We start from the raw sequence: 57671 nt of genomic DNA on the forward strand, positions 1-57671 counted from the left end.
GGAATGATCTTCTGTTTTATGCAGGATTTGTTTCTCGCGGAAATGGTACAAGCGGGAGTCCCCCACATGCGCCGCGTAGAGATATTCATGCTGCACAATGACGGCCACGATAGTGGTGCGCGGCCCTTCCAGAAGCTCTTTGGCAATACGCACACTCTCAATGCGCTCATGGATGCGCATAATTTGCGCATGCAAAAAGTCACTTGGGTTGCGCAGTTTTTCATTCGACGATTGCTGGAATGCCTCAGTCAACATCTTCACCGCCATGTGTGCCGCGATTTCACCGTGTCTATGTCCGCCCATGCCATCAGCCAATACCAGCAGAATGGCATCTTTGGTATAGGCGTAAGCTAATCGATCTTGGTTATACGGGCGTGGGCCTTGGCGGCTACCCTGAAAAACGGAGAATTTCATCGTATTATTTTTGTATTAAATTCTTAAAGTGACTTATTCAGGATGGTAACAAGTTTATTCAATAAATTTGGTTTTTGCTCTTCCAGCGAAGCAAAATCATCTAGCAACGCTTTTTGCAGCGCATAGACGCTTTGTGGTCTTGCGAGCGGGTCTAGCTCCATGCAGGAGTCGATAATTGCCAGCAGGTTTTGCGAATAAATACCCTTGCCCACTTTTTTTGCAGGTACATACGCATCTTTTTTGACGCGCACATCGGCTGAGATTGGTGCGCCACGCACCAGACAGGCATACATGCTCGCGCCTACACTATAAATATCGCTCCACGGGCCAAGATTCTTGCGTTCAAAATATTGCTCTGGTGAAGCAAAGCCTGGTGTATAGCTCGGCGGCAGGGTGGATACTATGTCGGTCAGCGTTTGCCGCGCCGAGCCAAAATCAAGCAATACAGGTGTGCCATCCAGGCGGATATAGATGTTGGAAGGTTTGATATCAAGGTGCAGCAATTTCTGTGTGTGCACCTCACGCAAGCCATTTAATAGCTCGCTGAACACCCTGCGCACAAAACTTTCACTTAGCGGAGTGCTGCGGTTCAGTATGTATTCCTGCAACGATTTACCGCGCTCATACTGCATGACCATATATACGGTATCGTTGGCGCGGAAGAAGTTGATCACGCGCACGATATTTTTGTGGTCAATATTGGCCAACGCTCGGCCTTCTTCAAAAAAACATTTCATGCCGTGCCGGAAATTGTTTGAAGACTCTTCTGAATTTACGCGCACATTGGTGCCTTCGGCGCGCAATGCCAATGAAATAGGCAGATATTCTTTGATGGCTACCGCGACCTTGTCTTCATCGTGTGCGATATAGACGAAACTAAAGCCACCATAGCTCAAAACTTTACGAATTTCGTAGCCTTGAAGCTTGTGTCCTATCGGGAGTGCCTGATTATGTGCCGCTGCTGCTTGCATGTGGAGTCACTAAATTAATGCAATTGTTTTTACGAAATAACGCGTTTTTCACGTATTGACCATGACATTTTTAATCGTCAGGCCAGCTATTTTGGCATGGATTACGCTGGATTTGATACCATAAGCCTGAATTAGCAAGCAATAAACGTGCGATACCGCTTGAATCACCTACGCACCAAGAACGGAACAAACATCATGATTTATAGCATGACAGGGTTTTCAGCGCTGGAATCCGACACCCCGCATGGCATGCTCCTCATCGAATTAAGGTCAGTGAACCATCGCTATCTGGAGTTGCAATTAAAGCTGGACGACAGCCTACGTAGTTTTGAAGGCTTAGCCCGAGAGCTTATTACTGCAAAATTAGGCCGCGGCAAAGTTGAATGCCGTATGAGCCTGATTGCATCACGCAACAGCAATAAAAAACAGGAAATTAACGCCGAGGTTTTGCAGCAACTCGCTGACCTCACTAAAGCTGTGCACGGCCATTTCCCCGAAAGCCAGCCATTAAGTGTGGCCGATATATTGCGCTGGCCAGGCGTATTGGCGATGGATGGTGCTTCGGCTGACAGTGCCGATAGTGAAGCGTTGGCAGATGCCATTCGTAGCAATCTAAATAAGGTATTAGATGACTTGGTCGTCGCGCGCAGCCGAGAAGGCGAAAAGCTTAAAACACTGATACTGGAACGATTGGCAGAAGCCGAAATATTGGTCAAACAGGTAAAACCGCTACTACCAATGCAGACCAAGGCTTATCAGGACAGACTGACCAGTAAATTACAAGAAGCCGTTAAAACTGTGGATGAAGACCGTATTCGCCAAGAGCTAGTGATTTTTGCCCAGCGCGTGGATGTAGATGAGGAACTCACCCGACTCACTGCGCACCTTGATGAAGTAAAGCGTATTCTTAACGACGATAATGCCGCTGGAAAACGACTGGATTTTCTTATGCAGGAGCTGAACCGCGAAGCCAACACCTTGGGTTCCAAGTCAGTCTCCACCGAGGTTTCACAAGTATCAATGGCACTCAAGGTGTTGATAGAGCAAATGCGTGAACAGATACAAAATATTGAGTAATTAAAGGCGTAAAATTCCAACATGCTAGGCAATCTTTTTATTATCACCGCTGCTTCCGGCGCAGGTAAAACCAGCCTGGTTCGAGAGCTGCTGGCCGCAGATCAGCAAATCAAGCTCTCAGTTTCATACACCACGCGCAAACCCAGGCCGGGCGAAGTGGATGGCGAGCATTACCATTTTGTGGATGAAGCGGTATTTCTTCGCATGCTGGGTGAGGCCGAATTTCTAGAAAGTGCACATGTCCACAGTGCACGCTACGGTACTTCGCAAAAGCGCGTTGAAGCTGTATTGCAGCAGGGCGATGACTTGATTCTTGAAATCGACTGGCAAGGCGCAGAACAAGTACGCAGGATTTACCCGCAAGCCATCAGTATTTTCATCCTGCCGCCCTCAATAGAAGCGCTTGAGAAGCGCTTACATGGCCGCGGACAAGATAGTAATGAGGTGATTGCAAAGCGCCTTGCTGCCGCGCGCGATGAGATGAGCCATGTGGTGGAGTTTGACTATGTTACAATTAACGACATATTTGAACTGGCGCTTGAAGACTTACGCGCCATCATCCGTACGCAGCGGCTCAAGCGTGATAAGCAGTTGCGGCGGCATGAAACACTGATCAATACACTTTTATAAAATATTGTGTCTGTTTTTCAAGCTTGGCCTCTCAAGCCTGAATTAGCACATATCTCTGGAGAAACTCATGGCTCGTATTACTGTTGATGATTGCTTAGAAAAAATCCCAAATCGTTTCCAACTTACTTTGGTTGCTGCTTATCGTTCACGCCAGTTAGCGAATGGTTCAGAGCCGCTGGTGAATACCCACGGCCATAAAGACAAGCCTACCGTCATGGCTTTGCGTGAAATCGCAGCGGGCAAAGTTGGGCTTGAAGTCCTGAATCGTGGGCACGCCTAGTTGTTTGCCTAAGTCATTAAAGACATGTTCGGCCTTGGTGCGCCGAACATGTGCTTTTCTTGTTTCACCAGTTATAAACCCTTCAGTATTCCCTTCAAGCTTTAATCTCAAAGCTTGCAACTATCCGATTCAATACACAGTCCCTATTAGTTCATTAGCCACGTTCGCGGCTACTTTTAAATAGAGTCATCGTGATGGCAAAATCTGCGGTAAAACGCCAGCAAGAACCTTCAAAACCAACTGTCGCGCCTTTGTTGCCTGCCGATAGCGAAGAGTCGCAACTAACGATACTGCTCAGGCAATACCTCAAATTTGAAGATATTGCGCAAGTATGGGAAGCCTATCGCTTCAGCGCCAAAGCGCATGAAGGTCAAACCCGTAAAAGTGGTGAGCCTTACATTACCCACCCAGTTTCTGTGGCTTGTGTATTGGCAGGCTTGCATCTTGATGTGCCAACCCTAATAGCAGCGCTGTTGCACGATGTGGTTGAAGATACTGGCGTCACCAAGCAACAAGTCGCAGACCAGTTTGGCAAGCAAGTCGCCGAGCTGGTAGACGGCCTATCCAAGCTCGATAAAATCGAATTCCAAAGTGCTACCCAGGCGCAGGCGGAGAATTTCCGCAAGATGCTGTTGGCGATGTCGCAAGATGTGCGCGTGATACTTGTCAAGCTGGCAGATCGTTTGCACAACATGCAGACGCTAGAGGTGATGGCGCCCGAGAAACGCCGCAGAATCGCGCGCGAAACGCTGGACATTTACGCGCCAATTGCCAACCGTCTTGGCCTTAACTCTATTTACCAGGAGCTTGAAGATTTAAGCTTTAAATATCTCTACCCTATGCGCTTCAGGGTGATTTCCAAGGCGATTCTGGCCGCACGCGGTAATCGCAAGGAAGTGGTCGGCAAGATACTCGATGCGCTAAAACTGCGCTTAAAAGAGATGAATGTTGAGGCTGATATCACCGGCCGTGAAAAACATTTGTATAGCATCTACAAAAAGATGACGGGCAAAACCGTGACGTTTTCACAGATTTACGACATCTACGGCTTTCGCGTGATTGTGAAAGATTTGCCTACCTGCTATTTAGCGCTAGGCATATTGCACGGGCTTTACAAGCCGATTCCTGGTAAATTCAAAGACTATATTGCGATTCCCAAAGCCAATGGCTACCAGTCGCTGCATACTACTTTATTCGGTCCATTCGGTACGCCGATCGAGGTGCAGATCAGAAGTGGTGAAATGCATAATATTGCCGATGCAGGTGTTGCAGCCCATTGGTTGTATAAGACTACAGATGCCCATTTGACGGCCTTGCAGCAGCAAACGCATCAATGGCTGCAACGTTTGCTGGACATTCAGAGCGAGAGTGCCGATTCACTCGAATTCCTTGAGCATTTCAAGGTGGATCTGTTCCCTGACGAAGTCTATGTATTTACGCCTAAAGGCAAGATCATGGCGCTGCCAAAAGGTGCAACGGCAGTGGATTTCGCCTATGCCGTGCACACGGACATCGGTAACCGTTGCGTGGCTGTCAAGATCAATCAGGAACTCGCGCCGCTCAGAACCGAGCTGCATAACGGCGATCATCTGGAAATCATCACGGCGGCACATGCGCACCCTAATCCTGCGTGGCTCAATTACGTAGTGTCTGGCAAAGCGCGTGCGCACATTCGTCACTTCCTGAAATCCATGCAATCTACCGAGTCTGCGCATCTTGGTGAACGTATGCTAAATCAGGCACTGCGTGCCTTGCATGCCGACCCAGCAGCGATTCATGATGCGCAATGGCAAAAACTGTTGCGTGATTATGGCGCTAAAAATAAAGAGGAAATCCTTACAGATATCGGGTTGGGCAAGCGCCTGAATGTAATGGTCGCACACCAACTTCTGGCGGTGACCGATGAGCAAGTTGAAGGGCCGATCAGGCAATCAAACAAACCATTAGGTTCTATCACTATTCGTGGATCTGAGGGTATGGCAGTACAGTTTGCGCAATGTTGCCGCCCGATTCCTGGTGACCCGATTCTTGGTTTTATCAATAAAGATAAAGGCCTCATCATTCACACACATGATTGCCAAGCCATCCGTAAATTCCGCGTGGATCCTGAAAAATGGTTGGATGTGGAGTGGGATCCGGACACCAAAAAGCTATTCAAGGTGAATCTCAAACTGGCTGCGGCCAACCAACGCGGTATGTTGGCCAAGATTGCCGCAGGTATTGCCGATGCGGGCTCGAATATTGATAATGTCAGCATGGAGTCGGATGACACTTCATACACCACCATGAATTTCACGGTGCAGGTTGAAAATCGTGCGCATTTGGCTGACTTGATGCGCAGGCTACGCAAGATACCCGATGTAGTGCGCATCAACCGCGTGAAGGGCGCTGGGCAAGAACAAAAAATACAATAATCTGGCAGCAAATGACTGCCAGCTAATTTGAGAGGAGAAGTACATGGGTGAATATTTCAATGCAGGGCAGCGTCAGTTACAGGATGAATTTGATACGCGGCGTTTAGCCGATAGGCTACAGGGCGGCATTATCCAGCCCATTATCAACGAGCTGGATGCTGAATTTATTGAAGCACAGAACATGTTTTTTCTAGCGACTGTAGATGACCAGGGCCACGCTAATTGTTCATATAAAGGTGGCAGCAAGGGCTTGGTAAAAGTGGTAGATGAGACCACGCTGGCTTTCCCGATCTATGATGGCAATGGCATGTTCATGTCCGCAGGCAATGTGCTGGTGAACGGCGAAGTTGGCTTGCTATTTATTGATTTCGAGCGTCAAGCCAGGGTGCGTGTAAACGGTGTTGCAAGCATTACGCTAGAAGACCCGTTGCTCTCAAACTGGCCAGAAACAAAGTTGGTTGTACGGGTAAAAGTGCGCGAGACGTTCCCGAACTGTCCCCGTTACATCCATAAAATGGAATTCGTGGAAGAGTCAGGTTTTGTGCCTAAAGCGCAGTGCGAAACTCCAGCCGCTCCTTGGAAAAAACTGGAAATCGTCGCGGATGTTTTACCTGCTTATGATGAGCACTTGGCAAGTAATGAGCAGGATGTATTAGCGGCAATCAACCGCAAATAGTGTTTCACTGAATAACTTAACGTAGGAAAGTAGATGGCAAAAGAAATCATCCGCACCGAAGGTGCACCACAAGCAATCGGTACTTATTCACAAGCAGTGAAAGTTGGCGATACCGTCTATCTATCAGGCCAGATCGGCCTTGACCCAGCAACCATGCAGATGGTGGATGGCATTGAAGCGCAGGTCCATCGTGTATTTACTAACCTCAAAGCAGTCGCAGAAGCGGCTGGTGGTTCGTTGAATGATGTGGTGAAACTCAATGTGTTTCTTACGGATTTATCGCACTTTGCGCTGGTGAACACCATCATGGCTGAGTATTTCTCAACGCCTTATCCAGCCCGTGCAGCGGTTGGTGTGGCTTCGTTACCACGCAATGCGCTGGTTGAAGCCGATGGCGTGCTGGTTGTATAAATCGAAACTGAATAGCGCTAACTAAGCCCTCATCTTGGCTATCAACTTGCCTGGGCTTGCAGACATCAAAGCCATCAGCAAGCCACTGCTGGCTAATCTGCAAAAGCTTGGTATTGTCGATGTGCAAGGCCTCTTGCTGCATCTGCCTCTACGCTATGTAGATGAAACCCACATCACGGCTATTCGTGATTTACGCAGCGGGGAGCAGGCACAGGTAGAAGGCGAGATTGTGCATGCGGAAGTCCAGTACAAGCCGCGCAAGGCGCTGATTGCGCAATTGCAAGATGCGGGTGGCCAGCTACTGGTACTGCGCTTTTTGCATTTTTACCCCAGCCAAATTGCCGCCCTCAAGGTAGGTACCAAGCTTCGCGCGCTGGGCGAAGTACGGCAAGGCTTTTTTGGGTATGAGATGGTGCATCCGCAATGCAAATCCGTGCGTGATGAAACTCCAGTTAAGGAAACCCTGACGCCGGTTTACCCGACGACTGCAGGCTTATCACAAGCTTCTCTGCGCAAATGGATAAGCTGGGCACTCAACAATGGCGATTTAAGCGAAACGCTGCCAGCCTTTGCATATGAGCCACAAGCCTTGCCCAGTTTTGCACAGAGCCTGAAAAACCTGCATCACCCAGCACCTGAAGCAGATTTATATCAACTGGAAGATCACGTAAGCCCTTATTGGCAGCGACTGGCTTTTGATGAGTTGCTTGCGCAACAGCTTTCCATGCGTCGCCACTATGCACGCCGCCGCAGTATCGGCGCGCCAGCGCTCAAACCTTCTAAAGCATTGATTACTGCCTTGCTGAGAAGTTTGCCCTTTGCGCTCACTAGCGCCCAGCAAAAAGTGGCGGTCGAAATCGGTAATGACCTTACTCAGAATCACCCCATGCAGCGCTTGCTACAAGGCGATGTTGGTAGCGGCAAAACCATTGTCGCTGCCATGGGCGCTTTACAGGCGATAGAAAATGGCTGGCAAGCTGCCATCATGGCGCCGACCGAGATATTGGCGGAGCAACACTATAAAAAGATGCAAGACTGGCTTGCGCCGTTGAACATAAAAGTAACCTGGCTTTCGGGTAGCCAAAATAAAACAGACCGAGCTATTTCGCTGGAGGCTATTGCAGATGGCACGGCGCAACTGGTGGTGGGCACGCATGCCCTGTTTCAGGAGCAAGTTGTGTTCGCCAAACTAGGTCTGGCCATTATCGATGAGCAACATCGTTTTGGCGTGCATCAGCGTTTATCGTTGCGACAAAAAGGCCAGACCAGTAAAACCAAAGCACCGCACCAGTTGATGATGAGCGCTACGCCGATTCCGCGCACCTTATCCATGAGTTACTACGCCGATTTGGATGTCTCCGTGATTGATGAATTACCGCCAGGACGTACGCCAGTGGCTACTAAGCTCGTCGCCGACGCTAGGCGTGATGAAGTGCTCACCCGCGTGCGTGAAGCTTGCGAGCAGGGCAGCCAGGCCTACTGGGTGTGCCCATTGATAGAAGAGTCCGAAGCCTTGCAGCTAAAAACGGCGAATGATACATACGCTTGGTTGCAAGAGTCTTTCCCTGAATTGCGCGTCGGTCTGGTACATGGCCGTATGAAAACAGCTGAGAAACAGGCCGTGATGGCCGCTTTTACTGCGGGTGAAATCCAGTTGCTAGTAGCGACCACGGTTATAGAGGTCGGCGTTGATGTGCCCAATGCCAGCCTTATGGTCATCGAACATGCTGAGCGCATGGGCTTGAGCCAGCTTCACCAGCTACGCGGACGTGTAGGCCGCGGTGCCGCCAAGAGCGCTTGCATATTGCTCTATCAGAACAAACTTTCTGATACCGCCCGCGCCCGCTTAAAAATCATCTATGAATCCAGTGACGGCTTTGAAATCGCCAAGGCTGATTTGGCCTTGCGTGGCCCAGGTGAATTTCTCGGCTTGCGCCAAAGTGGCGTACCTATGCTGAAAATCGCTGATCTGGAGCGAGACACCGAATTGCTAGAAACCGCTCAGGGCTTAGCGGAGCAGTTACTAAAAGAGTATCCAACCTATGTCGATAAGCACTTGGAGAGATGGTTGAGTCGGGCGGAGGAGTTGGTGAAGGTCTAGGCTGGTTTTCAGGTTTATATGCCATAATTTCGCTATGAAAATCCAGCTTCAATTGCAGAAAGCAAGCCATCAAGGGCGTCGTAGTCAATGGCTCAAGAACCCCATCAATAGTGGTGTTTATCGTAATTGGTTAATCGATAAAGGCTCGCTGACACTGCGTTTGCAGTTGCGTGCTAAAGACTTTAAGGTAAAACCGCTCAAGGTAGAAAATGCAAAGCCACAAATAGATGAGGCTTCATTGCTCGGGGTTGCTCAACACCAATTGGCATTATTGAGAGAAGTGCAGTTGATAGATGGCGCAACGCCTTTGGTATTTGCGCATAGTATTTTGCCGCATAGAAGTTTGTCAGGCGCGTGGCTGGGTTTGCGGCGATTGGGTAATAAACCCTTGGGCGCCACTTTATTTTCAAACCCAAAAGTGAAACGTACGCCATTGATGTTCAAAAAACTGGCATGCCATCAACCTTTGTACCAACGTGCGACTGCGCATTTGGAAATAAAGCCAATTACATTATGGGCGCGCCGTTCTGTATTTATACTTGGTAATGCCCAAATTTTAGTCACCGAAGTTTTTTTGCCAGGAATATTAGCGTTATGACAATTGAACCCATTGATTGGCCAAAACTCAGCGCCAAGCTGGATGCTTATGAGCGGCTGATGAGGTTGGATAAGCCAATCGGTATTTTGCTGCTGCTCTGGCCTACCTTATGGGCCTTGTGGCTGGCTGGGGAAGGTCGCCCGCACTGGTTGATAGTTGCCATGTTTGTGATGGGTACTATCCTGATGCGCTCAGCGGGCTGCGTGCTCAATGACATTGCTGACCGTAAATTTGATGCGCACGTTGAGCGCACCCAGCAACGGCCTTTAGCCACTAATGAAGTCAGCGTGAAAGAAGCGTTGATACTGGCGTTGATACTGGTATTAAGTGCTTTTGCTATTGTGCTGCATCTAAATAAGCCCAGTATTTTGCTCTCGTTTGCTGCACTGTTTCTAGCGGCGAGCTATCCATATACCAAGCGTTTTTTTGCGATACCACAAGCCTATTTAGGGATTGCTTTCGGCATCGGTATTCCGATGGCATATGCTGCTTTGACGAATATAATCCCCTTGGTTGCATGGCTACTGCTTGTCGCCAATATCTTCTGGGCGATTGCTTATGATACCGAGTATGCGATTGTGGATAGAGAAGATGATTTGAAAATCGGTATTCGTTCCTCTGCGATATTATTTGGTCGTTTTGACGTATTGGCGATTATGGCTTGCTACCTGATCATGCTATCTATCTTGGTGTTTGTGGGCGTGCATCTAGGCTTGCAGTGGCCATATTTTATCGGCTTGGCGGCGGCGGCGGGTATTGCCGTTCATCACTATTTTCTGATTAAAAAACGCGAGCGAGCACAGTGTTTTAGAGCATTTCTGCATAATAACTGGCTAGGTTTGGCGATTTTCCTGGGAATATTTGTGGCCAGCAAGCTAGGTTAATTCAGATAAAAGCTTGAAAGAAAGCCACATATCGTTTGACAAACGAGTCGGCCCTGACATAAAATCGCCCTCTTAATTTTTTTGACGAATTATTGGCTGTCCAATGAAAACCTTTTCAGCAAAAGCTCACGAAGTAAAACGTGACTGGTTCGTAGTAGATGCTACGGATCTCGTGCTAGGCCGCTTGGCGAGCGAAATCGCTCACCGCCTGCGTGGCAAGCATAAAACCATCTATACACCACACGTTGATACTGGCGACTACATCATTGTAGTGAACGCAGACAAAATCAAGGTAACTGGTACTAAAGAATTGAACAAACTGTATCATCGTCACTCTGGTTATCCAGGCGGCATTTCAACCACCAACTTTGGCAAGATGCAAGAGCGCTTTCCAGGTCGTGCGTTGGAAAAAGCAGTGAAAGGCATGTTGCCAAAAGGCCCTCTGGGCTATGCAATGTTCCGCAAATTAAAAGTGTATGCTGGTGCTAAGCATGACCATGTGGCTCAGCAGCCTCAACCGTTGACTATTCAAAGTCAAGCGTAAGGGATTAGAAGATGATTGGTAAATACAACTACGGTACTGGACGTCGCAAAAGCTCTGTTGCGCGTGTATTCCTGAAATCAGGTAAAGGCAACATCGTGATTAACGACAAGCCAGCTGATGAATATTTCTCACGTGTGACTTCACGCATGATTCTGCGTCAGCCACTTGAGTTGACTGAAAATATTGCAAGCTTTGATATTCAAATCAATGTGCATGGCGGTGGTGAATCTGGCCAAGCTGGTGCAGTTCGTCACGGTATTACCCGTGCATTGATTGATTATGATGCAACGTTGAAGAGTGCCTTATCTAAGGCGGGTTTCGTGACACGTGATGCACGCGAAGTTGAACGTAAGAAAGTTGGCTTGCGTAAAGCGCGTCGTCGTAAACAGTTCTCTAAACGATAAGAACGCGTTATTCCAAAAAAGCCGCTTAATGCGGCTTTTTTGCTTTTGGGCACTGCATCGCAGTCTTATTTTGAATCAAGCCTAAGCTTTGATACCATTGAAAGATTGTTGCGGTTTAGCCACCAGCTTGCTTTATACGGATAGGTGAGCATCCAGATTGGTGGTACAAGGAAGATTATGTCATTAGATAAAATTAAAGTAGGGATCGTTGGCGGTACTGGATACACGGGCGTTGAGCTGCTCAGGCTTCTCGCCATACACCCAGCCATCGAACTGAGCGCCATCACTTCGCGTGGTGAAGCAGGCTTGCCTGTAGCCGATATGTTTCCGAGCTTACGTGGCTATGTGGATTTACCTTTCAGTGACCCAGCACAAGCTGATTTAAGCGGCTGTGACGTAGTATTTTTTGCTACGCCTAATGGTATTGCCATGCAGCAGACAGCAGACTTGCTTGATAAAGGCGTGCGGGTTATTGACCTTGCGGCGGATTTCCGGATACAGGACGTAGCTACTTGGGAAAAATGGTACGGCATGAAACACGCCTGCCCAGACTTGATTGCAAAGGCAGTGTATGGCTTGCCCGAAGTGAACCGTGAAAAAATCCGCACGGCGCAGTTAATCGCCAATCCTGGCTGCTATCCAACTGCCGTGCAGCTCGGCTTTTTACCGTTGCTTGAAGCAGGCGTGATCGATGAAACACTTCTGATTGCTGACGCAAAGTCTGGTGTCAGTGGTGCAGGGCGTAAAGCTGAAGTCAGTGCCCTGTTTGCAGAGGCAGGCGATAACTTTAAAGCATACGGAGTCGCTGGGCACAGGCATTTACCAGAAATCAGTCAAGGCTTGGCTGGTATGGCTAACAAGCCAGTAGGACTGACATTTGTGCCACATTTGACGCCATTGATTAGAGGGATACACGCAACCTTATACGCTAAATTGACCAAAGATATAGACCTGCAGCACCTGTTCGAAAGCCGTTATATCAAAGAGCGGTTTGTCGATGTACTGCCAAAAGGATCACATCCTGAAACCCGTTCGGTACGTGGCTCTAACCAGTGCCGTATCGCTGTGCATAGACCTCAAGGTGGCGATACGGTCGTGGTATTGTCAGTGATTGATAACCTGGTGAAGGGCGCTGCGGGACAAGCTGTGCAAAATATGAATATCATGTTTGGCTTGGCAGAAAACACTGGCCTTGAAGTTGTGCCTTTACTGCCATAACTTATGCTAAGTAGCCGATGAGAAGAGTTACCCGCGGTATCAAACGTCATTTTGGGGCAACAGCCAAAAATGTTGCCGTGAAATCTCATCGGCCTTGGTATTGGCAGATACTGCTGGTATTGCTACTACTAGGTACGGGGTTTTTTGCGGGTAGCTGGCGTTATTCCATGAACGAGGTTACTAACCTGGCTGGTAACTTGAAGCAGTTGCAGGAAGAGAATAAGCAACTGCAAGCTAAACTAGTTTATGGTGAGCGGCAGCTTCAGGTTGAGCGGGCAGCACAATCCAATCTGACTAAAGAAATTGCGTTGCTGCAAGAAGAAGATATGCGGCACAAGGAGGATATCGCTTTTTACCAGCATATACTGGTGGAGAAACCTACAGCCAGCGAAGTTAAGCTTTATAGTTTTAAAATCAATAGATTGCCGCAGAAAAACCAGTATGAATATCATCTCTTGCTTGTCCAGAATGGCAAGCATGATGATTTTGTTAAAGGCACGATGAAGTTTGCCATCGGCGGCATGCAAGCAGATAAGATGGTCTTGTTACCCGTCACCGCGAATGCTGGTTTGGTAGATGCCAACGTTAATTTCAAGTTTTTTCAGCGGATTGACGGCTCTTTCAGCCTGCCAGACAATGTGAATCAGGGTTACATCGAAGCCAGCTTTTTTGAGCCAGGTGCGCGTGATCCAAAACTGAGCCAGAAACAGGAATTACCAATTTAATCAAGTATCTCTCAGCGTGTTAAACTGAATTAAATGTTAAGGATGACGAATGTTTTCTAAGAGTCAAAACAAAGCCCAGAACCGTATTGATACGCTGATTGGCGCAGAAACCAAGATTGAAGGCGACATTCATTTCACTGGCGGTTTACGCATTGATGGGAGTGTTCGCGGCAATGTCACTGAGTCTCCCACATCGCCAAGCACTCTTGTTTTAAGTGAAAGCGCCCGCATTATAGGTGCAGTGTCGGTTTCTCACATTGTCATCAATGGCAAGGTAGAAGGCCCTGTGAGGGCTAATGAATATATCGAATTACAGACTAAATCCAGGGTCATTGGAGATGTATATTACAAGTCTCTTGAAATGCACACTGGTGCTGTGATTGAAGGCAAATTGATTTATCTGGGTGAGACCACACAAGGCAAAATTGAAGATAAAACAACATTATTGCCTGTGGATAAAGATTGACCCCATGGCACGTGCGCAGGATAATGATTTTTAAGACAGAATTTCAAGGAGTAAAAGATGAACGCAATTACAGAAATGCCAAGCCCATTAGTGTTTACCGACAATGCGGCCAAGAAAGTTAAAGAGCTGATTGATGAAGAAGGCTCACCAGACTTAAAGCTACGAGTGTTTGTCAGTGGTGGCGGATGCTCAGGTTTCCAGTACGGGTTCACATTTGAAGAAACCGTGAATGAAGATGACACTCAGGTTGAACGTGATGGGGTTGCATTATTGATTGACCCAATGAGCTTGCAATACCTGATGGGGGCCGAAATTGATTATCAGGATAGTTTGCAAGGTTCGCAGTTTGTGATTCGCAATCCAAATGCAACTAGTACCTGCGGATGTGGTTCTTCGTTCTCAGCCTAAGTTTTAGCTTAAATTATCAATAAAAAAGGAGCCATTGGCTCCTTTTTTATTTTATCTAGCTTGAATCAGCGTTTTTCAATTGGAACAATATCGCGTCTGACAGCGCCAGTATAAAGCTGTCTTGGGCGGCCAATTTTTGCTTCAGGGTCAGAGATCATTTCGTTCCATTGTGCAGTCCAACCCACGGTTCTTGCCAGTGCGAAAATTGCAGTGAACATATTGGTTGGAATACCAATCGCACGTAGAACAATGCCTGAGTAGAAATCGACATTTGGGTAGAGGCGTTTGCTGATGAAGTATTCATCTTCGAGTGCGATTCTTTCGAGTTCCATCGCCACTTTAAACAGTGGGTCATCACCCAAACCTAGCTCTTCAAGCACTTCATAACAAGTTTGACGCATCATGGTGGCGCGCGGGTCTATATTCTTGTACACGCGATGGCCAAAGCCCATGAGGCGGAAAGTGTCGGATTTATCTTTTGCACGCTTAATGAATTTATCGATATTTGAAGCATCGCCAATTTCTTCCAGCATCTTAAGCACAGCTTCATTGGCGCCACCATGTGCTGGCCCCCACAACGAGGCTACACCTGCTGCGATACAAGCAAACGGATTGGCACCACTAGAGCCAGCCAGCCTGACGGTAGAAGTAGAGGCATTCTGTTCGTGGTCTGCGTGCAAAATCAGAATGCGGTCTAATGCTTTCGCAATCACTGGGTTAGGTACGTACTCTTCGCACGGTGTTGAAAACATCATGTGCAAGAAGTTTTCAGCATAGTTGAAGCGATTTTGCGGGTAAGTAAATGGTTGGCCTTCGTTGTATTTAAAGCTCCAGGCCGCAACGGTAGGCACTTTTGCAATCAGGCGATAGATCGACATCTCGCGATTTTTCGCATCTTTAATATCCATGGCATCGTGATAGAACGCTGACATTGAGCCAATCACGCCCACCATTACGGCCATTGGGTGCGCATCACGCCTGAAGCCACGGAATATATTGGTTAGCTGGTCATGCAGCATGGTGTGATGCGTAATGGTATTCGTGAAGGTCGCTTTTTCTTCCAGCGTGGGCAGATTGCCATGTATTAAAAGGTAAGACACTTCCATGAAATCACAATGCTGGGCTAATTGCTCAATCGGATAGCCACGGTAGTAAAGCAAGCCTTCATCGCCATCAATAAACGTAATGTTTGAATTACAGGATGCGGTGGATAGAAATCCTGGGTCGTAAGTGAAAATACCGTGTTTACCCAGACTGCGGATATCAATGACGTCAGGCCCGAGATTGCCTGAAAGTATAGGTAATTCAATAGGCTCAGCGCCGTTATCAAAGGTGAGCGTAACTTTGGTTGGTTTTGTCATGATGGTTTCGCGTTATTTTTAATCAATGGTGTGATGCTACCAGAATTAAGAAGCATAAATCGCACCCAATATACGAGTACCTTTTGCCCCTGTAACTGCTGGCAAGTTAGCCGTTTGCCGAGATATGCATTGTTTTGCCAGCCAGCCAAACGCCGCTGCTTCAACCCATTGCACCCTGATACCAAGCGTATCACTTAACTGGATCTTCACAGGAGATTGCAATTGTTGCAAGCGAGCTACTAACGCTGAATTGAGCGCGCCACCACCACAGAGATAGATTTCATCAACCTCACCACAAAAATCTGTGAGTGCCATGCTGATACTTTGTGCACTAAGCTCCAGCAAGGTGCGTTGAACGTCTGCTGGAGCGTAATCAGGCGTGAGATAATCTGCCAGCCAAGCTGAGCTGAACAAATCACGCCCAGTGCTCTTGGGTGGTGTCTGCTTAAAATATGGATGTGCTAGTAGGCGTGCTAATAATGCTGCTATGACTTGTCCGCTAGCTGCCCAATTTCCATCATGATCATAACGTTTACCCAAATGTTCTTCTGCCCATGCATCCATCAACATATTGCCAGGCCCAGAATCAAAACCAATTACATGCCCACTGGCGCTAATGCTGGTGAGATTGGCGATGCCACCTATATTGATTACCACGCGATTTTTATCAGCAGAACCAAATGTGGCTTGATGAAAAGCGGGTACTAAAGGGGCGCCTTGGCCGCCCGCAGCAATGTCTCTGCTACGAAAATCAGCAACAACATCAATGCCAGTCAACTCCGCCAACAATGCAGGATTAACGATTTGTAAGGTGAATCCCAGTTCGGGTCTATGCCTGATGGTTTGGCCATGGCAGCCGATGGCTTTGATTTGTGATGCTGAGAGGGCGGCGTTGCTCAAAAGCTGTTTGACGCAGTCTGCATAAAGAATACTTAATCGGTTGGCGATTAATGCGGTGCGCTCTAGCTCATTGTGGCTTGCAGCATGCAGTGCTAATAATTCGCTGCGGATACTATCAGGATAAGCTAGGTTTGCTGTATGTAAAACTTGGCATTGATGATCTTTGAAATCAATGACTACTGCATCAACACCATCTAAGCTAGTACCAGACATCAAGCCTATGAAGAGGTCTTGCTTCAAGGCTGTAAGGTTATTCTAGTGCAGCCATGTTACTTGCACTTAACAGGCGAAGCTGCGCAGCAAGATTTGCACTATGCGTACTAAAGTCGGCTTTATATTTTTGGTCGATTGGAATAGCGCTAGGTAAGGCTACTTTCAACGGGTCGCGGTTTTCGCCATTGACCATAAATTCATAATGCAAGTGCGGCCCAGTCGCTAGGCCTGTCATACCAACATAGCCAATCACATCACTTTGCGATACTTTCATGCCTTTATGCAAGCCTTGAGCAAAGCGTGATAGATGGCCATATTTAGTGCTAATGCCATTTTGGTGTTGCAGAATAATCACATTGCCATAACCATTTTGTACACCAACGAAAGCAACGGTGCCGTCAGCTGGTGCTTTTACGCCTGTGCCAATTGGGGCCGCAAAGTCAGTGCCTTTGTGTGCACGTATGGTGTTTAAAATCGGGTGTAGACGACCCAGGCTGAAGCCTGAGCTAATACGGCTGAATTCTAAAGGTGAACGTAAGAATGACTTATGCAGGTTCTTGCCATCAGGGGTGTAATAGCTGACCTGTCCTTCTGGATTGCGGTACATCACCGCATTATAGGTTTTACCTTGGTTGGTAAATTCTGCTGCTAATACTTGGCCAGTCCTGACTAACTCACCGTTGTTATAAACGGCTTCATACACGACGACAAAGCGGTCACCACGGCGTAAGTCGGTATGAAAGTCTATGTAAGAAGAGAAAATATCTGCCATTTGAATAGCGATTTGATCAGGAATGCCTGCTGCATCGGTAGCGCCGAATAAAGAGCTTTTGATTTCTGCAGACTTCAGCACGCTGTGCGTGACAAAAGATGCATCCAGCATTTTTGCCTGGTAACCAGAATCGCTACGCTCTACCTTAAAGATTGATTTATTATCAGTCTGGTATTGAAGTTGAAGTAGCTCACCGCTATCAGTGGTTTGGGCCTGAATCGAACGCCCTGGACGCAGTTGGGATGCAAGTGCGCTGGCATCTGGGTCGCGGCGCAAGAAATCTATCGCTTCCTGGTTGCGAATATTTAAGCGCGTCATCAAGCTGGCTAGGGTGTCATCACGGCGTACCTGATCAGCTTGCCAGAATGTTTCGTCGTTTTGCGCTGTGCTTAATGCTTCATCCAGCTGTGGAAGTGCTACTTGTTCAATGACTGTGCTGATGGGAATATCTTGGGTAATTGTCTGAGGTGCAATACCAAAAGCGGTGTAAATACCAAATAATGGAATACTAGAAAGTACAAGCAGCCAACGTAAACGTAGCTTTCGTAATTGAGTTGCTGGATTTTGCGCTAGAATGCGCTGCTTAAAGCTGCGCGGTTTAGTATTTGGGAGACCGCCTGGGTTGTTGCCATTTGGGTTGTAACTAGGTTCGCTTGGTTGCACCGGGCGCTACCTCAAGACATAAATTGAAAATGCATGCTAACAGAAAACCTTTGTAGGGTGAAGTCCTACGAACTGGCTGGAGTAATTGACTGAATGAAACCTTTGGAAGAGACATTAGCGATCATCAAACGCGGCAGTGATGAGCTTTTGATAGAGCAAGAATTAATAGAGAAGCTTAAAACGGGTAAGCCGCTACGCGTGAAAGCTGGCTTTGACCCCACTGCGCCAGATTTGCATCTGGGTCATACAGTATTACTGAATAAGTTACGCCAGTTACAAGAGCTCGGCCATCAGGTACTTTTCTTGATTGGCGATTTTACTGGGATGATTGGCGACCCCACAGGTAAGAGTGCTACACGTCCACCGTTAACTGCAGAGCAAGTGCAAGAAAATGCCAAGTCTTATGCCGAGCAGGTTTTCAAGATTTTAAAACCTGAATTGACAGAAGTCGTGTTCAACTCCAAATGGCTGACCGAACTTGGTGCAGCCGGCATGCTCAAGCTGGCTGCTAGCCATACCGTTGCGCGTATGCTGGAGCGAGATGATTTCAGCAAACGCTATAAAAGTAACCAGTCTATCGCTATCCATGAGTTCTTATATCCTTTACTACAGGGTTACGATTCTGTGGCGCTTAACGCAGACTTGGAGCTTGGCGGCACTGACCAGAAATTCAACTTGCTCATGGGTCGTGAGCTACAAAAGCATTTTGGTCAGTCGCAGCAATGCGTACTCACAATGCCTTTGCTCGAAGGCTTGGACGGCGTTAATAAAATGTCCAAATCGCTCGGCAACTATATAGGTGTATCTGAACCTGCCAACGATATCTTCAGCAAAATCATGTCAATTTCTGATGAGTTGATGTGGCGTTATATAGAGTTGCTGTCGTTTGAATCTATAGAAACCATAGGTCAATGGAAGATCGAAGTCGCTGCTGGTGCTAATCCACGTAATATTAAAGTAGGCTTTGCGCAGGAAATCGTGACTCGTTTTCACTCAAAACAGGCTGCTGATGAAGCGCTTGCCGATTTTCAGCTGCGGGCCAAGGGTGGAATTCCTGATGAGGTGCCAGAAATCACGATTAGTTTGACGCAAGAAACCATCAATATTGCGCAGCTGTTAAAACAATCTAATCTTGTGGCTAGCACTTCAGAAGCTTTGCGCATGATAGATCAGGGCGGGGTGAAGCTGGACGGTGAAAAGGTTACGGATAAGGCATTGCAGCTTACGCGCCCTACTGCCATCGTGGCTCAGGTAGGCAAGCGCAAATTTGCACGTATCACCATAAATTAAACAAATTGTAATCCCTTTGTAAAAATCCAAAAATAGCGCTTGACCCATTTTTAATGTTCTGTAGAATGCGCCCCTCGCTTCAGTAACGAAGCGGGGTGCAGAAGCAGCAGGGAAATAAATAGTTGGATGTTTCCCTTGACCAAATGAATCAGGTCTGTATAATGCGCCCCTCTCGTTGCTTATGTTGAAAGACAAACAGCGAAGCGCTCTTTAAAAAATTGAACAATCGATAGGTGTGAGTGCTTGTAGTTGAGGCAGTCATTTAACGGCTTGATGTTATTTGTGCGGTGCTTGTTAAAGGGCGCTGTGCAGGTTTAACAGGAGAGTTTGCGTTACTTGGCACTCAAGATACAAGTCTTAACACCTTGAATGAACTTTGTAAGAAGCTTGGGCTAGCAATAGCCAAAGCGACGAACTGAAGATTCATTTGAGTGAATTAAGCAAAAGCGACATACAGACCTTCGCAAGAGGGTCAAAATTAAGTAATAGTTAGGTTTAAACTGAAGAGTTTGATCCTGGCTCAGATTGAACGCTGGCGGAATGCTTTACACATGCAAGTCGAACGGCAGCACGGGAGCTTGCTCCTGGTGGCGAGTGGCGAACGGGTGAGTAATATATCGGAACGTACCTTTTAATGGGGGATAACTAGCCGAAAGGTTAGCTAATACCGCATACGCCCTGAGGGGGAAAGCAGGGGATCTTCGGACCTTGCGTTAATAGAGCGGCCGATATCTGATTAGCTAGTTGGTGGGGTAAAAGCCTACCAAGGCGACGATCAGTAGCTGGTCTGAGAGGACGACCAGCCACACTGGAACTGAGACACGGTCCAGACTCCTACGGGAGGCAGCAGTGGGGAATTTTGGACAATGGGCGAAAGCCTGATCCAGCCATTCCGCGTGAGTGAAGAAGGCCTTCGGGTTGTAAAGCTCTTTCGCAAGGAAAGAAAACTTATCTCCTAATACGGGGTGAGGATGACGGTACCTTGATAAGAAGCACCGGCTAACTACGTGCCAGCAGCCGCGGTAATACGTAGGGTGCGAGCGTTAATCGGAATTACTGGGCGTAAAGCGTGCGCAGGCTGTTTTGTAAGTCAGATGTGAAATCCCTGGGCTCAACCTAGGAACTGCGTTTGAAACTACAAGGCTAGAGTGTAGCAGAGGGGGGTAGAATTCCACGTGTAGCAGTGAAATGCGTAGAGATGTGGAGGAATACCAATGGCGAAGGCAGCCCCCTGGGTTAACACTGACGCTCATGCACGAAAGCGTGGGGAGCAAACAGGATTAGATACCCTGGTAGTCCACGCCCTAAACGATGTCTACTAGTTGTTGGGAGAGTAAAATCTCTTAGTAACGCAGCTAACGCGTGAAGTAGACCGCCTGGGGAGTACGGTCGCAAGATTAAAACTCAAAGGAATTGACGGGGGCCCGCACAAGCGGTGGATTATGTGGATTAATTCGATGCAACGCGAAAAACCTTACCTGGCCTTGACATGTACCGAATTTGGGAGAGATTCCTTAGTGCTCGAAAGAGAACGGTAACACAGGTGCTGCATGGCTGTCGTCAGCTCGTGTCGTGAGATGTTGGGTTAAGTCCCGCAACGAGCGCAACCCTTGCCATTAATTGCCATCATTTAGTTGGGCACTTTAATGGGACTGCCGGTGACAAACCGGAGGAAGGTGGGGATGACGTCAAGTCCTCATGGCCCTTATGGCCAGGGCTTCACACGTAATACAATGGTCGGTACAGAGGGTTGCCAACCCGCGAGGGGGAGCCAATCTCAGAAAGCCGATCGTAGTCCGGATTGTAGTCTGCAACTCGACTACATGAAGTCGGAATCGCTAGTAATCGCGGATCAGCATGTCGCGGTGAATACGTTCCCGGGCCTTGTACACACCGCCCGTCACACCATGGGAGTGGGTTTCACCAGAAGTAGTTAGTCTAACCGCAAGGAGGACGATTACCACGGTGGGATTCATGACTGGGGTGAAGTCGTAACAAGGTAGCCGTATCGGAAGGTGCGGCTGGATCACCTCCTTTCTAGAGAAAAATCCTTGGCTGCAAGCATTCACACTTATCGGTTGTTTAAATAGCGCAACACTAAAAGATTGGTCCTCAAAGACAAGACTTCGAGGGTCTGTAGCTCAGCTGGTTAGAGCACCGTCTTGATAAGGCGGGGGTCGTTGGTTCGAGCCCAACCAGACCCACCAGATTCCTCATGAAGATAGCCTCAAATGGGGGATTAGCTCAGCTGGGAGAGCACCTGCTTTGCAAGCAGGGGGTCGTCGGTTCGATCCCGTCATCCTCCACCATTCAATTAGTGTAAGTAGTTAGTGATCAATGCTTGTGATGAGCATTGATCACTAACGTCTTAGGGCGTTAGTCTGATCTTTAACAAAATGGAAGAAGTAAAGTGAGCACATGAATACTTGTGATGAGATTCGTGTGTTCAAAATGGGTAGTAATTGATTGCAAAATCGAAATGTTTTAACGCGTTAAGTTCTGGCCTAGTTCTCTAACTAGGCTGGTAATAAGACGGTTATTTCAAGTTCAACAATATCTGCTTGGTATTGTTGGAAGTAATGCTTTAGAAAACCTATAGCTGGCAGATTTACTCCCTGCCGCGAAACTGAGTAAGGCGAGTTAGCAACTTCACCGTTGTTTAGCGGACCCGTAAAAGGGCTCAGGTTTTAACGTTATAGGATCAAGCGAATAAGTGCATATGGTGGATGCCTTGGCGATTACAGGCGATGAAGGACGTGGTAGCCTGCGTAAAGTCTCGGGGAGCTGGCAAACAAGCTTTGATCCGGGAATGTCCGAATGGGGGAACCCACCCGCAAGGGTACTTTTATCTGAATACATAGGATAAATAGAGCGAACTCAGCGAACTGAAACATCTAAGTAGCTGAAGGAAAAGAAATCAACCGAGATTCCGGAAGTAGTGGCGAGCGAACCCGGAAAAGCCTGTTATTTTTAGCAGACGCGTTAGTAGAATGGAATGGAAAGTCCAGCCATAGAGGGTGATAGCCCCTTATACGAAAACCCGTTTGTGGAACTAGGATAACGACAAGTAGGGCGGGACACGAGAAATCCTGTCTGAACATGGGGGGACCATCCTCCAAGGCTAAATACTCGTAATCGACCGATAGTGAACCAGTACCGTGAGGGAAAGGCGAAAAGAACCCCGGGAGGGGAGTGAAATAGATCCTGAAACCGTATGCATACAAACAGTGGGAGCGGACTTGTTCCGTGACTGCGTACCTTTTGTATAATGGGTCAGCGACTTACATTCAGTAGCAAGCTTAACCGATAGGGGAGGCGCAGCGAAAGCGAGTCCGAATAGGGCGATAGTTGCTGGGTGTAGACCCGAAACCAAGTGATCTATCCATGGCCAGGATGAAGGTGCCGTAACAGGTACTGGAGGTCCGAACCCACTAATGTTGAAAAATTAGGGGATGAGCTGTGGATAGGGGTGAAAGGCTAAACAAACTTGGAAATAGCTGGTTCTCTCCGAAAACTATTTAGGTAGTGCCTCGTATATAACTCTTGGGGGTAGAGCACTGTTATGACTAGGGGGTTCATAAGAACTTACCAACTCATTGCAAACTCCGAATACCGAGAAGTTCAATTACGGGAGACAGACCATGGGTGCTAACGTCCGTGGTCAAGAGGGAAACAACCCAGACCGACAGCTAAGGTCCCAAATGACGTGCTAAGTGGAAAACGAAGTGGGAAGGCACAGACAGCCAGGAGGTTGGCTTAGAAGCAGCCATCCTTTAAAGAAAGCGTAATAGCTCACTGGTCGAGTCGTCCTGCGCGGAAGATGTAACGGGGCTAAGCACGTAACCGAAGCTTCGGATGCTGCATTCTTCGGAATGTATGCATGGTAGGAGAGCGTTCTGTAGGCCTGCGAAGGTGTTCTGTGAGGAATGCTGGAGGTATCAGAAGTGCGAATGCTGACATGAGTAGCGATAAAGGGTGTGAAAAGCACCCTCGCCGAAAGCCCAAGGTTTCCTGCGCAACGTTCATCGGCGCAGGGTGAGTCGGCCCCTAAGGTGAGGCAGAAATGCGTAGCTGATGGGAAACAGGTTAATATTCCTGTACTTTTATGTAATGCGATGTGGGGACGGAGAAGGTTAGGTCAGCCATCTGTTGGAATAGGTGGTTCAAGCGTGTAGGGAGATCCTTTAGGCAAATCCGGAGGGTCAATTCTGAGGCGTGATAACGAGTGCACTTGTGCACGAAGTGATTGATACCAAGCTTCCAAGAAAAGCCACTAAGCTTCAGTTACATAAAAACCGTACCGCAAACCGACACAGGTGGGCAGGATGAGAATTCTAAGGCGCTTGAGAGAACCCGGGAGAAGGAACTCGGCAAATTAGCACCGTAACTTCGGGAGAAGGTGCGCCCCGGTAGAGTGTAGAGACTTGCTCTCGAAGCTCGATGGGGTTGCAGTGAAAAGGTGGCTGCGACTGTTTAATAAAAACACAGCACTGTGCAAACACGAAAGTGGACGTATACGGTGTGACGCCTGCCCGGTGCCGGAAGGTTAAATGATGGGGTGCAAGCTCTTGATTGAAGCCCCGGTAAACGGCGGCCGTAACTATAACGGTCCTAAGGTAGCGAAATTCCTTGTCGGGTAAGTTCCGACCCGCACGAATGGCGTAACGATGGCCACACTGTCTCCTCTCGGGACTCAGCGAAGTTGAAATGTTTGTGAAGATGCAATCTACCCGCGGCTAGACGGAAAGACCCCATGAACCTTTACTGTAGCTTTACATTGGACTTTGACAAGATTTGTGTAGGATAGGTGGGAGACTTTGAAGCGGTGTCGCTAGATATCGTGGAGTCAACCTTGAAATACCACCCTGATGTTGTTGAGGTTCTAACCTAGGTCCATTATCTGGATCGGGGACCGTGTATGGTGGGCAGTTTGACTGGGGCGGTCTCCTCCCAAAGAGTAACGGAGGAGTGCGAAGGTAACCTAGGTACGGTCGGAAATCGTACTGATAGTGCAATGGCATAAGGTTGCTTGACTGCGAGACGGACAGGTCGAGCAGGTGCGAAAGCAGGTCATAGTGATCCGGTGGTTCTGTATGGAAGGGCCATCGCTCAACGGATAAAAGGTACTCTGGGGATAACAGGCTGATTCCTCCCAAGAGTTCATATCGACGGGGGAGTTTGGCACCTCGATGTCGGCTCATCACATCCTGGGGCTGTAGCCGGTCCCAAGGGTATGGCTGTTCGCCATTTAAAGTGGTACGTGAGCTGGGTTTAAAACGTCGTGAGACAGTTTGGTCCCTATCTGCCGTGGGCGTTGGAAGTTTGAGGGGGGCTGCTCCTAGTACGAGAGGACCGGAGTGGACGGATCTCTGGTGGACCGGTTGTCATGCCAATGGCATAGCCGGGTAGCTAAATCCGGAAGAGATAAACGCTGAAAGCATCTAAGCGTGAAACTCGCCTCAAGATGAGACTTCCCCGAGCTTTAAGCTCGCTAAAGAGTCGTTCGAGACCAGGACGTTGATAGGTCAGGTGTGGAAGCGCAGTAATGCGTTAAGCTAACTGATACTAATTGCTCGTGAGGCTTGATCCTATAACCTTAAGACTTGAGTTCATGTAAATGAATCGCAAAGTTAAGGTTGTTGTTCTAAAGCAACGCAATCAATTGCAATACAAAAACTTTACTTCTTCTGTTTGTTACAGACAGTTGTATCCGCGTTTTAATGCGCAACCAGTGATGGTGATACAGCTTCACGCTAGATTGAACAAATTGTTCAGTCAAAGCGACAGCTTAATTGGGCTTGAGGCCTAAGCGGGATAACTCTCGTGAACACTCAGGCACTTACCGGTTATGTCTGGCGTCCATAGCGAATTGGAACCACCCCTTCCCATCTCGAACAGGGCCGTGAAACGATTCTGCGCCAATGATAGTATGCTCTTCGCATGCGAAAGTAGGTCAACGCCAGGCTTCTTATACAGGGCTCTTTGAGTCCGCAGCAAAGCCCACTCTTAGTGGGCTTTTTTGTTGGTGTTGTACGATGCAATACCAATTGATTGAATTGGTTGATATAATGTTGAGCTTAGCGAAAATTAGAAAATTAAAACAGGCTAAGTAAAAAGAATGATGGGCGTTAAGCCCATTTTTTATTTGTGTTGATGGTGAAGGCAGGTTTATGGAAGATTTGTACACTTTATTGGAGCGATCACTCACTCAGCTCGGTTACGAGCTGGTTGATCTTGAAGTATCCAATCGTGGCAAATTGTTGCGTTTGTTCATAGATAAGCCAGAAGGCGTCAATATTGATGATTGCGTGTTGGTCAGTAACCAGCTCAGCAATTCATTGGCCGTTGATCATGATATTGATTATGACAGGCTTGAGGTTTCCTCGCCTGGCATGGATCGAGTGCTGAAAAAAGAAGCGGATTATGTCCGTTTTACAGGTGAGCGTGCGCAAGTGAAGCTGCGTATCCTTGTTGAAAACAGAAAGAATTTTGTAGGTGTTTTACGTGGCTTGGAAGATGGAATGCTTTTGATTGAATGCGAAGGAATTGTGCATAAATTGGCATTAAGCAACATCGATAAAGCGCGTTTAAGCCCTGAGTTTTAATAGTAAATCACTGAATCTAAAGAATTTTAAGCGGAGACTAAAATGAGTCGCGAAATATTACTACTGGTAGATGCACTGGCACATGAGAAAAACGTGGGTAAAGAAGTTATTTTTACTGCGCTTGAGCTTGCTTTAGCTTCAGCCAGCAAAAAACGTTTTACTGATGATGCTGATGTGCGTGTTGAAATCAACCGTGAGAATGGCTCGTATGAATCATTCCGTCGCTGGCAAGTGCTGGCTGATGATTTGATAGAGAATCCAGCAGCGCAAATTACCGTTGCTGATGCTCGTGCTAAAGATTTAGCAGAAGGCGATTTTGTCGAAGAACCGTTAGAGTCTATCGAATTTGGTCGGATTGGTGCGCAAGCCGCTAAACAGGTCATTCTGCAAAAAGTGCGTGAAGCTGAGCGTGAACAGATTCTTGATGATTTCCTGGCACGTAAAGAACATTTGGTGACAGGCGTGATCAAGCGCATGGAAAAAGGCAACGCGATCATTGAAGTGGGTCGTATTGAGTCTTTGTTGCCGCGCGACCAGATGATCCCTAAGGAAAACCTGCGTGTTGGTGATCGAGTGCGAGCCTATCTATCACGCGTTGAGCGTGGTGGACGCGGCCCACAATTGATATTGTCACGCATTGCACCAGAATTCTTGTCCAAGCTTTTTGAGCTGGAAGTGCCTGAAATTGAAGAGGGTTTACTAGAAATTAGAGCCGCGGCTCGTGACCCTGGCTTACGTTCAAAGATTGCTGTGAAGTCAAATGATCAGCGTCTGGACCCAATTGGTACTTGCGTTGGAATGCGTGGTTCTCGTGTGCAAGCTGTGACTGGTGAGTTGGCTGGCGAACGCGTGGATATTATCTTGTGGTCTATGGAGCCAGCACAATTTGTCATCAATGCCATGGCGCCTGCTGAAGTGTCAAGCATCGTTGTCGATGAGGATGCACACAGCATGGACGTGGTAGTTGATGAAGAGCAACTCGCACAAGCGATTGGTCGTAATGGCCAGAACGTACGCCTAGCTTCAGAGCTAACAGGCTGGACATTGAACATTCTGACCGTAGAAGAAGCTGCGAAAAAGAACGAAGAAGAATACACAAGTACACGTTCACTGTTCATCAGCAAGCTGGATGTGGATGAAGAAGTCGCTGATATTCTGGTACAAGAAGGTTTCAGTACTCTGGAAGAAATCGCTTATGTGCCAATGTCGGAGATGAGCGAGATTGATGCGTTTGATGAAGACACTATCAATGAATTACGTAAACGTGCGCGTGCGGCCTTGTTGACCGAAGCCATTGCTAAAGAAGAAAAGCTGGAAGAAGCCTCAGAAGATTTGTTGACCATGGAAGGCATGGATGATGCAACTGCACATCTATTGGCTTCTAAGGGCGTTTCAACCATGGATGACCTTGCTGATCTTGCCGTTGATGATTTGGTCGAACTTACCAATATGGATGCTGAGCGTGCCAAACAGTTAATTATGACCGCCCGTGCGCCCTGGTTTGCTTAAAGATTAGGTTTGCTTAAGCGTTTAGTAAAGCAGCACTAGAGAAATGCAAAAGAAATACGACTGAAAAGTCAGGCTAATAATAGCCGCAAAAGTTGAGACTGGAGTAATAGATGGGACAAACAAGCGTAGCACAATTTGCCAGTGAATTAGGCCTGCCGGCCGAGCTTCTGCTTGAGCAATTAAAAGGTGCTGGCGTCAATAAAAGTGCTGATGCTGATAGCCTGACTGAGCAAGATAAAACTTTGTTGCTGGAATATTTACGTAAAGAGCATGGCGCACAAGAGCCAAAGAACAAGATCACATTGACCCGTAAACAAGTCACGGAAATCAAAAAGTCAGATAGCACAGGCAAGAACAGAACCATCCAGGTTGAAGTGCGTAAAAAGCGTGTATTAATGCGTCGTGATCCTTCTGAAGAAGCTGCAGAACAACAAGTTATTGAAGAGCAAGTGATTGCTACTGTTATTGAAGAAGTAATTGAGCCTGTTGCTGAAGTATTAGTCGTTGAAGAGGCCGTTGTAGAAGTTGAGTTGCCGCCAGTCGCAGAGGTTGTAGAGCCAGTCCAGCCTGAGATTGTGGTTGAAGCTGCACCACCTGTAGTTGCTGAAAAAGGCACGCTTAAAAAGAGTGTGTTATCAGCAGACCAAATTGCCAAGCGCGAAGATGAAGCAAGACGCCAATCAGCACTTGTTGCATTACAAACTGAAGAAATCCGTAAAAAGCAGGAATTACAGCAAAGGCGTGTGGAAGAAGAGGCTAAAAAAGTGGCTGCCGCCGCTGAAGCTGCCGCTCCAACCAAGCTATCTGAAGGTACGCTGCATAAGCCAGCTGCCAAAGAAGGCGCAAAAACCGAAGACAAAACCAAAAAAGCGGCCAAAAATAATAAGGCATGGTCTGATGCCGAGAATAAAAAACGTGGTATCAAAACACGCGGTGATGTAGGTGCTACACAAGGTTGGCGCTCACACAAATCCAAATCAAAATCACATAAAGATGGTGATGATCAGCAGCATGCATTCAATGCGCCAACTGAACCGATTATTTATGAGGTTCTAGTACCAGAGACGATTTCAGTCGCTGATCTTGCCCACAAGATGGCAGTCAAAGCAGGTGAAGTGATTAAAACGCTCATGAAAATGGGCATGATGGTGACCATCAACCAAGTGCTGGACCAAGAAACTGCGATTATTGTGGTGGAAGAAATGGGCCATAACGCCAAGGCAGCTGCGGCAAATGATCCAGATACATTCCTGGAAGAAACAGAGCATGCCGAGGCTATTTTTGAATCACGTCCACCAGTTGTAACAGTGATGGGTCACGTTGACCATGGTAAAACTTCATTGCTGGATTACATTCGTCGTAGTCGTGTGGCTTCTGGTGAAGCGGGCGGCATTACCCAGCATATCGGCGCATACCACGTAGAAACACCGCGCGGCATGGTGACTTTCCTTGATACTCCGGGCCATGAAGCATTTACTGCCATGCGTGCTCGCGGTGCAAAAGCAACTGACGTGGTGATTCTGGTTGTTGCTGCAGATGACGGTGTCATGCCGCAAACGATTGAAGCTATTCATCACGCCAAAGCGGCGGGTGTACCGTTGGTAGTTGCTGTGAACAAGATTGATAAACCTGAAGCGAATTTAGAGCGTGTAAAACAAGAGTTGGTCACGCATGAAGTTGTCCCTGAAGATTGGGGTGGTCAAACCATGTTTGTGGGTGTATCTGCCAAGACTGGTGAAGGTATTGATAGCTTGTTAGAAGCCGTATTGCTACAAGCCGAAGTCTTGGAACTGCAAGCACCAAAAAATACACCAGCTAAAGGCTTGGTTATTGAAGGCCGCCTTGATAAAGGTCGTGGTTCAGTTTCAACCATACTCGTACAATCTGGCACTCTGCGCCGTGGCGACATGATTTTGGCCGGTAGTTCGTTTGGCCGTGTGCGTGCGATGCTGGATGAGGCAGGTAATGACATTAAAGAAGCTGGTCCATCAATCCCGGTAGAAATTCTGGGCTTATCCGATGTACCTAATGCTGGCGAAGAAATCATTGTGCTCAATGATGAACGCAAAGCGCGCGAAATCGCGTTATTCCGTCAAGGTAAATTCCGTGATGTGAAGCTAGCCAAGCAGCAAGCAGCCAAGCTTGAAAACATGTTCGAACAAATGGGTGAAGGCGAAGTAAAAACCTTGCAGATGATTATTAAATCAGACGTACAGGGCTCTTACGAAGCGTTGGCAACCTCATTGCAGAAGCTTTCTACCGATGAAGTCAAAGTCAACATTATTCATACGGGCGTAGGTGCGATTACTGAGTCTGATGTGAACTTGGGCGCGGCTTCAAAAGCTGTCGTAATCGGTTTTAACGTGCGTGCAGATGCAGGCGCTCGTAAGCTGATTGAATCTTCAGGCGTGGATGTTCGCTACTACAATATTATTTACGAAGCAGTTGACGAAGTCAGAGCGGCACTGAGTGGCATGTTGGCACCAGAGCAAAAGGAGAGCGCTATTGGCACGGTTGAAATTCGTGAGGTCTATCGTATTTCTAAAGTCGGCGCAGTCGCGGGTTGTTATGTACAAGATGGCGTCATTAGACGTAACTCCAAAATACGTGTGTTGCGTGCAAACGTTGTCATCCACACTGGCGAGCTGGATTCTCTGAAACGCTTTAAAGACGACGTTAAAGAAGTTAAATCGAACTTTGAGTGCGGTTTATCGTTGAAGAACTTTAATGAAATTGAAGTTGGCGATACGCTTGAAGTCTTTGAAATCGTTGAAATCGCAAGAACGTTGTAATCAACAATGGCTAAAGAGTTCGCACGTAGTGACCGAGTAGCAGAGCAGATCCAGCGGGAGCTGGCTGATCTGCTGCAGTTCGAGGTAAAAGATCCTCGTGTTGGTAGGGTCACGGTCACTGAAGTAGAAGTGACGGGCGATCTGGCACATGCCAAGATTTACTATAGCGCTAAAGTTGGTTCGCCTGAGATACAGCAAGGGCTGGAAAAAAGCGCAGGTTTTTTGCGCAGCCAATTGTCAAAACGCATGTTGTTAAGAACAGTGCCACAACTGCATTTTGTTTATGACGCATCCATTGATCGCGGCATAAAAATCTCTCAGTTGATTGATGAAGCATTGGCTTCAGATCAATCAACTGAACAAAAACCTTAACTGATGGGAACAAAGCCTCTTTTTAGGCTTTAATTCCTTATTCTGCTCACTCTAGACTTCTACACATCTTGCAATTTAAAAGAATCAAACGTGATATCAGTGGCGTGCTGCTACTGGATAAGCCGCTAGGCATATCCAGTAATCAGGCATTGCAGCAGGTTAAACGACTCTATCAAGCCGCTAAAGCTGGCCATACAGGCAGCTTAGACCCATTGGCGACTGGGCTTTTGCCAATCTGCTTTGGCGAGGCTACAAAATTTTCCCATTTTTTGCTGGATGCCGATAAAAGTTATCGTGCATTGGTAGCTCTTGGTAGCACGACGACGACTGCTGATGCAGAGGGCGAGGTATTAGCTACTAAGGAGGTGAATGTAAACCAAGCTCTGGTAGAAGCTGTTCTGAAGGCCTTTACTGGTCCAATAAACCAAGTACCGCCCATGTATTCTGCATTGAAGCATGAGGGCAAGAATCTGTATGAATATGCCAGAGCTGGCATAGAGATCGAACGTGAAGCGCGTAACGTGACCATTTATAGCTTGGTGCTTAATAGTCTTAACGAGCACACCATAGATATGACGGTTGTATGTAGCAAGGGTACTTATATTCGCACCCTGGCTGAAGACATCGGTCAAATGCTTGGCTGCGGCGCTCACCTGAACGGCTTGCGCAGACTGACAAGTGCGCATTTTTTGCTAAATCAAGCGCTGACAATAGAACAGTTGGAGGCGATGACCGCTGAGCAAAGAGATGCCTGTTTGCTAGCACCCGACGTAGCTATCGACAATCTGCCGCGTGTGGATATTGATGAAGACAGCGCTTTTTATTTAATGCGCGGTCAAGAAGTATGGAAATCGGGTCTGAACATACAAAGTCAGTTTCGTATTTATAACCATCTGGGGATTTTTCTGGGCTTGGGCGAGCAAACTGCTGATGGCAAAATTGCACCCAAGCGATTAGTTTCAAGTAAATAATGATTAAATTGATGAATTGCTTGTTAAATAACCCGTTTTAAGGTTAAAATGCGCGGTTCAAGATTAGGAGAAAAAGATGTCTATTTCGACTGCTGAAAAAGCCAAAATTGTTGGCGATTATCAACAAGCACCAAGCGATACTGGCTCGCCAGAAGTACAAGTTGCATTGCTCACCAGCCGCATCAGCGGTTTGACCGAACATTTCAAAGTCAATGCTAAAGACAACCACTCACGTCGTGGTTTGCTGGCATTGGTTAGCCAACGTCGTAAATTGCTTGATTACCTCAAGCGTAAAAATGCTGACCGCTATCGTTCATTGATTGAGCGTTTGGGTCTGCGTAAGTAAATTAATATTCACAGACTAGTTGTTGTTCTGGTGAATTGATTTAAGCCGAAAACATCGCTCAACATAAGTTGACGCGATGTTTTCGGCTTTTTGTTGGATGGTATTTTCTGAAAAAATACTTGCGGAGGAAGCACGGAATAAGTCGTTGAGCGGGATGAAGTGCAAGGCGCACGGAACGCAGAAACCTAGACAGTACATAGAGTACGGCGAGGTTGCGAGTACCGCGCAACGCAGCAATTCGCCCGCGCAGACACTTAATTCCGTGTTTCCTAAAGAGAACACTCTAGAACAGTAAGAGTGAATTGTGATGACAGATGAGAAGAGGATAGAAAATGTTTAATAAAGTGAAAAAAACCATTCAGTACGGTGCGCATGAGCTCACCCTGGAAACTGGCGAAATTGCTCGCCAGGCAGCAGGTGCAGTATTGGTGAGCTATGGCGATACCGTTGTTCTGGTCGCTGTTACTGCAAGACATGATGTCAAAGCAGGCCAAGACTTTTTCCCACTAACAGTTGATTATCAAGAGAAGACTTACGCCGCAGGTAAGATTCCTGGCGGCTTTTTCAAGCGCGAAGGCCGTCCTTCAGAAAAAGAGATTCTGACTTCACGTTTGATCGATCGCCCATTGCGTCCATTATTCCCAGAGGCTTTCTATAACGAAGTGCAGATTGTTGCGACAGTATTGTCATCAGATAGCGAAATTGATTCTGACATTCCAGCGATTATTGGCGCTTCAGCTGCATTGGCAATATCAGGTATTCCATTCTACGGGCCGCTAGGCGCAGCACGTGTTGGTTACCTGAATGGTGAATATGTATTGAACCCAACCGCTAGCCAGATGAAAGAGTCTGAGCTTGACTTGGTGATTGCTGCGACAGCAACTGCTGTGATGATGGTTGAGTCAGAAGCGAAAGAATTGCCAGAAGATGTCATGCTGGGCTCTGTCGTTTACGGCCATGAGCAAATGCAATCGGTGATTAACATCATCAACGAAATGGCTGCCGAAGTTGGTAAAGAGCCATGGGAATGGACACCGCCAGAAGCGGATACTGCATTGATTGAGAAGATGGCTGCATTAGCAGCTAACGATATCAATGAAGCATTCAAGATCAAGGCAAAGGGTGAACGCTCAGCCAAGCTGGATGAAATCAAGAGTCGCGTATTTGCTGAATTGATTACTGAAGAAACTTCAACTACCGAAGCGAACAAGATTAAAACAGAATTGTTTAATCTTGAAGCTAAAACCGTCCGTAGCCAGATTCTGAATGGTGAGCCACGTATTGATGGCCGTGATACACGCACAGTGCGTCCTATCAGCATTCGTACTGGTGTTCTGCCACGTACCCATGGTTCTGCACTATTTACTCGTGGTGAGACCCAGGCGCTGGTTGTAGCAACATTGGGTACGGGCCGTGATGAACAAGTGATTGATGCATTGCAAGGCGAGTACAAAGACCGCTTCATGTTGCATTACAACTTCCCTCCATACTGTACAGGTGAAACTGGCCGTGTTGGTACACCAAAACGTCGCGAAATCGGTCATGGCCGTTTAGCTAAGCGTGCTTTAGTTGCAGTGTTGCCTAGCCAGGAAGAGTTTGGTTATACATTCCGCCTAGTATCAGAAATCATGGAATCGAATGGTTCCAGCTCAATGGCATCAGTGTGCGGCGGTACTCTAGCGCTGTTAGATGCAGGCGTGCCACTTAAAGCGCCTGTAGCTGGCGTTGCAATGGGCTTGATCAAAGAAGGCAATCGCGTTGCTGTGTTGACTGATATTCTGGGTGATGAAGATCACCTGGGCGATATGGACTTCAAGGTAGCTGGTACCGAAGAGGGTGTGACCGCTTTGCAAATGGATATCAAGATTACTGGTATCACTAAAGAAATCATGGAAGTTGCGCTTTCACAAGCCAAAGAAGGCCGTTTGCACATCCTTGGCATCATGAAAGAAGCGATAAGTGGTGTTAGCCAAGAGCTTTCAGCATTTGCGCCACGTATCATCACCATGAAGATCAACCCAGAGAAGATTCGTGACGTGATTGGTAAAGGCGGCGCAGTGATTCGTTCTATCACTGAAGAAACTGGTGCAACCATTGATATTGAAGATGACGGTACTATCAAAATCGGTTGTGTGAATGCTGAAGCAGGTGAAGATGCCAAGAAGCGTATTGAAGCGATTACTGCTGAAGTAGAAATCGGCCAGACTTATGAAGGCCCAGTCATCAAGATTCTTGATTTCGGTGCGATTGTTTCATTGCTGCCAGGCAAAGATGGTCTGCTGCATATTTCTCAAATTGCCCATCAGCGTGTGAATGCGGTTGGCGATTTCCTGAAAGAAGGCCAGATTGTTAAGGTTAAGGTAGTTGAGGCGGATGAAAAAGGCCGTGTACGCTTGAGCATGAAAGCGCTGATTGATCCACCAGTGGCTGAAGAGCAACAAGCAGCACAATCTCAAGAGTCCTAAGTTTAAGATTCTTAAGTAACAAAAAAGCCAGGCTTAATAGCCTGGCTTTTTTGTTTGTGCGATTCGTAAATGTTAAGTGAATAGCAATTTGATACTTAGAAATTACTTGGCGACTTGACGCTCACGTATTTCATCTAATGTCTTGCAATCGATACATAGGGTAGCCGTAGGCCGTGCTTCCAGGCGTTTAAGGCCAATCTCTACGCCACAACCATTACAATAGCCATAGTCGTGCTCTTTAATCTTGTTCAGCGTTTCATCAATCTTCTTAATTAGTTTGCGTTCACGGTCACGGTTACGCAGTTCCAGGGCCATGTCAGATTCCTGGCTGGCGCGGTCGTTAGGGTCGGCGAACATTGTGACTTCATCCTGCATGGTGTGCACGGTGCGATCAATGTCGTGGCTCAGCTCTGATTTCCACGCATTGAGGATGGCAACAAAGTGATTAAGCTGCTTATCGTTCATGTATTCCTCATCAGCTTTTGCCTGGTAAGGAACGAATTGTCTTGAAATTGCTTCAGCCATATCTGCCTTGAACTTTTAAATTGCGATTAACGTAAAAAACGGGATGCATAAAAATGAAAGCGGTGAAGTTTACACCGATTATGTGATTGATGCAAAAGACTAATTAGTGACTACGATGTGCAATTTAGAATGTGGCGTACAAGTGGCGTGCTATATGGTTTCGCGTAACTCTAATGCCAGCAATGTATTCTCCATTAAGGTGGCAATAGTCATTGGCCCCACACCGCCAGGCACCGGTGTGATCCAGCCAGCACGTTCTTTGGCCGTTGCAAAATCAACGTCGCCACACAGGCTTCCATTCGCCAGACGATTGATTCCAATATCAATGACTACCCCCCCTGGCTTAATCCATTCGCCTTTCACTAAGCCAGCTTTACCTGCTGCAACCACTAATAAATCGGCACGCTCAACGTTAGCCTGAAGATCTTTAGTATGGCGATGACAGCATGTCACAGTGCAGCCAGCCAACAGCAGCTCAAGCGCCATTGGGCGCCCTACATGGTTAGATACACCGATTACTACAGCATCTAAACCCATTAACTCGATACCTGTTGCTTGCAGCATTTTAATCACACCAAAAGGGGTGCAAGAGCGCAGAGTCGGTTGCCGGACAGTCAGGCGGCCAATGTTATATGGATGAAAACCATCGACATCTTTTGCTGCGCTGATATGCTCAATCACCAGCTTTTCATCAATCTGTGGAGGTAGGGGCGATTGCACTAGAATGCCGTCGATTGCATCATCCGCATTTAGCCCATTGATCATGGTAAGCAATTCAGCTTCACTAGTGCTTGCAGGTAATTCATAAACGATAGATCGAATACCTACTTTTTCACAGGCGAGTCTTTTGTTGCGCACATAAATGCTGGAGGCAGGATCATTCCCAATTAAAATCACTGCAAGTGCAGGTGCACGTTTGCCTTGATCTAAACGCGTTTTTACACGTAGAAGGATTTGATTCAACATACTGTCAGCAATGGCTTTGCCGTTAATTATTTGGGCGGTCATAACAAAACTAGACGATTAAAAATGACATTTTAACAGATTAAAATTGACCAAATGCGGCATTTGCGCTATATTCCTCGCCCTCGGGGTGTAGCGTAGCCTGGTAGCGCGCCTGCTTTGGGAGCAGGATGTCGGGAGTTCAAATCTCTCCACCCCGACCAGTTAAAAAATGTAGAAATTACCTTTCTAGATTTATATCAGTAAAGTCTAGATTGCCCGATCAATCTGCCCGTAGCTCAACCGGATAGAGCACCAGCCTTCTAAGCTGGGGGTTACAGGTTCGATTCCTGTCGGGCAGGCCATTTCTAGCATATCAGGTCAATGGTGGCCGTAGCTCAGCTGGTAGAGCCCTGGATTGTGATTCCAGTTGTCGTGGGTTCGAGCCCCATCGGTCACCCCATATACCCCAAGGCTTTCAGCCAATTCCAAATTTCGGATTTCTATTGAATAGTAGACGATTGTCTACTATTACACTTATTTTGACGTCTCACTGAAACCTATAAGATGATTCTCAATGGTCAGAATTGAAGAGTCGGTACATGTATTTTCCAAGTTCGATTGATAGCTAAGTTGCTTGGTCGATTTGAGCTGCAAATATATTGATTTATTGTTTGCAAGAAAAACCCAAAATACAAATTCACCCTTATCGGCCATCGCCTCTTGAGAGATTTTTCTATGGGCAATCTTTTCAAGACCATCAGGCAGCAGATATGCGCCTCCGATACAAATCTTTTCGATGGGTGCAGTGATCAGCTTAGATAAATCTAATGTCACTTTCTGAGAGTCTGATCTAGCTGCCGCTTCTAGAAGATTGGTTTCAAGTACAGATTTTTCTGAAGTGCATCCAACTACAGTAATAAGCGCTAGCGAAAATAGTGTGCGGATGATGAACATTTATAAATCCCCTTTAAATAAATTATCGCTTAATTTATTTAAGTGGTTTTACCTTTTTAAATTCTCTCTGTTTTATGTAGTGCTCAGTCATGGCAGCTGAGCTATGGCCAGCAAGAGATTGTGCATCTAATCCGAGCCCTTTAGCATCCGTTAATGCTTTTGCCCGTATGTCATGGAAGGTAAAGCGGTTGCCACCTTGTTCAGCCCACTTTACCTGGACACGATGCCACATGGCTTTAAAGCCTGAGTCTGAATATGGTAGACCTTGCCTGGTGCAGAATAGATATAAACCACGTATAGGCCGTTTTAAGGCCTTAGCGCGTGCCACGACATCAGTTAGGCCAGGTGACCACTCATAAAGCTGTTTAGCGCCCGTCTTATTCTGTTTAACCCATATACCTTCGTCAGTGATCTGCTCAAGCTTTAGAGTGAGGATGTCCCCCTTACGCAATGCAGTAATATAGGCGAAGTCCATAACGGTTGCTATGAGCTCGCCAGCAATGCTTTTAACACCTTCAAACTCGGCATCCATGATGTATCTATCACGGCCTTTTTCTTTGTGCTTGGCAACGCCTATGCATGGATTGCTATTTACAGCGCCCCAGCGCATTCCATAACTAAATATATGGGATAGCAAAGATATCTCTCTATTGGCTCTTACAGTCGATTTCTGGCCGCGTGTATCAAGGTATTTAGCAATATGTGTCGGCAGCACTGCGCGCGCCTGGAATTTAGCGAATACCTTTTTAAGGTTTTCAGCCTCCATCTTATTGCCTTGATAGGTGCTAGCTGCTTTACGTGGTGCAATCTCGATCATGTAACGTGTGATCAGTTCACCCACGCTGCCTTTGATTGGTTTTTCTTGATTGGGAGGGATTGGGGTTTCGCCTTCGAGCTCTGCCCATTTTGAAAGGGCTAAGGCTTTATCTTCAGAAAGGCGTATCCACTTTTTATCACGGCCAACAAAATAATAAGCGCCGTGTTTGACGTGCATATGTGGAGGTAGATCAAGATTGGTTTGCCGCCGCCTACCCATGATTAGCGGTTCAGAGCTTCAAAGTCAGGCTCGTTTGAGTTGCTTGTGGTGGTTTGAGGGCAGAGGCGTTGCTCTAGGTATGACCGCAATACTTTAGGGCGGCCGCTAGCGCTTGTATCGAAGGGGTAGCCATGCTCAGTGAGCCAGCGGCATTGATGACTAGCCAGCTTGTAGTCTGTCAGTTCAATCAATTCTTCAGGGCTCATGAACATGGTGAAAGATGCCTATTTGACCAGGCGCAATTTAGGTTTCATGGCTGCTTTGTGTTTAATTCTGGCAGCGTAATGGCTAGATGGGCTGTCAGCATTTTTTAGTGACCTCACGCGCTTGTAAACTCTGAGCAGTAATGCTGAGCTGCTTTCATAGAGACGTGGGGTGATAGGTGCTGTAGGTTTCATGCCGCTTTTACCTCCTGAGTGGATTTACTACGGTTGATGGGTACGACTTTGTTGCTGCTGACCTGGGCAGTCAGGGTTGCTAATCTTGCTTCGATGGCTTTGAGTTCATCCAGCAATCCATCATTACCATTGGATGATTTCAATTCAGCTAATTCGGCGCGCAAGGGTTCAATCTCATCGCGTAGCAATTCATATTCTCTTTCGAAAAAACGTTTTGCCGCGTGAGTTTCACGAATGAAAGCCAGCTCATCTGAAGAGAATGAAAGATTGCCGCGCTCGGGGCAGACTAAGCGGCCATCAGGCTTGATAAACCAGCCTTGCCAGTTCTTATGGGATAGCCTGAAATGAACGCTCTCGTACACAAGGCGTAATAGCTCGAAAGCCATGAATGGAATAGGTGTCCTGTCATTTTCCCAGCTTTGAATAACAGAGGCAGATACACGTAAATAAGCAGCACATTCTGGGCGAGTTATTTGCAGCAAATGAGTGCGCATGAATTTGAAATGTGAGCCCGACACAATCTTATCTTGAGACTGAATCACCCACATTGGGTGGTATTCAGGGAATGCCTCATTGATCTCTTTACCGCTCGGCTCGATGGCTTGCATGTAATAAGACCAGGACGTAGCTTTGTTAGGCCAAGGTTTTTTGGTTTTAGCCATTAGTTAACCCATTGGCCTTTAGGACGGTTTACCGAATAAGCTCCTGAGTGAGAGTGCTTTATGTACGGCAATATATCCAATAATTCCATGACAGCGTCTTTACCACCAATACGGGCTGCTTCGATTAATTCACCACGCGCATTGGTTTTTAGAACAAGGCGCCATTCTTCAGCATTGAGGTATAACACCACTTCTTCTTCGACTTCCACCTCGGCGCTTTCAGCGGCCAGGTCTTCATCATCAAGATCATTTAGGCTAAAAAAATCTTTAAGTCCGTTAGTCCAGTAATTCATGCGCTTGCCTTCAAAGCAGCGCCCAAATTCCAGGAATAGAGCACCCGCTTTCTCATCACCCTCTAGTGACATTTTCAATAGCTGAAATGGTGTTGCATGGAAGTCACCATTTAAATTCCTGAAACCAGCTTTGCTATTGGCTTTAGTGGTTTCATGAGCAATTGTCCAGCCGTTGTATAACTCAGGCTCACGGCCAAATTTATTGACATAGTCAGCGGTGTAATCGCCACCGCGAATATCAAGAGCATGCGTCAGCATGTCATTCAGTTTTGAGTTATCGCCTAGACCTGCATGTATCAGTGACACGCACCAGGATTCGACAAGCTCATCAATGGCGCGGCGGCTATTGAGTAAAGATTCGTCCTGCATGAATAGCACCTGGTGCGTGTGGGGATGCCAACCGTTTGAACCGTGTGTAACTTCAAGGCTACGGACCGAACCTACAATTGGGAATTCACCCTTAGTGACTTTCTTGAGTGGCTTGCCACGTGTCTCAGCATATTGAATCGAGGCTAGGGAAGTACCAAAAATTCGCTTATACGTGCGCGAGTTTTTCCAGTGATCGAGCGCCATAGCGAATTTAGATAAACCTTCATCAAGCGGCAGATCAATTTCATGGGGAAAGGTATTTGTCATTAACAAGCAACTGCCGCCAGCTTTTGAATGTGCTGTGATGGCTTGTTGCATCTGTTCACGCCTGGCTTCCGTAATTTTTGCATTGCAAATGGGGCATACCCACGCAGAGCCACATGATACTAGGCCAGCAATTCTTGCTTCTGACTGGTCGACCTTGCGAAAAATGGCGATGCTATCGCCAGTCAGATTTCGGTGGCAGCTACAAACACGGTGTTGTTTTATTGCATTACGGTCATAGAACAGGCTTTGCGAATGGCGTTGAAGTTCATAGCGGATTTTCTTGTTTTTTGATTTATCTGCATCAATTTCAGTTTGGCTTTTTAGTGATTTAGCGTTTGAGGATTTCGCACTAATACCAAGAGAAGCATGTGGTGCCAATTTTGAGGTTGCAGAGGTAGGTTCGATCATCATGATTCGACACCCTCTGTAGGCTCAATTTCAACCACTTCACAGGTGCGACCACCATGACTTAATGAGATTGAAAGGTTGTTTGCAACGCTACGATCTCGCCATACGAATGCATGAGCAATATCTGGCACAAAGAGGTCATGGCCATGACCAGCAGGCAATTCATTAATAAAATGGCCGCTGGTCTTGTCACGCACTACGTAGAGGGAATGGCTCATTGATAAGCTCCGTTTTTGGACGGAGTGGTATTGGTTGATTTCTTTTTTGCTGCTTCGTATAGCAGCAGGCCAATGATTACAGCAACAACCAATCCGCCAGCATTGGACGATTTGGCAGCCAATGGAAAAAGCTTTACAGGGAGAGTGATCATGCTGGTAGCTCCTCTTCTGTTTCGGCCTCTTCGTCTGGTTCGTCAGGGGGTGCATCCCTGAATAAGCCAGCTTTTACAAGCGCCTCACGAAAGGTCTCAAATACAATATCTTTAATGGTTTGAGGGTCTGCACCGCTTGCTGATAAGCCGAGAGCAGGCCATCCACTCAAAGAGCGCCAGAGGACATAGTTGGCCGCCATCAGCGTGAAGACCTCTTGTAAAGCCTCTTGGGTGTCTTCGCTGAATTCACTCTCACTAAAAAAGCCGTCATCACGACTAGCCGTTTGTTGAAGCAATACCGCTAGCCTGGCGTCATTATCTTGGATAACACCTTGCGTCTTGATTACCGCTGGCTGGTCTACATCAAGATAGACGGGCAAGAACTTGTAAGGGGCTGCCGCGAGTGGTGGGGCGTTGGGAAGTGTTGCAGGAGGATGGCTTGCTGGCTCAGGAGGGCTATCCTCAAAAACAATACCTTTGCTTTCAAAGTAGTCTTTTAATTTAGCCAGGTGTTCAGGCCTGAGCTGCCGATCACCGTTACGAAATTCGCTCATGTATGAGCGGGGGATGTTTGTTTCTTTCGAGACCTCAGAAACATTTAATCGAAGGGTGACTATCGCTTCGTCAAACTCTGCCCTAGTGAGGGCATACTCTTTTTTGATCGCCATATATATTCCGTTCGTAAAGTGTTGAAAGATGCATAAAGTTACGATTTAAATATATACCACTTTTTCTGGCTTGTAAAACACTTTATGCATGATTCAGCACAATATGCACGACATGCAGGCAAAAAAAAGCCTGAGACTATGTCAGGCTGCATATTCTTGTAGCTTTAACCTCTACTTGTTAGGGTTTTTAGCTTTTTCGATTTTCTCGCTACGCTCAATATTCTTCCAGTCAATTTGTGTTTTACCCATATTGCTAAATGGATCATTCTTTTCTTGAATTATCAGCTTTACCGCATTAATGAAACTTTCAGCAGCTACAGATAGGTTTGAGGTTTCTTGATTAAGATTGGGGTCAATACCGCGAATTAACCAATCAGCTGATACATCTAACGCATCACAGAGCAATCTAATTTCGCGTGTACCTGGTTTACTGCCATCCTCATATTCATATCGCCTCAACATGGAGGCTGATATACCTTTTTTTTCATCACCATAATCGTATTGCTGAGTTAGACGGGCTAACTCTTCGACGTTCAAAGCCAGTTCATTGCGCCTGGCTTTAATGCGAACCCCAATAGTGTCTTCTGGAGGCACATATCCGTTAGTGTTTTCAGTATGTTTTTTATCATCACTCATAAGTGTTTTTCGCTTACAGACATTGCTGTCATTCCCTTGTCGTTATTGGTTTGACAGTGAATTACAGTATCTTTTGAATTGCGTATGTTATATCACATACTCAACTTGTGTCTCGTTTTGAAAAAATGTCACTAATTACGCTTGTGTTATTAATTCATAATGCGAGCGTAATACAAATAAAAATCAGGGGAAAATATGAATCAACAAAGCTTTGATATTAATTCACAAGAGTTTTATTACCACGTTTCACCAATACATTTAGAAAATGGCAGCATCATCAAAAAGGGAAATTGGGGGAGGGTAATCAAGCTTTATATAGGCAATTGTAATGGCCTGAATTTATTTAAAGAACGGGTTTTAGAGGATGTTCGACTAGATCATTACTCAACTAAACCAAGTCGATTAGATGCAATATTTTTGCTTCTCAATTTAGATGCAGCCAAACATTATTTGACTGTTGATAATGAGGCTCAGAGAACAAGTTTGATTTATAAGGTTAAGCCTTTAAACAGAAATGCGCCTGGACACTTAGCTAACTACAGCAAGACCATAGTTCAGCCACCTTTATGCCATTTTGACAATATGGAGCAAGTGGCCCATAACTATTGGACTGGAGTCGGTTTGTACGACGCTATACCCATGCTTAATCCTACGCTCAATACATATGTGCCAGTTACTACAGTGGAGTTAATAGCTATGTGTGATATTGAGATAGTGGAATGTCTGAACTTATTATGAGTATAGAAATTTATCAAAAATATCTCGAAGCCAGATCAACTAGCATTTTTAATGGAAAGTTCATGGAATATGATTGGGAAGGTTTCCCCGAGTTAGTAGGCGGTGAATGGCTGATCTATAGCCAAATGCTTACGGAATTTTCACGAGAGATATCAAACGTTATAAATGATTTGACCAATTACACGTTCTGGCTTGATTGCTGGGATCAGGTTTTAGCTGGTGTGGGTGACGATGAAAAAATGTCCATCTTGCATGATTATGTAAATCCATTAGCAATCACGGCATTGAATTTGCCATATGCGATCAGGTCTAGGCTTATATTCGGTAATGCACACCTCAGCCATCAGGCAAATCGGTTTATAGACGGTGAGGAATGGAAAGATGATTTACCCCTTGATGATGCAATTTATTTTTCGGTTGCAGATAAGTATTGCAGTAAATGGTTTTCATACACGAAGCTTAAACTAGCCTTGGAAAAAATTGATAACAAAGAATACAAAGAGAAAACCGATGATTTTAGGAATAAATATAATCATCGGTTTTCTAGAAGAATAGAGCTGGGAATAAGTGGTTTAGTAAATAGACACGTATCTACAACGGGAGAAGTTAGTTACTCGTTAAGCGCAGTCTCGCCGTTGAAACTGGGCGAAATTGTTGAGACTCTAGAAAAGCAATGCCAGCATTGCTATAAGGCTTTCAACCGTTTTCAGAAACTAATACATGAGCAAATTGCTTTAGCAAAATAATCAAGATCAGGCGGCCTGTGGAAAACGCTCAATGTGCGTGTGATGGTGTTGCTTAGCTTGCCAGATATCGTATTGCACCTGAATGCGAGCCCAAAAGCCAGGCGATGTACCCAAGGCATCAGATAGGCGCAGATCCATTTCAGCACTAATACCAGCCCTGCTGTTTAGTACGCGAGACAAGGCAGCACGCGTCACTCCCAGGTGACTTGCCGCATCAGTGATGCTTAAATTCTCAGGCAGGTATTCTTTCAATACCTCGCCAGGGTGTGCGGGGTTGTGCATGTCCACATTTATCTCCTAGTGATAATCCAAGTAATCAACAAGCTCGGCATCGCTGCCATTAAACTTAAAAATCACACGCCAATTACCATTTACCGTTATTGACCAGAAGCCAGCCAGTTCACCAGTTAGTTGATGAAGTCGCCATGCACCTGGTGCTCTTAAGTCTTCAGCTGATTCCGCTGCATTCAAGGCGGTGAGCTGGATATTTAGTTTGGTTGCATGGTGTGGCTGGATGCCAGCTTTGCTACCAGTCCTAAAGAACTGCTCCAAGCCTTTGTGCTGAAAACTTTTAATCATTCATTTTCTGTTCGTTATTCGTATACTCATGCTATACGTTCTTATGATAATACGTATACTCATGCTACTCAAGTTATTCGTGCTAATTCTCTTTACTACTCGTGATGATTTTTTTATTACTGCTCATTCTCTGTCTACTATTCAAAAAAGAGGTCTTGATTGATTCAGCGTTAAGCTATTAGTGGGACTGAATTGATAGTAGACAGTTGAGTTTAGGAATGTATTTTTGAATCAAGGCGCTATATATATAGTATCTCGTAGGTTGTGATTCCAGTTGTCGTGGGTTCGAGCCCCATCGGTCACCCCATCTATTTCTCAGTAGTATCTCAAGCAAATCAGAGAATCATACAATTGATACTAAGCGCCATTCTCGCTATAGTAGTGCAATGTATCTGTCGCTGAATTTAACTCTTAATAATCACAATAATAGTGTTGCTAGGTCTATCTGATGGCTTCTGCCCAACTTCCCGTATTAATGATTATTGACGATGACCCACTCATTACTGAGACGCTTCATTTTGTATTAAGTAAATCGTTTGATGTATATGTGGCTGAATCGCGCACGCAGGCTAAAAGCGTGTTGAGGCAATTGGATCAGCCGCCATCACTTGCTTTGGTGGATTTGGGTTTGCCTCCCGTGCCACATAAGCCAGATGAGGGCTTCAAGGTGATTGGCGAGCTATTAGCGCATTCGCCTACGATGAAAATATTGGTGTTGTCTGGTCAGAATGAAGATGTGAACGTTAAGCATGCCTTGGCGCTTGGCGCTGTGGATTTTATTGCCAAGCCTTGTGACGTGGAACGTTTGCAAGGCATTTTGCAAAATGCCCTTAAACTACAAGATGCTGAGCTTGAAGAAGTCAGTAATCCTACCGAAAATTACGGTCTGCTAGGTGAGAGTCAACCCATGCAGGCGCTACGCAAGCAGATCAGCCAGTTTGCAGATGCGCCTTTTCCCGTGCTGATTGAAGGTGAATCTGGTAGCGGTAAAGAGTTAATTGCCAGTTCATTGCACCGCATGAGCCAACGATCAAAGCAGCCGTATCTTTCAGTCAATTGCGCAGCGATTTCGCCAATGTTGGCGGAGTCTATTCTGTTTGGGCATGGTAAAGGTGCTTTTACAGGCGCAGCCAACTCGCACACTGGCTATTTTGAAGATGCGGGCGAAGGCACTCTGTTTCTGGATGAAATTGGTGAGTTACCGCTTGAGCTTCAGGCAAAATTATTACGCGTACTGGAAAACGGTGAATATCAGCGCATAGGCGAGACGCAAACGCGTAAAAGCAAAGCACGGATTGTCGCTGCGACTAATCGTGACCTACGTGAAGAGGTGCGTTTAGGCAAATTTCGTATCGATCTCTACCATCGCTTGAGTGTATTCACGATTGATGTCCCCGCATTGCGGACATTAGAGCAAGACCGCTATTTACTGCTTGAGCATTTCAGCCAGTTTTATGCACGCGAAACTGGGCAAAAACCCTTTACGTTAGACCCGAAAGCCAAGCAGCGCTGGCTGGTATATCACTTTCCTGGCAATGTGCGCGAGTTGCGTAATATTACGATTCGGCTTACGGCTAAATACCCAGGCCAATTGGTCAATGAGCAGCAGCTTTCATCTGAACTGGATTTGATGGAGATTGCTGAGTCTAACGAAGCGCTGAATATGGCTGACGATAACGCATTGTCTAACCATGCACACAGGCACTTGCAGACAGAAGCCAATATCAATCTTGATCAGGTGCTCAAGGCTTGGGAAAAAGCCTATGTGAATGCAGCGCTCAAAGTGACGCATGGAAATTTAAGCCAGGCCGCGAAACTACTAGGTATCAATCGCACAACCTTATACAGCCGCATCCAGATTCAGGAAGAGTATAAGGAATAATGTATTACGCCCATTTTGGTTTGAAAGAGCCACCATTCAAAATTACTCCGAATACGGAGTTTTTCTTTTGTGGGGGTAACCGCGGCGCAGTTTTGGATGCACTCATCTACGCCATCAATTCTGGCGAAGGCATTATCAAGGTAGTTGGTGAAGTAGGCAGTGGCAAGACTATGCTCTGCCGCATGCTGCAAACTTTGCTGCCAGAAAAAGTCGAAACAGTGTATCTGGCTAATCCAAGCGTCGCACCAGAAGACGTGTTGCATGCAATCGCGTTTGAATTGCAACTGAAGCTAACAAAAAATGCAGACCGTCTGCAAGTGATGCAGGTGCTGCAAAAGTACTTGGTTGATCGCCATGCTCAAGGCAAGCAAGTGGTGATTTTTGTCGAAGAAGCGCAAGGCATGCCGATTGCCACGCTGGAAGAAATCCGGCTGTTATCTAACTTGGAAACCAAGCACGATAAGCTTTTGCAAATCGTACTTTTCGGCCAGCCTGAGTTGGATGTCAATCTTAACCAGAACCAGATTCGCCAGCTACGTGAGCGTATTACCCATAGCTTTTATCTGGGCCCTCTTGATCAAGCATCTATCGACGAGTATTTGATTTTTCGATTACGTTCAGCTGGCTATTTCGGCCCACATTTGTTCTCAAAGTCAGCAATTAAACTGCTCTCAAAAGCCGCTGAAGGCTTGGTGCGCCGCGTGAATATTCTTGCCGACAAAGCTTTGCTTGCGACCTTTGCTGCTAATGCTTACCAGATAACGCCTAAACATGTGCGTGCTGCTATTAAAGACAGTGAATTTGGTGTTAACTTTTACCAACAAGCTAAACGCCGTTGGTTAATTGCCTTAGCCGCAGCTTTAATCTTTGTCGTGCTCGTAGCATTTTTGTTCGTGCAATTTAAAAGTAATAACAAGCCAGTACCACAATCAGCTCCAGCAGAAAAACAGGTATCACAGGCCAAAGTAGAACCACCAAAACAAGATGTGATTGCTGTTGCACCTATTGAAACGGCTGAGCCGCAAAAAGTAGTAGAAACTCCGCAGCCTGCCACTACAGCTTCTGACACCAGTGACATTCTTGATAATCGCTTAGCCGCCACGCTAGACTGGCTCAAGCAGCAACCTGAGAGCACAGTTAGCATTCAAATCATGGGCGGCACCAGTGACGAGCAACTCAGAACCCATTTGCAGTCACTTAGCGCACAGCTAGAGCTCGATAATATCTACGTATTTCGTACCAAAGTCAGTAATCGTCCATTTCTCACGGTGCTCTATGGCAGCTACCCAAATCGAGAAGAAGCGCAACGCGCTATTCAAAAATTACCGCTCACTTTAAAAATTAACCATCCACAACTCAGAACAGTGGGTGGAATTTTGAAAGAAACAAAACAATTTCAATGAGTTGATATTGCAATCTAAAGCCGCTTGTGCGATAACTCATAAGAAAAACGAACTTATCGGGGGATGGTACTAAGTGCGTATGAAAAACCTATCTAATATTTTGCTGTTAGCGCTGATTGGCGCTGGTTTTGCAGGCTGTGCACATCAGTCTGTAGTGACGCCATCCAATGGTCACATAGACGGTCAATCCAATCCATCTCAGCCTAGTCAAGCAATTGCTGCAGACATACCAAAACCCGTTAAAACTCCGGCCTATTTGCCTCCGCCAAAAGCTAAAGCAAAAGAGCAAACCTATAGCGTCGTAGTCAACGATGTACCTGTAAAAGAAATCCTCTTTGCCTTGGCTCGTGAGAGCAAGCTCAATGTGGATATTAATTCTGGCGTACAAGGTCGCGTTACGCTTAACGCAGTTGACCAAACCTTACCAGCTATTCTTGAGCGTTTATCCAAACAGGTCGATCTGACCTATAAGATTGATAATAACGTGCTGTATATCGGGCCTGATCTACCTGTGCTTCGTACTTACAAGGTTGATTACGTCAATATGTCACGAGACACCACGGGCTTTATCGGTGTCGCTGCGGAAATATCTGGTACAGGCAGAAGTGCCTCTACTGGTAGCTCTGGAAGCTCAACTACAGGCACTTCAGGTGGATCGAGTAGTTCTGGCGCGGCCAGCAATAGTTCTAGAACGCAGGTGGCTAGTATTTCGCAGAATCATTTCTGGGCTTCACTGATTCAAAACATCAAGGATATTCTGGCCGAAACCGACAAAGAAGTGATCATCTCGCGCGGTGATGGTAGCGACCAAACAGAAGCGTCAACGACCACACAAACTCCACCTACTGATGGGTCAAATCCATCCGATAAAACCAATATTACTGTCAATCTTAAGCCCACAGCGCAAGATCGTGAAGCTGCACGCACTGAATACAAAACGCTATTTGCAGCTACCGTAATCGCCAATCAGGAGGCTGGTATTATCAGTGTGCGAGGTACTAGCAAGCAGCATGAAAAGGTTCAGGAGTTTCTGGATAAAGTCATGTCTAGTGCGAAACGTCAGGTCTTGATCGAAGCTACGATAGTAGAAGTACGTTTGAATGATGGCTATCAGGCTGGTATTGATTGGAGCCGTTTGAATAATGCCGGTGCTGGTGGGGTGACGATACAGGAAAGCTTGACCCCTCTAATTAGTTCCAGTGCCAGCAATACCGCTGCTAGCGCTGGTTTAGTGGCTGGTTTCGTCAATGGTGCAAAAAATTTCAGCGCTTCCATCAGTTTGCTAAACCAATTTGGTGATACCAAGGTTTTATCAAGCCCCAAGCTCATGGTGCTGAATAACCAGACAGCTGTACTAAAAGTAGTAGATAACTTGGTTTATTTCACCATTCAATCGCAAATTTCCCAGGGTAGTGTGCTTGGTGGTGCCAACCTTCAATCAGTAACGACGACGGCGAATACAGTGCCAGTTGGAGTTGTCATGAGCGTGACGCCGCAAATCAATGATACTGGTGAAGTGAATATCAATGTACGGCCAACGATTTCAAGTTTAATACGGTATGTACCAGATCCAAATCCGCAAATTATTGGCGTTGTAAATCAGGGTATTCCCGAGATTCAAGTACGCGAAATGGAATCCATGCTGCAGATCAATAGCGGCAATACCGCAGTGCTAGGTGGCCTGATGCAAGACCAGATTCAGCGTAATACTGATAAAGTACCCGGCCTGTCAAATATCCCTGGTCTTGGCCGTTTATTTACTTCACGTAATGACACAAGCAGAAAAACTGAATTGGTTATTTTTCTGCGCCCAACAGTGATCAAAAATGCAACGCTTGAAAGTGATGAGTTAAAAACATACAAACAATATCTGCCAGAGCCACAGCTTGAGAAGAAGCTCGACGGTAACGGCTACTAAATAGTTATGAGTCTGCTGATTAAAGCGCTGGAAAAGGCGGAAAAAGGGAAAACTGGAGATGCTAAAAGTGCATCACCAGAAGGCCATCCACAACCAACGCCTATCTTGCCAGTAGATGAACTTTCTCTTGAGCCTTTGTTCGCTGATGCGGGGCTAACCTCTCAAAAAAAGCAGCCCGAATTTGAGAGCAAAAACGCTAAACAACAAGCTGCAGCAGATGTGTTCGCTGCCAGAAACTCAGCCAATCAAACTTCTAAGATGGTGTTGGTAGTTGCGGGCTTGAGCATTGCACTATTACTGCTGATAGGGTTTAAGTTTTACAGTTATTTGCAGACTTTGAATCAGCCTGAAGTGGTCATTGCAAAAGTAACTGAGCCAATCTCTCCTGTTTCTACAGGTGTCATTGCCCCACAGAGTCAGACATTAGAAAGCTCAATACCAGCGAACGAAATTCAAAAAGAAGCGCATGTTGATGAAGTCGCTACGAATGATAAACAAGATTTAAACCAAGTCGAAAAGCCTAAATTATTGGCGCAAAAACCACCATCACAAGCGCTCGTCTTTGGCACACCTGTAGAAAAATCGGCTGAGACTGATGTCAAAATCACCCGTAGCGCGCCTGCTAATGTAGTAAGCCCGGCGTTGCTAGTTGCTTACCAGGCCTTTATGAATGGGGATGATGTAACTGCGCAGCGTAACTATCGCCAAGTATTGCAGTCTGATATTCGTAATGTAGATGCTTTGCTTGGCATGGCTGCCATTGCGGCGCGCCAAGGCCGTAATGACGATGCGGCAGGCTGGTATGGCAAAGTGTTGGAAGTCGAGCCAAGAAATACGGTGGCTTTGTCAGAATTGGCTGCCAATACAAGCCAGGCAGACCCTGTCGCCACAGAATCACGTATTAAAAATTTAATCGCCCAGCAGCCAGAAGCTGCCTACCTGCGTGAGGCGCTGGGAAATTTGTACGCAGATAAAGGCCAATGGCCAGCTGCGCAGCAAGCTTATTTTGATGCGTTTCATATGGATGCTAGCAATGCGGAATATGCGTTTAACCTGGCGGTAAGTCTTGACCAATTGGGCAAGCCGAATCTGGCGTTGGATTACTACAAGCGCGCCTTGGCTTTGATACCTGCTACTGGCAGCAATATAGACCGCGCGCAGCTTGAGTCACGCATCAAACAACTGCAATAACACTATTTTTTTGTAAATCAATCCTAGAGAATTGACCACATACTGATATGGCTGAACAGCGACGCAAATTACGCCTAGGCGAACTGATGGTGCAACAAAGCCTGATCAGTCAGGATCAGTTGCGCATTGCTTTGATGGAGCAAGACCAAAGTAATATTCCTTTGGGTCGCCAGCTGGTGCGCCTGGGCTTTGTTACAGAGGCCATGGTGCGCGACTTGGTGGCACACACTATTGGTCAAGAGAGTATCGATCTCACCGTTGTGATTGCCGATGCAGATGCGCTGAAGCTGGTGCCAGAACACTTTGCGCGTCGTTATCACATATTGCCTATCTCGTATGAAGAGCCTACCAAGCAACTCATTGTTGCCATGGCCGATATGTTTAACGTGGTGGCGCTGGATCAACTACGTGCGATGCTGGGCGGTCAGATACAGGTCAAGCCACTGCTGGCTGGTGAAGCCCAGCTCGAAGAGTATATCGACCAGTTTTATGGCTACGAGCTGTCGGTAGATGGTATTCTGCGCGAGATTGAAACTGGTGAAATCGATTACCAGAGTTTGCAGCAAGATGGTGACGAATATACCCAGCCAGTCGTACGCCTTGTGGGTGCCTTGCTCATGGATGCAGTGAAACGCAACGCTTCAGATATCCACTTTGAGCCTGAGTATGCGTTCTTACGCATACGTTACCGTATTGACGGCGTGTTGCAGCAAGTGCGTAGTTTGCATAAAACCTTCTGGCCAGCGATTGTCGTTCGCCTGAAAGTTATCAGCGGCATGGACATCGCCGAAACGCGCGCCCCGCAAGATGGCCGCTTGCAAATCAGTTTGTGCGGTCGTCCGATTGATTTCCGCGTTTCAAGCCATCCGACAATTCATGGTGAGAATCTAGTACTGCGCGTACTTGATCGCGAAAAATCGATTATTCCACTTGAGCGCATGGGTTTGCGTAACACCACACTAGACGAGCTCAAGCTCATGATGACGCGCCCAGAGGGCATCATGGTCGTTACAGGTCCAACGGGTAGCGGTAAAACGACCACGCTGTATTCATTGCTCTCATTCCAGAACACCGAAGCTGTAAACATCATGACACTGGAAGACCCAGTGGAATACCCCGTCACCATGATGCGCCAGACCTCAGTGGCAGAAGTGAACAAGCTGGATTTTGCCAACGGCATACGCTCTATCATGCGGCAAGATCCTGACATTATCCTGGTCGGTGAAATTCGCGATTCAGATACCGCTACCATGGCTTTTCGCGCAGCGATGACTGGCCACCAAGTGTTCAGCACGTTGCATACCAATTCAGCGCTAGGCACATTCCCGCGCTTGCTCGATATTGGTATTTCACCCGATATCATGGCGGGCAATATCATCGGTGTAGTCGCACAGCGCTTGGTACGGGTGTTGTGCCCGCATTGCAAGCAAGCGCATACGCCAGATGACGAAGAGCGCAAATTACTCAATGTAAAAACGCGAGAAGACATTACCATTTATCGCAACGTAGGCTGCAAGCGCTGCACTTATACGGGCTACCGCGGCCGCATGGCAATTATTGAATTGCTGCGCATTGATGCTGATATGGATGCTTTAATCGCACGTCGCTCACACCTGGATGAAATGCGTAAATTAGCCTTGGATAAAGGCTTTATTACGTTGGCCGATGATGGCGTGCGTCGTATCCTCGAAGGCTATACGAGCCTGAGCGAGGTCATGCGCGTCATCGATTTGACCAGTCGCATCCGTTAAACGCCGTGCCTACCTACAACTACAAAGCGGTAGATCAGATTGGCCGCACGGCCAACGGGGAGATGGACGCCCTCAATGAAATTGATCTCGAATTAAGGCTGGATCGCATTGGGCTCAGCCTGATTACTTTTCGGCTTGCCAGAAAAACAGCAGGGCTGTTTGGAGGCAAGAAAATCAACCTGCAAGACCTTGTGATGTTCTGCTTTCAAATGGAGCAACTCACGAGCGCAGGCGTGCCTTTGCTTGAAGGCTTGGCCGATTTACGCGATAGCAATCCCAATCTGTATTTCCAGAAAATACTCGCTGCAGTGATTGATGACGTAGAAGGCGGTAAGCTTTTTTCAGAAGCATTGGCGCGGCATAGCAGCGTATTTAACAATGTATTTGTCAGCTTGATCAAGGCCGGTGAGCAAACTGGCAAGTTGCCCGAGGTTTTTGAGAACTTGGCCACCACGCTTAAATGGCAATATGAGCTTGTGTCACAAACCAAACGCTTGATTGCATATCCATTGTTTGTACTGGTCGTTGTACTGGGCGCAATTACGTTTTTGATGATTTACCTAGTGCCGCAAATGGTGTCTTTTTTGCGCAATATGGGGCAGGATTTACCTATACAAACCAAGATACTGATCTTTATCTCGAATGCTTTTGTCAGCTACTGGTGGCTTATTCTGTCGGTGCCAGTGCTGCTTATTATCATTTTAAAAGTGGCGGTAAAGCAAAGCGCAGAAGTGCGTTACCGTTACGATTACATCAAGCTGCACTTGCCAGTCACAGGTGAGATTTTGCAAAAAATCATTCTCGCGCGCTTTGCCCGCTATTTTGCGTTGATGTACCAAACAGGCATCCCGATTTTAGATGCGATTAAAACGTGTGAAGATATTGTGGCAAATAAAGTGGTGGCAGATGCGTTGAATCGTGCCCACCAACAGATTAACGCGGGGGATAGCATGAGCGAGAGTTTCAGGAATGCAGGGCTGTTCCCGCCGTTGGTGGTACGTATGATCAAGGTTGGTGAAGGTACTGGTGGCTTGGATAAATCACTGTTAAAAATCAGCTATTTTTATGATCGTGATGTGAATGAAAAAATAGAGAGCATGCTCAAAATGCTGGAGCCAGCGCTTACCGTGATACTTGGCGCGATACTGGCATTTATCATGTTCTCCGTGCTCGGCCCAGTGTACGATTCATTCAGTAAACTTAAAATTTAATGATGCATTCAAACCGTTAAATATGGCGTTATTCACTAAAATCGTACTGTGCGCATCTGGCAATCATCTGACTGCCGGGGTGTGGTCTTGGCGCAAGCTGCGCTCGTTTCAGGTATTTGATAACGATGCGCAAGGCAAAGAAGATTTCGCACATTTTTTGCAGAAATTCCCCAATACCAAGATTTATCTGCTCGCCGATTCTGTTGAAGAAGATTACCGCGTAGAGAATCTGCCACATACGTTTGGTGGCGCCAAGCATGAGCTGGTAGAGCGCAAACTCAGCCAGATTTATCGCAATACCGTATTTCGCGTTGCGCACTTTATCAATCGCGAAAAAGATAAGCGCAAAGATGATCGCTACCTGTTTTTAGCGCTCAACAAAGTCGAGTTCTTAAATGGCTGGCTAGAGGTCATTGAGGCACAGCAAGCGCCATTGACGGGCGTTTACATGCTCTCCATGTTGAGCCAAGTGATACTGCGCCGCATGCGCTTGGTAGAGCCGCATATTATCTTAAGTGAGCGCTTGAATTCAGGCTTGCGCCAGACCTATTTGCACAACGGTAATTTAAGAATCAGCCGTCTTGCGCCTATGCCGCCAGAGGCCGAAAACCAGCTTGCCTATTTTTATCTGGTTGAAACCGAAAAAACGCGTCTTTACCTGATTAGCCAGCGTTTCATCACGCGAGAAACTCCGCTCAAAATGCTGTTGCCAGGCTTGGATGACAGTAGCAAAGTCATTTGCCGACACATTGAGCAAGAGCAGGGCATTGATTGCGAGCGTATTGATCTCTCCGACCTCGCGCACAGTATCCACATCAAACCGCAGTTGCTTGATGCCAACCCAGAGTTGCTGCACATGCACTTGCTGGCTATCGGTAACGTGCCAGATAATCTGGCGCCTGCCAGTCTGGTTAAGCAACACCAGGTGCAGCTCATCAGGCAAGGTATTAACTTGGCGAGTATTTTTATTGTATTGCTCGGTTTATTGATGAGTGGCCTTTACGTTAAACAGGCGCTGGATTTAACTGCAGATACCAAGCAGGCCGCGCTTGATACGCAAATGCAAAACCAGCGCTATGCTGATGTCGCCAAAAATTTCCCTTCTACGCCTATTGCCAGTAATGATCTGGCTACCGCAGTTGAAATCAATAACACCATTAAGCAATACGGCAAAGCACCGCGCCGCATGATGCAAGTTATCAGCAATGCGCTTGAAGCCTCACCAGAGATTCAATTGGATCGCTTACACTGGTTGCAAACCAACGATGTTAGTTTGAAAGATGACGACAAAACATTGGTTGCCGTACCTAGTGAAAAAACCAGTCAGCAATCCAGTTTTGTGCCAGATCCAACCGTGCTGTATGAAGTGGGTTTTATCAACGGCCAGATCAAAATGTTCAATGGCGATTATCGTGCAGCCTTGGAGTCAGTGAATCATTTAGCTGAGTTACTCAAAGCAGATAGCAATGTTGAAAATGTTGAGATATTGCAAGCGCCCGTCAATGTCAGCTCATATACTGCGCTGCAAGGCAGTACTAATGATGAAAAAGCTGCTCTGCAAGCCGCTGCCATGTTCAAGCTGAGAGTTATCCTCAAACGTGAGGTGCCAACCACATGAAACTGAGTCGGCAAGATTGGCAAAAATTGCGCTACCCAGCCATTGGCTTTGGCCTAGCGCTGATATTGATGACGTTGCTATATACCTATGTGGAAAGCGTGCGCGACCAAGCCCAGCAAACCTTGGATAAACAAACCAGCCAACTTAACCAGGCACGCCAGAAATTCCAGACCTCAGGGCAAGAAAAAGACACCATTGTTAAATACCTGCCGTTGTACCAGCAACTGATCAGCGATGGCTTTATTGGCGAAGAGCACCGCATAGAATGGATAGACGATCTGCGTACGATTCACGATCAAAACAAACTGTTCAAGATCAATTACAGCATCGCCAGCCAAGAAGACTACAAGCCAACATTCAACCTGAACGCAGGCACATTCAAACCCAAACGCTCAGTCATGAAGCTGGAGCTTGCCATGTTGCATGAGGGCGACTTGCTGGGTTTGATAGAGCAGCTAGATGCACGCCAAGCCACACCCTTCATATTGCGTGATTGCGAAATCGTCAGGCTTTCAAGAACCATCAGCAATAGCTACATCCCCAATATGCAAGCCAATTGCGAGTTGGATTGGATCACCCTGCGGGAGCCGGAGCAGCCACATGGATAACTTTGTGATTAGATTGCTCATGTTGGCTGGCTTAATGATCAGCATCACAGCGCATGCCAGCGATAGCTTCGGCCGCCTATTTACCACGCCCGCTGAGCGCACCAATCTCAACTACATGCGCCAAACCGCAAGGTTGCAATCACAAGAACAAGCCGATGGCATTGAAAAAGTAGCTCCGCCCGTCATACCATCAGAAATCTCCATGCAAGGCTACGTCAAGCGCAGCGATGGCAAAAAAGGCACCGTGTGGATCAATAACCAGCCCATGCAAGAAAACACCTCAAATTCAGAAGTGACCGTAGGCAAAATGCACGGCGATAATAATCAAGTGCCACTTACATTGCCAGCTAACGGTAAGAACCTGAGCTTAAAAGCAGGACAGATATATAAACCAGAGACAGATAGCGTGAGTGAAGTTAGCGCGCATAGCAGCTCTGAAAAAGAGCTTAAAGGTACGATAGGCAATAGTGAATTGCCTATGACTAATCAACTGAATCAGGCAGATAGCAACCAGAAGTAATCTATGATTTTTGGTTTTAAAATTATCAATAGCGTTTACTCAGTGCGCAAAGAATCTGGCGCTACTCTCATTCTCCTATTATTTATTATTGCCTTAGCAGCAACGGCATATAGCCTTAAAGTTTTTGATGCTAGTGACTTAAAGGCAGAACGAGATAGAAAAACTATGCTAGCACTGGCGGAAGCGAAAACTGCATTACTTGGATATGCTGCAAGTCCAAATCTCAATGCTATTTGCACTAGTTCAAATTGCCCTCGTCCCGGTGATTTGCCGTGTCCAGATACTAATAATGATGGTGTTAAAGAGACTACATGTGGGAATGCCAGTGGAACAACCAGTCAGGCTGCGCGTTTAGGAAGATTGCCATGGAAAAGCCTAGGCCTAGAAGATATCAGGGATGGAAATGGAGAGCGTTTATGGTATGCCGTTTCAAGTCGATATAAAGAAAATAGTCGTTTTAGCCCTTTAAATAGCGATAGTGTTGGCACAATTAGCTTACGTGATAGTACAGGCAACCTTATCAGTACCAGTTTAGTAGCAATCGTATTTTCAGCAGGGCCTCCACTAGTCAGGCAGGATGGTGTCTTACAACTAAGAGATACGGCAAATGAGAATGTTGCTAGTAATTATCTAGACATTGCGTTTGGTGAAGACAATGCAGATTTTGTTGATGGAACTAATAATGGGTTTATTATTGGTCCTATCAGAAGCGTAACAGGATCTGATATGGTCAACGACAAACTCCTGACAATTACTCAAAGTGACATGATTCCAGTCATCGAAACTCGAGTCTTAGCAGAATCCCAGAATGGGTTGCTTGATTATTATTGTGGGCTAGGTAACGTTAATTATTCAACCAAATCATGTTCTGGTGCAGGTGGATTTTTCCCCAAACCAGCTAGTTTTTCTGACACGGGATGCCTTGGAAATGTTGCCATAGGAACAGGTACCTGTGGTGAAGGAACATTAACCCATGGGCGTATCTCGGCTAATCCAACTATTCCGTGGACATCTACATCAATATTTCGTGGAACAAGCGTTGGGAATTGGTTTCAGTTAAATGCCTGGCGAGAGCTAATCCATTATGCGGTTGCCCCCGCTTGCATGACGGGAACCACTAATTGTCTTGGCTCGGGAGGTTTCTTGACACTTAACAACTCAATAGTTACACCAGTAAACATTAAGCAATTTATACTTATTGCGACTGGGGTTACTTTGCCAACACAGCTGCGCACTTCTGCATTAGATAAGTCGGCAGAAGCTAATTATCTTGAAGGTGAGAATCTGTTCCCGCTGGATAATAGCTATATTCGAACTTCACCTCTAACTAATGCTATCAACGATAGAGCGATAAGTCTTCCATGATTAATTCATTAAATATTCACCTCATGAAAATAAGGTATCGTGGTTTTACTTTAGTTGAAATGGCTGTTGTTCTTGTAATAGTAGGTTTGCTGTTGGGGGGGGTATTTGTGCCATTGACAGCACAGCTTGA

The 57671-nt window shown here is 46.6% G+C and carries 54 protein-coding genes, 5 tRNA genes and 3 rRNA genes (2 of these 62 cut by a window edge); 44 read left to right on the forward strand and 18 right to left on the reverse strand.

Features of this window, described 5'->3' with window-relative positions; genetic code table 11:
• Both ZMTM_RS00255 and ZMTM_RS00260 read right to left on the reverse strand, forming a co-directional pair.
• A protein-coding gene (locus tag ZMTM_RS00255; protein ID WP_221764373.1) for a PP2C family protein-serine/threonine phosphatase crosses the window boundary here: on the reverse strand, positions 1-414 show its start. 534 nt of this gene lie to the left of the window's left edge; the window shows 414 of its 948 coding nt (coding positions 1-414); the start codon lies at positions 412-414; its stop codon lies off the left edge, out of view.
• A gap of 23 nt (positions 415-437) precedes the next feature.
• Positions 438-1385, reverse strand: coding sequence for a serine/threonine protein kinase (locus tag ZMTM_RS00260; RefSeq protein ID WP_221764374.1), 948 nt, complete (start codon positions 1383-1385; stop codon positions 438-440).
• Positions 1386-1580: 195 nt separating this feature from the next.
• On the opposite strand from ZMTM_RS00260, the gene ZMTM_RS00265 reads away from it, so the two are divergent.
• The 15 genes from ZMTM_RS00265 (at position 1581) to erpA (ending at position 14221) form a co-directional block, all read left to right on the forward strand.
• The gene (locus tag ZMTM_RS00265; RefSeq protein WP_221764375.1) at positions 1581-2462 is read left to right on the forward strand and encodes a YicC/YloC family endoribonuclease; all 882 of its coding nucleotides are present in this window, start codon (positions 1581-1583) and stop codon (positions 2460-2462) included.
• Between the two features lie 21 nt (positions 2463-2483).
• The gene (gmk, locus tag ZMTM_RS00270) at positions 2484-3092 is read left to right on the forward strand and encodes a guanylate kinase (RefSeq protein ID WP_221764376.1); all 609 of its coding nucleotides are present in this window, start codon (positions 2484-2486) and stop codon (positions 3090-3092) included.
• Positions 3093-3159: 67 nt separating this feature from the next.
• Positions 3160-3372, forward strand: coding sequence for a DNA-directed RNA polymerase subunit omega (gene rpoZ, locus ZMTM_RS00275; protein ID WP_221764377.1), 213 nt, complete (start codon positions 3160-3162; stop codon positions 3370-3372).
• A gap of 194 nt (positions 3373-3566) precedes the next feature.
• Positions 3567-5786, forward strand: a complete 2220-nt coding sequence (locus ZMTM_RS00280) for a RelA/SpoT family protein (protein ID WP_221765508.1) — start codon at positions 3567-3569, stop codon at positions 5784-5786.
• 43 nt (positions 5787-5829) lie between these two features.
• Positions 5830-6462, forward strand: coding sequence for a pyridoxamine 5'-phosphate oxidase family protein (locus ZMTM_RS00285; RefSeq protein WP_221764378.1), 633 nt, complete (start codon positions 5830-5832; stop codon positions 6460-6462).
• A 33-nt stretch (positions 6463-6495) separates the two neighbouring features.
• The gene (locus ZMTM_RS00290) at positions 6496-6873 is read left to right on the forward strand and encodes a RidA family protein (protein ID WP_221764379.1); all 378 of its coding nucleotides are present in this window, start codon (positions 6496-6498) and stop codon (positions 6871-6873) included.
• Positions 6874-6907: 34 nt separating this feature from the next.
• Positions 6908-8974 carry an ATP-dependent DNA helicase RecG gene (gene recG, locus ZMTM_RS00295; protein WP_404804675.1) on the forward strand — a complete coding sequence of 689 codons (2067 nt, stop codon included), beginning with the start codon at positions 6908-6910 and terminating at the stop codon, positions 8972-8974.
• Between the two features lie 34 nt (positions 8975-9008).
• The gene (locus ZMTM_RS00300; protein WP_221764380.1) at positions 9009-9572 is read left to right on the forward strand and encodes a chorismate--pyruvate lyase family protein; all 564 of its coding nucleotides are present in this window, start codon (positions 9009-9011) and stop codon (positions 9570-9572) included.
• Positions 9569-10456, forward strand: coding sequence for a 4-hydroxybenzoate octaprenyltransferase (ubiA, locus tag ZMTM_RS00305; protein WP_221764381.1), 888 nt, complete (start codon positions 9569-9571; stop codon positions 10454-10456). Before ZMTM_RS00300 ends, ubiA begins: the two co-directional genes overlap by 4 nt.
• Before the next feature lie 103 nt (positions 10457-10559).
• Complete coding sequence (gene rplM / locus ZMTM_RS00310) at positions 10560-11000, forward strand: 50S ribosomal protein L13 (protein WP_221764382.1); 441 nt, start codon at positions 10560-10562, stop codon at positions 10998-11000.
• 11 nt (positions 11001-11011) lie between these two features.
• Positions 11012-11404 (forward strand): 30S ribosomal protein S9, encoded by a 393-nt coding sequence (gene rpsI, locus ZMTM_RS00315; protein WP_221764383.1) that lies wholly within the window; start codon positions 11012-11014, stop codon positions 11402-11404.
• A 177-nt stretch (positions 11405-11581) separates the two neighbouring features.
• Complete coding sequence (gene argC, locus ZMTM_RS00320) at positions 11582-12622, forward strand: N-acetyl-gamma-glutamyl-phosphate reductase (RefSeq protein ID WP_221764384.1); 1041 nt, start codon at positions 11582-11584, stop codon at positions 12620-12622.
• A 17-nt stretch (positions 12623-12639) separates the two neighbouring features.
• The gene (locus ZMTM_RS00325) at positions 12640-13347 is read left to right on the forward strand and encodes a DUF6776 family protein (protein ID WP_221764385.1); all 708 of its coding nucleotides are present in this window, start codon (positions 12640-12642) and stop codon (positions 13345-13347) included.
• A gap of 49 nt (positions 13348-13396) precedes the next feature.
• The gene (locus ZMTM_RS00330; RefSeq protein WP_221764386.1) at positions 13397-13813 is read left to right on the forward strand and encodes a bactofilin family protein; all 417 of its coding nucleotides are present in this window, start codon (positions 13397-13399) and stop codon (positions 13811-13813) included.
• A 57-nt stretch (positions 13814-13870) separates the two neighbouring features.
• Complete coding sequence (erpA, locus tag ZMTM_RS00335; RefSeq protein WP_221764387.1) at positions 13871-14221, forward strand: iron-sulfur cluster insertion protein ErpA; 351 nt, start codon at positions 13871-13873, stop codon at positions 14219-14221.
• Between the two features lie 65 nt (positions 14222-14286).
• Here erpA and gltA read toward each other — a convergent pair whose 3' ends face one another.
• The 3 genes from gltA to ZMTM_RS00350 are packed head-to-tail and all read right to left on the reverse strand — an operon-like array spanning position 14287 to position 18130.
• Positions 14287-15582, reverse strand: coding sequence for a citrate synthase (gene gltA, locus ZMTM_RS00340; protein WP_221764388.1), 1296 nt, complete (start codon positions 15580-15582; stop codon positions 14287-14289).
• Between the two features lie 45 nt (positions 15583-15627).
• Positions 15628-16722: an anhydro-N-acetylmuramic acid kinase gene (locus tag ZMTM_RS00345; protein WP_221764389.1), complete on the reverse strand. Its 1095-nt coding sequence runs from the start codon at positions 16720-16722 to the stop codon at positions 15628-15630.
• Between the two features lie 10 nt (positions 16723-16732).
• A complete protein-coding gene (locus tag ZMTM_RS00350; RefSeq protein ID WP_225907046.1) occupies positions 16733-18130 on the reverse strand; it encodes a M23 family metallopeptidase in 1398 nt (465 codons plus the stop codon).
• A gap of 93 nt (positions 18131-18223) precedes the next feature.
• Here ZMTM_RS00350 and tyrS point away from each other — a divergent pair, with 93 nt between their 5' ends.
• The 13 genes from tyrS (at position 18224) to pnp (ending at position 34480) form a co-directional block, all read left to right on the forward strand.
• A complete protein-coding gene (gene tyrS, locus ZMTM_RS00355) occupies positions 18224-19420 on the forward strand; it encodes a tyrosine--tRNA ligase (protein ID WP_221764390.1) in 1197 nt (398 codons plus the stop codon).
• A gap of 497 nt (positions 19421-19917) precedes the next feature.
• Positions 19918-21457: ribosomal RNA gene (locus ZMTM_RS00360) — 16S ribosomal RNA — on the forward strand.
• Positions 21458-21550: 93 nt separating this feature from the next.
• A tRNA-Ile gene (locus ZMTM_RS00365) sits at positions 21551-21627 on the forward strand.
• Between the two features lie 26 nt (positions 21628-21653).
• Positions 21654-21729, forward strand: a tRNA-Ala gene (locus ZMTM_RS00370).
• Between the two features lie 390 nt (positions 21730-22119).
• A 23S ribosomal RNA gene (locus tag ZMTM_RS00375) occupies positions 22120-25010 on the forward strand.
• A 261-nt stretch (positions 25011-25271) separates the two neighbouring features.
• Positions 25272-25385 (forward strand): 5S ribosomal RNA (gene rrf, locus ZMTM_RS00380).
• Together the 16S, 23S and 5S rRNA genes with 2 tRNA genes alongside form the textbook arrangement of a ribosomal RNA operon.
• A 205-nt stretch (positions 25386-25590) precedes the next feature.
• Positions 25591-26025 carry a ribosome maturation factor RimP gene (rimP, locus tag ZMTM_RS00385; RefSeq protein WP_221764391.1) on the forward strand — a complete coding sequence of 145 codons (435 nt, stop codon included), beginning with the start codon at positions 25591-25593 and terminating at the stop codon, positions 26023-26025.
• 42 nt (positions 26026-26067) lie between these two features.
• A complete protein-coding gene (gene nusA, locus ZMTM_RS00390; RefSeq protein WP_221764392.1) occupies positions 26068-27534 on the forward strand; it encodes a transcription termination factor NusA in 1467 nt (488 codons plus the stop codon).
• Positions 27535-27644: 110 nt separating this feature from the next.
• Positions 27645-30326 (forward strand): translation initiation factor IF-2, encoded by a 2682-nt coding sequence (gene infB, locus ZMTM_RS00395; protein ID WP_221764393.1) that lies wholly within the window; start codon positions 27645-27647, stop codon positions 30324-30326.
• A gap of 6 nt (positions 30327-30332) precedes the next feature.
• On the forward strand, positions 30333-30698 hold the full coding sequence (rbfA, locus tag ZMTM_RS00400; RefSeq protein ID WP_221764394.1) for a 30S ribosome-binding factor RbfA: 366 nt from the start codon (positions 30333-30335) through the stop codon (positions 30696-30698).
• Between the two features lie 68 nt (positions 30699-30766).
• Positions 30767-31669: a tRNA pseudouridine(55) synthase TruB gene (gene truB / locus ZMTM_RS00405; RefSeq protein ID WP_221764395.1), complete on the forward strand. Its 903-nt coding sequence runs from the start codon at positions 30767-30769 to the stop codon at positions 31667-31669.
• Positions 31670-31745: 76 nt separating this feature from the next.
• A complete protein-coding gene (rpsO, locus tag ZMTM_RS00410) occupies positions 31746-32015 on the forward strand; it encodes a 30S ribosomal protein S15 (protein WP_221764396.1) in 270 nt (89 codons plus the stop codon).
• Between the two features lie 332 nt (positions 32016-32347).
• Positions 32348-34480 (forward strand): polyribonucleotide nucleotidyltransferase, encoded by a 2133-nt coding sequence (gene pnp, locus ZMTM_RS00415; RefSeq protein ID WP_221764397.1) that lies wholly within the window; start codon positions 32348-32350, stop codon positions 34478-34480.
• Positions 34481-34582: 102 nt separating this feature from the next.
• On the opposite strand, the gene dksA is transcribed toward pnp, so the two are convergent.
• Together dksA and folD are read right to left on the reverse strand one after the other, a co-directional pair.
• Entirely contained in the window at positions 34583-35005 is a 423-nt protein-coding gene (dksA, locus tag ZMTM_RS00420) for an RNA polymerase-binding protein DksA (protein WP_221764398.1), read from the reverse strand.
• Between the two features lie 150 nt (positions 35006-35155).
• Positions 35156-36013, reverse strand: a complete 858-nt coding sequence (gene folD / locus ZMTM_RS00425) for a bifunctional methylenetetrahydrofolate dehydrogenase/methenyltetrahydrofolate cyclohydrolase FolD (RefSeq protein WP_221764399.1) — start codon at positions 36011-36013, stop codon at positions 35156-35158.
• 81 nt (positions 36014-36094) lie between these two features.
• Here folD and ZMTM_RS00430 point away from each other — a divergent pair.
• The 3 genes from ZMTM_RS00430 (at position 36095) to ZMTM_RS00440 (ending at position 36410) form a co-directional block, all read left to right on the forward strand.
• Positions 36095-36171: transfer RNA gene (locus ZMTM_RS00430), tRNA-Pro, on the forward strand.
• A gap of 64 nt (positions 36172-36235) precedes the next feature.
• A tRNA-Arg gene (locus ZMTM_RS00435) sits at positions 36236-36312 on the forward strand.
• Positions 36313-36334: 22 nt separating this feature from the next.
• Positions 36335-36410: transfer RNA gene (locus ZMTM_RS00440), tRNA-His, on the forward strand.
• Between the two features lie 74 nt (positions 36411-36484).
• Here the strand turns inward: ZMTM_RS00440 and ZMTM_RS00445 are convergent.
• The 9 genes from ZMTM_RS00445 to ZMTM_RS00485 form a co-directional block, all read right to left on the reverse strand.
• A complete protein-coding gene (locus ZMTM_RS00445; protein ID WP_221764400.1) occupies positions 36485-36904 on the reverse strand; it encodes a hypothetical protein in 420 nt (139 codons plus the stop codon).
• A 34-nt stretch (positions 36905-36938) separates the two neighbouring features.
• On the reverse strand, positions 36939-37898 hold the full coding sequence (locus ZMTM_RS00450; protein WP_221764401.1) for a tyrosine-type recombinase/integrase: 960 nt from the start codon (positions 37896-37898) through the stop codon (positions 36939-36941).
• 44 nt (positions 37899-37942) lie between these two features.
• A complete protein-coding gene (locus ZMTM_RS00455) occupies positions 37943-38152 on the reverse strand; it encodes a DUF4224 domain-containing protein (protein ID WP_221764402.1) in 210 nt (69 codons plus the stop codon).
• Between the two features lie 182 nt (positions 38153-38334).
• A complete protein-coding gene (locus tag ZMTM_RS00460) occupies positions 38335-39000 on the reverse strand; it encodes a hypothetical protein (protein WP_221764403.1) in 666 nt (221 codons plus the stop codon).
• Complete coding sequence (locus ZMTM_RS00465) at positions 39000-40340, reverse strand: hypothetical protein (RefSeq protein WP_221764404.1); 1341 nt, start codon at positions 40338-40340, stop codon at positions 39000-39002. Before ZMTM_RS00465 ends, ZMTM_RS00460 begins: the two co-directional genes overlap by 1 nt.
• Positions 40337-40555 carry a hypothetical protein gene (locus ZMTM_RS00470; protein ID WP_221764405.1) on the reverse strand — a complete coding sequence of 73 codons (219 nt, stop codon included), beginning with the start codon at positions 40553-40555 and terminating at the stop codon, positions 40337-40339. The genes ZMTM_RS00465 and ZMTM_RS00470 overlap by 4 nt, the downstream gene beginning before the upstream one ends.
• Positions 40552-40707 (reverse strand): hypothetical protein, encoded by a 156-nt coding sequence (locus ZMTM_RS00475; protein ID WP_221764406.1) that lies wholly within the window; start codon positions 40705-40707, stop codon positions 40552-40554. The genes ZMTM_RS00470 and ZMTM_RS00475 overlap by 4 nt, the downstream gene beginning before the upstream one ends.
• The gene (locus tag ZMTM_RS00480; RefSeq protein ID WP_221764407.1) at positions 40704-41375 is read right to left on the reverse strand and encodes a helix-turn-helix domain-containing protein; all 672 of its coding nucleotides are present in this window, start codon (positions 41373-41375) and stop codon (positions 40704-40706) included. Before ZMTM_RS00480 ends, ZMTM_RS00475 begins: the two co-directional genes overlap by 4 nt.
• A 171-nt stretch (positions 41376-41546) precedes the next feature.
• The gene (locus ZMTM_RS00485; protein WP_221764408.1) at positions 41547-42011 is read right to left on the reverse strand and encodes a helix-turn-helix domain-containing protein; all 465 of its coding nucleotides are present in this window, start codon (positions 42009-42011) and stop codon (positions 41547-41549) included.
• 195 nt (positions 42012-42206) lie between these two features.
• Between ZMTM_RS00485 and ZMTM_RS00490 the strand changes: the two genes are divergently transcribed.
• Complete coding sequence (locus ZMTM_RS00490; protein ID WP_221764409.1) at positions 42207-42749, forward strand: hypothetical protein; 543 nt, start codon at positions 42207-42209, stop codon at positions 42747-42749.
• Positions 42731-43495, forward strand: a complete 765-nt coding sequence (locus ZMTM_RS00495; RefSeq protein WP_221764410.1) for a hypothetical protein — start codon at positions 42731-42733, stop codon at positions 43493-43495. Before ZMTM_RS00490 ends, ZMTM_RS00495 begins: the two co-directional genes overlap by 19 nt.
• Before the next feature lie 6 nt (positions 43496-43501).
• Here ZMTM_RS00495 and ZMTM_RS00500 read toward each other — a convergent pair whose 3' ends face one another.
• Both ZMTM_RS00500 and ZMTM_RS00505 read right to left on the reverse strand, forming a co-directional pair.
• Positions 43502-43777, reverse strand: a complete 276-nt coding sequence (locus tag ZMTM_RS00500) for a HigA family addiction module antitoxin (protein WP_221765511.1) — start codon at positions 43775-43777, stop codon at positions 43502-43504.
• 15 nt (positions 43778-43792) lie between these two features.
• Positions 43793-44074: a type II toxin-antitoxin system RelE/ParE family toxin gene (locus tag ZMTM_RS00505; RefSeq protein ID WP_221764411.1), complete on the reverse strand. Its 282-nt coding sequence runs from the start codon at positions 44072-44074 to the stop codon at positions 43793-43795.
• Positions 44075-44522: 448 nt separating this feature from the next.
• Here ZMTM_RS00505 and ZMTM_RS00510 point away from each other — a divergent pair, with 448 nt between their 5' ends.
• The 11 genes from ZMTM_RS00510 to ZMTM_RS00560 form a co-directional block, all read left to right on the forward strand.
• Positions 44523-45956 (forward strand): sigma-54-dependent transcriptional regulator, encoded by a 1434-nt coding sequence (locus ZMTM_RS00510; RefSeq protein WP_221764412.1) that lies wholly within the window; start codon positions 44523-44525, stop codon positions 45954-45956.
• Entirely contained in the window at positions 45956-47359 is a 1404-nt protein-coding gene (locus ZMTM_RS00515; RefSeq protein WP_221764413.1) for an AAA family ATPase, read from the forward strand. The genes ZMTM_RS00510 and ZMTM_RS00515 overlap by 1 nt, the downstream gene beginning before the upstream one ends.
• Positions 47360-47438: 79 nt before the next feature.
• The gene (gene mshL / locus ZMTM_RS00520; protein WP_221764414.1) at positions 47439-49277 is read left to right on the forward strand and encodes a pilus (MSHA type) biogenesis protein MshL; all 1839 of its coding nucleotides are present in this window, start codon (positions 47439-47441) and stop codon (positions 49275-49277) included.
• 6 nt (positions 49278-49283) lie between these two features.
• Entirely contained in the window at positions 49284-50468 is a 1185-nt protein-coding gene (locus ZMTM_RS00525; protein ID WP_221764415.1) for a tetratricopeptide repeat protein, read from the forward strand.
• 47 nt (positions 50469-50515) lie between these two features.
• A complete protein-coding gene (locus ZMTM_RS00530; protein ID WP_221764416.1) occupies positions 50516-52219 on the forward strand; it encodes a GspE/PulE family protein in 1704 nt (567 codons plus the stop codon).
• A gap of 5 nt (positions 52220-52224) precedes the next feature.
• A complete protein-coding gene (locus ZMTM_RS00535; RefSeq protein ID WP_221764417.1) occupies positions 52225-53430 on the forward strand; it encodes a type II secretion system F family protein in 1206 nt (401 codons plus the stop codon).
• 22 nt (positions 53431-53452) lie between these two features.
• The gene (locus ZMTM_RS00540) at positions 53453-55048 is read left to right on the forward strand and encodes a hypothetical protein (RefSeq protein WP_221764418.1); all 1596 of its coding nucleotides are present in this window, start codon (positions 53453-53455) and stop codon (positions 55046-55048) included.
• Positions 55045-55656, forward strand: coding sequence for a hypothetical protein (locus ZMTM_RS00545; RefSeq protein ID WP_221764419.1), 612 nt, complete (start codon positions 55045-55047; stop codon positions 55654-55656). The genes ZMTM_RS00540 and ZMTM_RS00545 overlap by 4 nt, the downstream gene beginning before the upstream one ends.
• Positions 55649-56176 (forward strand): hypothetical protein, encoded by a 528-nt coding sequence (locus ZMTM_RS00550; RefSeq protein ID WP_221764420.1) that lies wholly within the window; start codon positions 55649-55651, stop codon positions 56174-56176. Before ZMTM_RS00545 ends, ZMTM_RS00550 begins: the two co-directional genes overlap by 8 nt.
• A 3-nt stretch (positions 56177-56179) precedes the next feature.
• A complete protein-coding gene (locus ZMTM_RS00555; RefSeq protein ID WP_221764421.1) occupies positions 56180-57541 on the forward strand; it encodes a hypothetical protein in 1362 nt (453 codons plus the stop codon).
• Positions 57538-57671, forward strand: the 5' portion of a protein-coding gene (locus tag ZMTM_RS00560; protein WP_221764422.1) for a prepilin-type N-terminal cleavage/methylation domain-containing protein. It continues 619 nt past the right edge of the window; only the first 134 of its 753 coding nucleotides appear in the window; its start codon is at positions 57538-57540; its stop codon lies off the right edge, out of view. Before ZMTM_RS00555 ends, ZMTM_RS00560 begins: the two co-directional genes overlap by 4 nt.

It is taken from the genome of Methyloradius palustris (assembly GCF_019703875.1).
Taxonomy (GTDB): Bacteria; Pseudomonadota; Gammaproteobacteria; order Burkholderiales; family Methylophilaceae; genus Methyloradius; species Methyloradius palustris.

Excerpts from the sequence above, each read along its gene's own strand:
- ZMTM_RS00260 (WP_221764374.1), bottom strand. The coding sequence starts at position 1,385 with ATGCAAGCAGCAGCGGCACATAATCAGGCACTCCCGATAGGACACAAG.
- ZMTM_RS00265 (WP_221764375.1), top strand. The coding sequence starts at position 1,581 with ATGATTTATAGCATGACAGGGTTTTCAGCGCTGGAATCCGACACCCCG.
- gmk (WP_221764376.1), top strand. The coding sequence starts at position 2,484 with ATGCTAGGCAATCTTTTTATTATCACCGCTGCTTCCGGCGCAGGTAAA.
- rpoZ (WP_221764377.1), top strand. The coding sequence starts at position 3,160 with ATGGCTCGTATTACTGTTGATGATTGCTTAGAAAAAATCCCAAATCGT.
- ZMTM_RS00280 (WP_221765508.1), top strand. The coding sequence starts at position 3,567 with ATGGCAAAATCTGCGGTAAAACGCCAGCAAGAACCTTCAAAACCAACT.
- ZMTM_RS00285 (WP_221764378.1), top strand. The coding sequence starts at position 5,830 with ATGGGTGAATATTTCAATGCAGGGCAGCGTCAGTTACAGGATGAATTT.
- ZMTM_RS00290 (WP_221764379.1), top strand. The coding sequence starts at position 6,496 with ATGGCAAAAGAAATCATCCGCACCGAAGGTGCACCACAAGCAATCGGT.
- ZMTM_RS00300 (WP_221764380.1), top strand. The coding sequence starts at position 9,009 with ATGAAAATCCAGCTTCAATTGCAGAAAGCAAGCCATCAAGGGCGTCGT.
- ubiA (WP_221764381.1), top strand. The coding sequence starts at position 9,569 with ATGACAATTGAACCCATTGATTGGCCAAAACTCAGCGCCAAGCTGGAT.
- rplM (WP_221764382.1), top strand. The coding sequence starts at position 10,560 with ATGAAAACCTTTTCAGCAAAAGCTCACGAAGTAAAACGTGACTGGTTC.
- rpsI (WP_221764383.1), top strand. The coding sequence starts at position 11,012 with ATGATTGGTAAATACAACTACGGTACTGGACGTCGCAAAAGCTCTGTT.
- argC (WP_221764384.1), top strand. The coding sequence starts at position 11,582 with ATGTCATTAGATAAAATTAAAGTAGGGATCGTTGGCGGTACTGGATAC.
- ZMTM_RS00325 (WP_221764385.1), top strand. The coding sequence starts at position 12,640 with ATGAGAAGAGTTACCCGCGGTATCAAACGTCATTTTGGGGCAACAGCC.
- ZMTM_RS00330 (WP_221764386.1), top strand. The coding sequence starts at position 13,397 with ATGTTTTCTAAGAGTCAAAACAAAGCCCAGAACCGTATTGATACGCTG.
- erpA (WP_221764387.1), top strand. The coding sequence starts at position 13,871 with ATGAACGCAATTACAGAAATGCCAAGCCCATTAGTGTTTACCGACAAT.
- gltA (WP_221764388.1), bottom strand. The coding sequence starts at position 15,582 with ATGACAAAACCAACCAAAGTTACGCTCACCTTTGATAACGGCGCTGAG.
- tyrS (WP_221764390.1), top strand. The coding sequence starts at position 18,224 with ATGAAACCTTTGGAAGAGACATTAGCGATCATCAAACGCGGCAGTGAT.
- rimP (WP_221764391.1), top strand. The coding sequence starts at position 25,591 with ATGGAAGATTTGTACACTTTATTGGAGCGATCACTCACTCAGCTCGGT.
- nusA (WP_221764392.1), top strand. The coding sequence starts at position 26,068 with ATGAGTCGCGAAATATTACTACTGGTAGATGCACTGGCACATGAGAAA.
- infB (WP_221764393.1), top strand. The coding sequence starts at position 27,645 with ATGGGACAAACAAGCGTAGCACAATTTGCCAGTGAATTAGGCCTGCCG.
- rbfA (WP_221764394.1), top strand. The coding sequence starts at position 30,333 with ATGGCTAAAGAGTTCGCACGTAGTGACCGAGTAGCAGAGCAGATCCAG.
- rpsO (WP_221764396.1), top strand. The coding sequence starts at position 31,746 with ATGTCTATTTCGACTGCTGAAAAAGCCAAAATTGTTGGCGATTATCAA.
- pnp (WP_221764397.1), top strand. The coding sequence starts at position 32,348 with ATGTTTAATAAAGTGAAAAAAACCATTCAGTACGGTGCGCATGAGCTC.
- dksA (WP_221764398.1), bottom strand. The coding sequence starts at position 35,005 with ATGGCTGAAGCAATTTCAAGACAATTCGTTCCTTACCAGGCAAAAGCT.
- folD (WP_221764399.1), bottom strand. The coding sequence starts at position 36,013 with ATGACCGCCCAAATAATTAACGGCAAAGCCATTGCTGACAGTATGTTG.
- ZMTM_RS00445 (WP_221764400.1), bottom strand. The coding sequence starts at position 36,904 with ATGTTCATCATCCGCACACTATTTTCGCTAGCGCTTATTACTGTAGTT.
- ZMTM_RS00450 (WP_221764401.1), bottom strand. The coding sequence starts at position 37,898 with ATGCACGTCAAACACGGCGCTTATTATTTTGTTGGCCGTGATAAAAAG.
- ZMTM_RS00455 (WP_221764402.1), bottom strand. The coding sequence starts at position 38,152 with ATGTTCATGAGCCCTGAAGAATTGATTGAACTGACAGACTACAAGCTG.
- ZMTM_RS00460 (WP_221764403.1), bottom strand. The coding sequence starts at position 39,000 with ATGGCTAAAACCAAAAAACCTTGGCCTAACAAAGCTACGTCCTGGTCT.
- ZMTM_RS00465 (WP_221764404.1), bottom strand. The coding sequence starts at position 40,340 with ATGATGATCGAACCTACCTCTGCAACCTCAAAATTGGCACCACATGCT.
- ZMTM_RS00470 (WP_221764405.1), bottom strand. The coding sequence starts at position 40,555 with ATGAGCCATTCCCTCTACGTAGTGCGTGACAAGACCAGCGGCCATTTT.
- ZMTM_RS00475 (WP_221764406.1), bottom strand. The coding sequence starts at position 40,707 with ATGATCACTCTCCCTGTAAAGCTTTTTCCATTGGCTGCCAAATCGTCC.
- ZMTM_RS00480 (WP_221764407.1), bottom strand. The coding sequence starts at position 41,375 with ATGGCGATCAAAAAAGAGTATGCCCTCACTAGGGCAGAGTTTGACGAA.
- ZMTM_RS00485 (WP_221764408.1), bottom strand. The coding sequence starts at position 42,011 with ATGAGTGATGATAAAAAACATACTGAAAACACTAACGGATATGTGCCT.
- ZMTM_RS00490 (WP_221764409.1), top strand. The coding sequence starts at position 42,207 with ATGAATCAACAAAGCTTTGATATTAATTCACAAGAGTTTTATTACCAC.
- ZMTM_RS00495 (WP_221764410.1), top strand. The coding sequence starts at position 42,731 with ATGTCTGAACTTATTATGAGTATAGAAATTTATCAAAAATATCTCGAA.
- ZMTM_RS00500 (WP_221765511.1), bottom strand. The coding sequence starts at position 43,777 with ATGCACAACCCCGCACACCCTGGCGAGGTATTGAAAGAATACCTGCCT.
- ZMTM_RS00505 (WP_221764411.1), bottom strand. The coding sequence starts at position 44,074 with ATGATTAAAAGTTTTCAGCACAAAGGCTTGGAGCAGTTCTTTAGGACT.
- ZMTM_RS00510 (WP_221764412.1), top strand. The coding sequence starts at position 44,523 with ATGGCTTCTGCCCAACTTCCCGTATTAATGATTATTGACGATGACCCA.
- ZMTM_RS00515 (WP_221764413.1), top strand. The coding sequence starts at position 45,956 with ATGTATTACGCCCATTTTGGTTTGAAAGAGCCACCATTCAAAATTACT.
- mshL (WP_221764414.1), top strand. The coding sequence starts at position 47,439 with ATGAAAAACCTATCTAATATTTTGCTGTTAGCGCTGATTGGCGCTGGT.
- ZMTM_RS00525 (WP_221764415.1), top strand. The coding sequence starts at position 49,284 with ATGAGTCTGCTGATTAAAGCGCTGGAAAAGGCGGAAAAAGGGAAAACT.
- ZMTM_RS00530 (WP_221764416.1), top strand. The coding sequence starts at position 50,516 with ATGGCTGAACAGCGACGCAAATTACGCCTAGGCGAACTGATGGTGCAA.
- ZMTM_RS00540 (WP_221764418.1), top strand. The coding sequence starts at position 53,453 with ATGGCGTTATTCACTAAAATCGTACTGTGCGCATCTGGCAATCATCTG.
- ZMTM_RS00545 (WP_221764419.1), top strand. The coding sequence starts at position 55,045 with ATGAAACTGAGTCGGCAAGATTGGCAAAAATTGCGCTACCCAGCCATT.
- ZMTM_RS00550 (WP_221764420.1), top strand. The coding sequence starts at position 55,649 with ATGGATAACTTTGTGATTAGATTGCTCATGTTGGCTGGCTTAATGATC.
- ZMTM_RS00555 (WP_221764421.1), top strand. The coding sequence starts at position 56,180 with ATGATTTTTGGTTTTAAAATTATCAATAGCGTTTACTCAGTGCGCAAA.